At 66.7% G+C, this 56,298-nt stretch carries 53 protein-coding genes and 1 pseudogene (1 of these 54 running past the window's edge); 18 read left to right on the plus strand and 36 right to left on the minus strand.

Going from position 1 to position 56,298, the window contains the following annotated elements; translation table 11 throughout:
* Window positions 1-164: 164 nt before the first annotated feature.
* The 15 genes and pseudogenes from rnt to PEM_RS05095 form a co-directional block, all read right to left on the minus strand.
* A complete protein-coding gene (gene rnt / locus PEM_RS05025; RefSeq protein WP_005408782.1) occupies window positions 165-749 on the minus strand; it encodes a ribonuclease T in 585 nt (194 codons plus the stop codon).
* Window positions 750-983: 234 nt separating this feature from the next.
* The gene (locus PEM_RS05030; protein ID WP_111127061.1) at window positions 984-1,505 is read right to left on the minus strand and encodes a DoxX family protein; all 522 of its coding nucleotides are present in this window, start codon (window positions 1,503-1,505) and stop codon (window positions 984-986) included.
* Window positions 1,506-1,530: 25 nt separating this feature from the next.
* Window positions 1,531-2,286 (minus strand): putative DNA-binding domain-containing protein, encoded by a 756-nt coding sequence (locus PEM_RS05035; protein WP_012479632.1) that lies wholly within the window; start codon window positions 2,284-2,286, stop codon window positions 1,531-1,533.
* Window positions 2,279-3,154: a DUF692 domain-containing protein gene (locus PEM_RS05040; RefSeq protein ID WP_012479633.1), complete on the minus strand. Its 876-nt coding sequence runs from the start codon at window positions 3,152-3,154 to the stop codon at window positions 2,279-2,281. The genes PEM_RS05035 and PEM_RS05040 overlap by 8 nt, the downstream gene beginning before the upstream one ends.
* 31 nt (window positions 3,155-3,185) lie before the next feature.
* Window positions 3,186-3,413 (minus strand): annotated as a pseudogene (locus PEM_RS05045) (hypothetical protein); the annotation flags it as partial.
* Between the two features lie 238 nt (window positions 3,414-3,651).
* Complete coding sequence (gene phoU, locus PEM_RS05050; protein WP_005415893.1) at window positions 3,652-4,359, minus strand: phosphate signaling complex protein PhoU; 708 nt, start codon at window positions 4,357-4,359, stop codon at window positions 3,652-3,654.
* Between the two features lie 76 nt (window positions 4,360-4,435).
* Window positions 4,436-5,266, minus strand: coding sequence for a phosphate ABC transporter ATP-binding protein PstB (gene pstB / locus PEM_RS05055; RefSeq protein ID WP_049411272.1), 831 nt, complete (start codon window positions 5,264-5,266; stop codon window positions 4,436-4,438).
* A 19-nt stretch (window positions 5,267-5,285) separates the two neighbouring features.
* Entirely contained in the window at window positions 5,286-6,149 is an 864-nt protein-coding gene (gene pstA, locus PEM_RS05060) for a phosphate ABC transporter permease PstA (RefSeq protein WP_005415894.1), read from the minus strand.
* On the minus strand, window positions 6,149-7,117 hold the full coding sequence (pstC, locus tag PEM_RS05065) for a phosphate ABC transporter permease subunit PstC (protein ID WP_061478538.1): 969 nt from the start codon (window positions 7,115-7,117) through the stop codon (window positions 6,149-6,151). The genes pstA and pstC overlap by 1 nt, the downstream gene beginning before the upstream one ends.
* 82 nt (window positions 7,118-7,199) lie before the next feature.
* Entirely contained in the window at window positions 7,200-8,288 is a 1,089-nt protein-coding gene (pstS, locus tag PEM_RS05070; RefSeq protein ID WP_005415896.1) for a phosphate ABC transporter substrate-binding protein PstS, read from the minus strand.
* Window positions 8,289-8,696: 408 nt separating this feature from the next.
* Complete coding sequence (gene pstS, locus PEM_RS05075; RefSeq protein ID WP_005415897.1) at window positions 8,697-9,713, minus strand: phosphate ABC transporter substrate-binding protein PstS; 1,017 nt, start codon at window positions 9,711-9,713, stop codon at window positions 8,697-8,699.
* Window positions 9,714-9,935: 222 nt separating this feature from the next.
* Window positions 9,936-11,147, minus strand: coding sequence for an OprO/OprP family phosphate-selective porin (locus tag PEM_RS05080; RefSeq protein ID WP_119706070.1), 1,212 nt, complete (start codon window positions 11,145-11,147; stop codon window positions 9,936-9,938).
* Window positions 11,148-11,343: 196 nt separating this feature from the next.
* Window positions 11,344-12,033: an endonuclease III gene (gene nth, locus PEM_RS05085; protein WP_032954057.1), complete on the minus strand. Its 690-nt coding sequence runs from the start codon at window positions 12,031-12,033 to the stop codon at window positions 11,344-11,346.
* On the minus strand, window positions 12,033-12,386 hold the full coding sequence (locus tag PEM_RS05090) for a hypothetical protein (RefSeq protein ID WP_005415900.1): 354 nt from the start codon (window positions 12,384-12,386) through the stop codon (window positions 12,033-12,035). Before PEM_RS05090 ends, nth begins: the two co-directional genes overlap by 1 nt.
* Window positions 12,387-12,390: 4 nt before the next feature.
* Complete coding sequence (locus PEM_RS05095) at window positions 12,391-13,173, minus strand: enoyl-CoA hydratase-related protein (protein WP_053501080.1); 783 nt, start codon at window positions 13,171-13,173, stop codon at window positions 12,391-12,393.
* Between the two features lie 167 nt (window positions 13,174-13,340).
* On the opposite strand from PEM_RS05095, the gene PEM_RS05100 reads away from it, so the two are divergent.
* The 3 genes from PEM_RS05100 (at window position 13,341) to PEM_RS05110 (ending at window position 15,962) form a co-directional block, all read left to right on the plus strand.
* Entirely contained in the window at window positions 13,341-14,042 is a 702-nt protein-coding gene (locus PEM_RS05100) for an FKBP-type peptidyl-prolyl cis-trans isomerase N-terminal domain-containing protein (protein WP_005408797.1), read from the plus strand.
* A 217-nt stretch (window positions 14,043-14,259) separates the two neighbouring features.
* Window positions 14,260-15,063: a CoA pyrophosphatase gene (locus tag PEM_RS05105; protein ID WP_032954058.1), complete on the plus strand. Its 804-nt coding sequence runs from the start codon at window positions 14,260-14,262 to the stop codon at window positions 15,061-15,063.
* Complete coding sequence (locus PEM_RS05110; protein WP_111174650.1) at window positions 15,060-15,962, plus strand: sulfurtransferase; 903 nt, start codon at window positions 15,060-15,062, stop codon at window positions 15,960-15,962. The genes PEM_RS05105 and PEM_RS05110 overlap by 4 nt, the downstream gene beginning before the upstream one ends.
* A 377-nt stretch (window positions 15,963-16,339) precedes the next feature.
* On the opposite strand, the gene PEM_RS05115 is transcribed toward PEM_RS05110, so the two are convergent.
* Window positions 16,340-16,906: an N-acetylmuramoyl-L-alanine amidase gene (locus PEM_RS05115; RefSeq protein WP_111007601.1), complete on the minus strand. Its 567-nt coding sequence runs from the start codon at window positions 16,904-16,906 to the stop codon at window positions 16,340-16,342.
* 72 nt (window positions 16,907-16,978) lie between these two features.
* Between PEM_RS05115 and PEM_RS05120 the strand changes: the two genes are divergently transcribed.
* Both PEM_RS05120 and rlmKL read left to right on the plus strand, forming a co-directional pair.
* Complete coding sequence (locus PEM_RS05120) at window positions 16,979-17,506, plus strand: alpha/beta hydrolase (RefSeq protein ID WP_024958728.1); 528 nt, start codon at window positions 16,979-16,981, stop codon at window positions 17,504-17,506.
* 145 nt (window positions 17,507-17,651) lie between these two features.
* Entirely contained in the window at window positions 17,652-19,790 is a 2,139-nt protein-coding gene (gene rlmKL, locus PEM_RS05125; RefSeq protein WP_111174703.1) for a bifunctional 23S rRNA (guanine(2069)-N(7))-methyltransferase RlmK/23S rRNA (guanine(2445)-N(2))-methyltransferase RlmL, read from the plus strand.
* Window positions 19,791-19,911: 121 nt separating this feature from the next.
* On the opposite strand, the gene PEM_RS05130 is transcribed toward rlmKL, so the two are convergent.
* The 7 genes from PEM_RS05130 to PEM_RS05160 form a co-directional block, all read right to left on the minus strand.
* Window positions 19,912-20,385: a hypothetical protein gene (locus tag PEM_RS05130; protein WP_095378317.1), complete on the minus strand. Its 474-nt coding sequence runs from the start codon at window positions 20,383-20,385 to the stop codon at window positions 19,912-19,914.
* 29 nt (window positions 20,386-20,414) lie between these two features.
* Entirely contained in the window at window positions 20,415-20,744 is a 330-nt protein-coding gene (locus tag PEM_RS05135; protein ID WP_111127067.1) for a DUF3325 domain-containing protein, read from the minus strand.
* Entirely contained in the window at window positions 20,741-22,378 is a 1,638-nt protein-coding gene (locus PEM_RS05140) for a PepSY-associated TM helix domain-containing protein (protein ID WP_111127069.1), read from the minus strand. The genes PEM_RS05135 and PEM_RS05140 overlap by 4 nt, the downstream gene beginning before the upstream one ends.
* The gene (locus PEM_RS05145; RefSeq protein ID WP_111127071.1) at window positions 22,375-22,689 is read right to left on the minus strand and encodes a DUF3649 domain-containing protein; all 315 of its coding nucleotides are present in this window, start codon (window positions 22,687-22,689) and stop codon (window positions 22,375-22,377) included. Before PEM_RS05145 ends, PEM_RS05140 begins: the two co-directional genes overlap by 4 nt.
* A gap of 245 nt (window positions 22,690-22,934) precedes the next feature.
* Window positions 22,935-24,221, minus strand: a complete 1,287-nt coding sequence (locus PEM_RS05150; protein ID WP_065177404.1) for a DUF445 family protein — start codon at window positions 24,219-24,221, stop codon at window positions 22,935-22,937.
* A gap of 65 nt (window positions 24,222-24,286) precedes the next feature.
* The gene (locus tag PEM_RS05155; protein ID WP_005415912.1) at window positions 24,287-25,195 is read right to left on the minus strand and encodes a hypothetical protein; all 909 of its coding nucleotides are present in this window, start codon (window positions 25,193-25,195) and stop codon (window positions 24,287-24,289) included.
* A gap of 63 nt (window positions 25,196-25,258) precedes the next feature.
* Complete coding sequence (locus PEM_RS05160) at window positions 25,259-26,611, minus strand: aspartate aminotransferase family protein (protein ID WP_111127073.1); 1,353 nt, start codon at window positions 26,609-26,611, stop codon at window positions 25,259-25,261.
* 104 nt (window positions 26,612-26,715) lie between these two features.
* Between PEM_RS05160 and PEM_RS05165 the strand changes: the two genes are divergently transcribed.
* Window positions 26,716-28,212 (plus strand): aldehyde dehydrogenase, encoded by a 1,497-nt coding sequence (locus PEM_RS05165; RefSeq protein WP_065177402.1) that lies wholly within the window; start codon window positions 26,716-26,718, stop codon window positions 28,210-28,212.
* A 239-nt stretch (window positions 28,213-28,451) separates the two neighbouring features.
* Complete coding sequence (locus PEM_RS05170; protein WP_111127155.1) at window positions 28,452-29,753, plus strand: MFS transporter; 1,302 nt, start codon at window positions 28,452-28,454, stop codon at window positions 29,751-29,753.
* On the opposite strand, the gene PEM_RS05175 is transcribed toward PEM_RS05170, so the two are convergent.
* The 3 genes from PEM_RS05175 to PEM_RS05185 all read right to left on the minus strand — a co-directional run bounded on the left by PEM_RS05175 (window position 29,734) and on the right by PEM_RS05185 (window position 33,281).
* Window positions 29,734-30,195, minus strand: a complete 462-nt coding sequence (locus PEM_RS05175) for a bacteriohemerythrin (protein ID WP_111127075.1) — start codon at window positions 30,193-30,195, stop codon at window positions 29,734-29,736. The genes PEM_RS05170 and PEM_RS05175 overlap by 20 nt on opposite strands.
* A gap of 85 nt (window positions 30,196-30,280) precedes the next feature.
* Complete coding sequence (locus PEM_RS05180) at window positions 30,281-31,624, minus strand: diguanylate cyclase (RefSeq protein ID WP_111127077.1); 1,344 nt, start codon at window positions 31,622-31,624, stop codon at window positions 30,281-30,283.
* Window positions 31,625-31,718: 94 nt separating this feature from the next.
* Window positions 31,719-33,281 (minus strand): MASE1 domain-containing protein, encoded by a 1,563-nt coding sequence (locus PEM_RS05185; protein ID WP_005415918.1) that lies wholly within the window; start codon window positions 33,279-33,281, stop codon window positions 31,719-31,721.
* Window positions 33,282-33,739: 458 nt separating this feature from the next.
* On the opposite strand from PEM_RS05185, the gene PEM_RS05190 reads away from it, so the two are divergent.
* A complete protein-coding gene (locus PEM_RS05190) occupies window positions 33,740-34,228 on the plus strand; it encodes a hypothetical protein (RefSeq protein ID WP_032954065.1) in 489 nt (162 codons plus the stop codon).
* A gap of 159 nt (window positions 34,229-34,387) precedes the next feature.
* On the opposite strand, the gene PEM_RS05195 is transcribed toward PEM_RS05190, so the two are convergent.
* Both PEM_RS05195 and PEM_RS05200 read right to left on the minus strand, forming a co-directional pair.
* Window positions 34,388-35,980 (minus strand): MASE1 domain-containing protein, encoded by a 1,593-nt coding sequence (locus tag PEM_RS05195; protein WP_065186143.1) that lies wholly within the window; start codon window positions 35,978-35,980, stop codon window positions 34,388-34,390.
* A 225-nt stretch (window positions 35,981-36,205) separates the two neighbouring features.
* Window positions 36,206-37,444 carry an FAD-binding oxidoreductase gene (locus PEM_RS05200; protein ID WP_194442127.1) on the minus strand — a complete coding sequence of 413 codons (1,239 nt, stop codon included), beginning with the start codon at window positions 37,442-37,444 and terminating at the stop codon, window positions 36,206-36,208.
* 200 nt (window positions 37,445-37,644) lie between these two features.
* Here PEM_RS05200 and PEM_RS05205 point away from each other — a divergent pair, with 200 nt between their 5' ends.
* From PEM_RS05205 to PEM_RS05215, 3 genes are all read left to right on the plus strand, one after another.
* Window positions 37,645-38,406: a gamma-glutamyl-gamma-aminobutyrate hydrolase family protein gene (locus PEM_RS05205; RefSeq protein ID WP_095378308.1), complete on the plus strand. Its 762-nt coding sequence runs from the start codon at window positions 37,645-37,647 to the stop codon at window positions 38,404-38,406.
* A complete protein-coding gene (locus PEM_RS05210; protein WP_088025507.1) occupies window positions 38,403-39,800 on the plus strand; it encodes a glutamine synthetase family protein in 1,398 nt (465 codons plus the stop codon). Before PEM_RS05205 ends, PEM_RS05210 begins: the two co-directional genes overlap by 4 nt.
* Before the next feature lie 91 nt (window positions 39,801-39,891).
* Window positions 39,892-41,001, plus strand: a complete 1,110-nt coding sequence (locus PEM_RS05215) for a polyamine ABC transporter substrate-binding protein (protein ID WP_005415924.1) — start codon at window positions 39,892-39,894, stop codon at window positions 40,999-41,001.
* Here PEM_RS05215 and PEM_RS05220 read toward each other — a convergent pair.
* Complete coding sequence (locus tag PEM_RS05220; protein ID WP_111127079.1) at window positions 40,998-42,425, minus strand: NAD(P)-binding domain-containing protein; 1,428 nt, start codon at window positions 42,423-42,425, stop codon at window positions 40,998-41,000. The two genes, PEM_RS05215 and PEM_RS05220, sit on opposite strands and share 4 nt — an antisense overlap.
* A gap of 291 nt (window positions 42,426-42,716) precedes the next feature.
* Here PEM_RS05220 and potA point away from each other — a divergent pair, with 291 nt between their 5' ends.
* The 4 genes from potA (at window position 42,717) to PEM_RS05240 (ending at window position 47,069) form a co-directional block, all read left to right on the plus strand.
* Window positions 42,717-43,853 carry a polyamine ABC transporter ATP-binding protein gene (potA, locus tag PEM_RS05225; RefSeq protein WP_005415926.1) on the plus strand — a complete coding sequence of 379 codons (1,137 nt, stop codon included), beginning with the start codon at window positions 42,717-42,719 and terminating at the stop codon, window positions 43,851-43,853.
* The gene (locus tag PEM_RS05230; protein ID WP_005415927.1) at window positions 43,850-44,782 is read left to right on the plus strand and encodes an ABC transporter permease subunit; all 933 of its coding nucleotides are present in this window, start codon (window positions 43,850-43,852) and stop codon (window positions 44,780-44,782) included. Before potA ends, PEM_RS05230 begins: the two co-directional genes overlap by 4 nt.
* Complete coding sequence (locus PEM_RS05235) at window positions 44,779-45,621, plus strand: ABC transporter permease subunit (protein WP_005415928.1); 843 nt, start codon at window positions 44,779-44,781, stop codon at window positions 45,619-45,621. The genes PEM_RS05230 and PEM_RS05235 overlap by 4 nt, the downstream gene beginning before the upstream one ends.
* 83 nt (window positions 45,622-45,704) lie before the next feature.
* Complete coding sequence (locus tag PEM_RS05240) at window positions 45,705-47,069, plus strand: NAD-dependent succinate-semialdehyde dehydrogenase (protein WP_111127081.1); 1,365 nt, start codon at window positions 45,705-45,707, stop codon at window positions 47,067-47,069.
* 112 nt (window positions 47,070-47,181) lie between these two features.
* On the opposite strand, the gene PEM_RS05245 is transcribed toward PEM_RS05240, so the two are convergent.
* From PEM_RS05245 to PEM_RS05275, 7 genes are all read right to left on the minus strand, one after another.
* On the minus strand, window positions 47,182-48,204 hold the full coding sequence (locus PEM_RS05245) for a magnesium and cobalt transport protein CorA (protein WP_111127083.1): 1,023 nt from the start codon (window positions 48,202-48,204) through the stop codon (window positions 47,182-47,184).
* Between the two features lie 6 nt (window positions 48,205-48,210).
* Window positions 48,211-49,461: a DUF4105 domain-containing protein gene (locus PEM_RS05250; protein WP_111127085.1), complete on the minus strand. Its 1,251-nt coding sequence runs from the start codon at window positions 49,459-49,461 to the stop codon at window positions 48,211-48,213.
* Window positions 49,458-50,339, minus strand: a complete 882-nt coding sequence (locus tag PEM_RS05255) for a transporter associated domain-containing protein (RefSeq protein WP_005408827.1) — start codon at window positions 50,337-50,339, stop codon at window positions 49,458-49,460. Before PEM_RS05255 ends, PEM_RS05250 begins: the two co-directional genes overlap by 4 nt.
* 64 nt (window positions 50,340-50,403) lie before the next feature.
* On the minus strand, window positions 50,404-50,970 hold the full coding sequence (locus PEM_RS05260; protein ID WP_005415933.1) for a hypothetical protein: 567 nt from the start codon (window positions 50,968-50,970) through the stop codon (window positions 50,404-50,406).
* A 77-nt stretch (window positions 50,971-51,047) separates the two neighbouring features.
* The gene (locus PEM_RS05265; protein ID WP_111127087.1) at window positions 51,048-51,653 is read right to left on the minus strand and encodes a hypothetical protein; all 606 of its coding nucleotides are present in this window, start codon (window positions 51,651-51,653) and stop codon (window positions 51,048-51,050) included.
* A 47-nt stretch (window positions 51,654-51,700) separates the two neighbouring features.
* Window positions 51,701-52,186, minus strand: a complete 486-nt coding sequence (gene ybeY / locus PEM_RS05270; RefSeq protein ID WP_053498641.1) for an rRNA maturation RNase YbeY — start codon at window positions 52,184-52,186, stop codon at window positions 51,701-51,703.
* Complete coding sequence (locus PEM_RS05275) at window positions 52,183-53,169, minus strand: PhoH family protein (RefSeq protein ID WP_005415936.1); 987 nt, start codon at window positions 53,167-53,169, stop codon at window positions 52,183-52,185. Before PEM_RS05275 ends, ybeY begins: the two co-directional genes overlap by 4 nt.
* A 440-nt stretch (window positions 53,170-53,609) precedes the next feature.
* On the opposite strand from PEM_RS05275, the gene PEM_RS05280 reads away from it, so the two are divergent.
* The 3 genes in view from PEM_RS05280 to PEM_RS05290 are tightly spaced (at most 20 nt apart) and all read left to right on the plus strand, a layout consistent with a single transcriptional unit that may run on beyond the window.
* On the plus strand, window positions 53,610-54,569 hold the full coding sequence (locus tag PEM_RS05280) for an HlyD family efflux transporter periplasmic adaptor subunit (protein ID WP_053498639.1): 960 nt from the start codon (window positions 53,610-53,612) through the stop codon (window positions 54,567-54,569).
* Window positions 54,570-54,589: 20 nt separating this feature from the next.
* Window positions 54,590-55,513 carry an ABC transporter ATP-binding protein gene (locus PEM_RS05285; RefSeq protein ID WP_005415939.1) on the plus strand — a complete coding sequence of 308 codons (924 nt, stop codon included), beginning with the start codon at window positions 54,590-54,592 and terminating at the stop codon, window positions 55,511-55,513.
* Window positions 55,510-56,298, plus strand: partial view of an ABC transporter permease gene (locus PEM_RS05290; RefSeq protein ID WP_111127089.1) — the 5' portion only. Its footprint extends 324 nt past the window's final position; the window shows 789 of its 1,113 coding nt (coding positions 1-789); its start codon is at window positions 55,510-55,512; its stop codon lies off the right edge, out of view. The genes PEM_RS05285 and PEM_RS05290 overlap by 4 nt, the downstream gene beginning before the upstream one ends.

Raw genomic sequence — 56,298 nt, forward strand, 5'->3', positions numbered from 1 at the left:
GGATGCCCAACCCCGGTCTTGCCGTGTGCGCAGGACAGCGCACACGAGCAAGCGGCGACCGAGCTTACAGGGACGTACTTGCAGCGTCCCCTGCGCAGTCCACCCGCCCGGCCCTACCAGGAATCGCTGTCAGCCCGCCACGAGGGGCTCCGCCGTTGGCTGCGTTAGCGCGGCCAGGCGTTGGCGATGGTGCAGAACAGCCGCGCGGTCTGCTCGGTGTCATACACCGCGCTGTGTGCCTCGTTGGCATCCCAACCCAGCCCGGCGGCGGTGGCCGCACGCGCCAGCACGGTCTGACCGTACGCGATACCGGCCAGGGTGACCGTGTCGAACACGCTGAACGGGTGGAATGGGTTGCGCTTGTGGCCGGTGCGGGCCACGGCCGCGTTGACGAAGCCGAGGTCGAAATGGGCGTTGTGGCCCACCAGGATCGCGCGCTGGCAGCCGTACTTCTTCATCGCCGCACGGACCGGAGTGAAGATGTGGTCCAACGCCGCTTTTTCTTCCTTGGCCAGCCGGAACGGGTGGTCGAGGATGATGCCGGTCACTTCCAGCGACTTCGGGTCGATCTCCAGGCCCTCGGCCGGGACCACGTGGGCACTGGCGGTCTGGCCGGGGTAGAGCAGGCCGTTCTCGTCCATCTCGATCGGCACCGCAGCGATTTCCAGCAGCGCATTGCGCTGGCTGTCGAAGCCGCCGGTTTCCACATCCACCACCACCGGCAGGAAGCCGCGGAAGCGTTGTGACATCGCGCGCTGCGCCTGGGGTACTGCGGAATCGGGAGCGGCGGCAGGTGCGGAGGGGGAGTCAGTCATGCGTGAATTCTAGCAGAGCGACCCTGAGCGCCCGGCCAGCTTTCTGTGCATGGGCTCCCTGCGTGGGCGTGTGTCGACCAAGGTCGACACCTACCGGGCACCGCACGCTCTGGATTCCGGTAGGTGCCAACCTTGGTTGGCACACGGCGCGCCAACCACGGTCGGCATCTAGCGCAACGCAGGCCGTGCCGTCGTGACCGATGGCTGCCACCGGGCCAACCAGGCGTCCACGCTCAGCTTGCCGGCGCCAGTGAAGATCAACGGCAGCAGCATGGTCATGAACAGCACCGGCAGCTTGAAGTTGCCGTAGCCCTGGTCGCTGATGGCATACCCCATCGCGAGGTCACCCAGCGAATTCCATTGCATCGGCCAATGCACCGCATAGGTCGCCACCACGGTCAGCACCAGCAGGCTGGCGGCGGCGAAACGGGTAACGAAACCAAACAGCAGGCAGGCCGCGCCGACCAGTTCGAACCAGGTGGCCAGCTGCCAGTTCAGGGCAGCAGGCAGTTGGTTGAACGGGAACGGGAAGGCGCCCTGCAGGTCGGCGAACCAGTTCTGGCCGTGCAGCTTCTCACGGCCGGATTCGAAGTATTCCCAGGCCAGCAGCACGCGCAGGCCCAGCGGCGCCAACCAGGGGGCGAGACGGTCCAGCCGGCCGCGCGCGGCGGCCAGGAGCGGCAGATTCATCGTTGGATCTCCAGTGGAAGAGGCGTCAGGGCGGGGGGGCGAGCGGGCCGATCACGCCGGCCTGCAGGAACTGCAGCAGCAGTGCGGCACCGGGCTCGGCCAGTACGTCCTCGGCCAGCCCGTGCGAGGTGGCCAGCTGCTGCAGGTACGTCTGTCCTTCCAGGCCGGGCCGTTCGCCGATGCTCGCCAGCAGGTGTACCGCCAGCGGGCTGAGCGCGGCGAATCGCACTTCACCGTCGGCTTCGCGGCGGACCAGCAGGCCGGTGGGTTCTGGAAGGGGCTGGGTCGGCGCATCCTCTGCACCGAGACGGTGCACCGGCCATTGGTACAGCAGCGGCCACGCCAGCGGCGAACGCCGCAGCGGCACCCGAAGTGGATCAGTATCGCCAGGCGCAGGAAGCGGTTCGGCCTGCAGCTGGTACAGCGCGGTTTCCACCCACTCGTAGTGGGCCAGTTCGGCCAGCGCCGGGTGCGGCAGCTGCGGCTGCGCCTGCAGCCACTGCACGAACTCGGCGGCCAGTTCGGTGAACAGCGGTGTCTGGCAGCGATGGGTGGCGAAGTAGTGGCGCACCAGGGCGCTCCAGGCCGGTTCGCCAAGCAGGCGCACGCAGACCGGGAAACCGTTGCTCAACAGGCCGAGCAGGTTGTTGAACAGCAGGTGCCGATATACCGCGACCCGGCGTGGCTCCAGTCCGGCCGGTGCGGGTACCGCCTGCGGGTTGCGCAGGTGCGCGGTGAAGGCGTGCTGCTGCGCGCGCAGGGTGTCGGCGGAATCAGCCATGTGCCGCCCCGGCATGTGTGGCCTGCAGGCGGCGGATGGTCTGCAGTTCGCCCTGCAGTTCTGCATAGGGCGGGAAATTGAAATCGCGTTCGAGCAGGGTGGGGCGCGGGCCGATGCGTGCATAGGTACGCGCCAGCAGCGCCCAGACTGGATCGATCACCGCGCTGCCGTGGGTATCGATCTTCAGGTCGGGTGCCTCGTCCAGGTGCCCGGCCACATGCAGGCAGACGATGCGCCGTGCAGGCAGGCCGGCGATGAAGGCATCGGCATCGTAGCCGTGGTTGCAGGCGTTGACGTAGACATTGTTGACGTCCAGCAGCAGGTCGCAGTCGGCTTCGGCAAGCACGGCATTGGTGAAGGCCAGTTCGTCCATCGCCGGCGCGGGTGCCAGGTAGTAGGACACGTTCTCCACTGCGATGCGACGGCCCAGCAGGTCCTGCACGCGGCTGATGCGCTGCGCGGTATGGCGCACGGCTTCGTCGGTAAAGGGAATCGGCAGCAGGTCGTACAGGTGGCCGTCGTCGCTGCAGTAGCTGAGGTGCTCGCTGTACAGCGGCACGCGGTGCTTTTCGAGGAACCGGCCGACCTGTTCCAGCAGCTGGGTATCCAGCGGTGCACTGCCGCCCAGCGACAGCGACAGGCCGTGGCAGCTCAGCGGATGGCGCTGCGCCAGTTCGGCCAGGGCATCACCGGCCGGGCCGCCGACATGGATCCAGTTCTCCGGTGCGCATTCGAGGAAGTCGAAGTCGCCTTCCGGGGCGTCACGCAGGTCCTGCAGCAGCGCCCGGCGCAGGCCCAACCCGGCGGCCGCCGCACGAAGCGGCGACCGCGGGTGGACGAGGCTGGCGCGGGCGTCAGTGCTTGCCACCGCACTTGCCTTCGCCGCACTTGCCTTCGCCGCTCTTGCCGTCGGCGCCGCACTTGCCTTCGGCGTGCTTGGTCGCGTCAGCGGCCATCTTGTTATCGGCGGCCTTGGCATCGGTGCTGGCCTTGGCCGCCTGGCCGGCCACCAGGTAGCCTTGGGCGAGGTCGCTCATGCTCAGGGCCGAGGCACTGGCGGTCATGCCCAGGCCGGCGGCCAGGGCGGTAGCGGTCAGCAGGGACAGGGTCTTGTTGGAACTGCTCATCGGTCTTACTCCTGGGTGGTGGGCAGGTGCCCGGGGTGAATCGATGGTGCAGCGATCCTACTCAACGAATCCTCGCCAAGAACTCAAATTTTCGTGAGATTTGTTACAGAAGCATCCGGAAGGTCTGCGCCGGGCAAGCACGGCGCCCACAACGCGGGTGGAACACCGCAAAAAAAGAAAGGCCGCTGTCACAGGACAGCGGCCACCTTGGAGTCGACTCCGGTGTTGCAGTGCAGCGTCAGGGCTGGCCGGTGCTGGAGGTCTCGTCGCGCTTTTCACGCGGTGGCAGCGGCTGCTCGCCGTGCACCAGGAACCACACGTTCTCGGCGATGTTGGTGGCGTGATCGCCCACGCGCTCCAGGTTCTTGGCCATGAACAGCAGGTGGGTGCACGGGGTGATGTTGCGCGGGTCTTCCATCATGTAGGTGAGCAGCTCGCGGAACAGCGCGGTGTACTGGGCGTCCAGGCGGGCGTCGTCCTCGCGCAGTGCCAGCGCGGCCTCGGCATCGTTGTCGCGGTAGGCGGCGATGGCACGGCGCACCTGCTGCGCGGCCAGGCGGCCCAGCGCGCGCAGGCCCTGGATCTGCGGCAGCGGCGGCACCTTGCCCAGCGCGATCGAGCGCTTGGCCACGTTCGCTGCATAGTCGCCGATGCGCTCGATGTCGGCCGGAATGCGCAGGCCAGCCAGGATCTCGCGCAGGTCGCGCGCCATCGGGCCGCGCAGCGCCAGGCGCATCACGTCATGGCTGATCTGCTGCTCCAGCGCATCGATGGCTTCGTCATTGGCGATGATGCGATGGGCGGCGTTCTCGTCGCGCTTCTCGATCACGTCCATCGCCGCTTCGAGCTGGGCGACCGCCATCTCGCCCATGCGCACGATTTCGGCCACCAGGCGCTGCTGCTCTTCGTCGTAGCTCTTGACGATGTGGTCGTTGGGAAGGTTCATGGTGTGCAATCCAGGTAGAGCCAGGCCATGCCTGGCTGCCGTTGTCTGTTGAGTCGAGCCACGCTCGACTGACGTTTCAGCCGAAGCGACCGGTGATGTAGTCCTCGGTCTGCCGCTGCGACGGCTGCGAGAAGATCACTTCGGTGCGGTCGTGCTCGATCAGGTCGCCCAGGTACATGAAGGCGGTGTAGTCGGACACGCGCGCAGCCTGCTGCATGTTGTGGGTGACGATCACGATCGTGTACTCGTGCTTGAGTTCTTCCACCAGCTGCTCGATGCGGCTGGTCGAGATCGGGTCCAGCGCCGAGGTCGGCTCGTCCAGCAGCAGCACCGACGGGCGCAGGGCCACGGCACGGGCGATGCACAGACGCTGCTGCTGGCCACCGGACAGACCCAGTGCGCTCTGCCCCAGCTTGTCCTTCACTTCGTCCCACAGCGCGCCCTGGCGCAGCGCCTGCTCGACGCGGTCGGCCATATCGGCCTTGCTCAGCTTCTCGTGGTGGCGGATGCCGTAGGCCACGTTCTCGAAGATGGTCATCGGGAACGGCACCGGCTTCTGGAACACCATGCCGACCTTGCTGCGCAGGCGGTTCATCGGGTACTTCGGCGACAGGATGTTCTCGCCGTCCAGCAGCACTTCACCGCGCGCCTCCAGCTTCGGGTACAGCGCATAGATGCGGTTGAAGATGCGCAGCAGCGTGGACTTGCCGCAACCGGAGGGACCGATCAGCGCGGTCACGCGCTTTTCCGGGATTTCCAGGTTGATGCCCTTCAGGGCGTGGAACTTGTCGTAGTAGAAGTCCAGTCCGCGCGCGGCAAGCTTGACCGGAGCCGGGGTGTGCAGGCTCTCGTGCGAGGACGGCACGGCGATGCGCTGCATCGGCACGGCGTTGGAAAGGTCGTTCATGGCGTTATCCACGGAAAGGTCAGTCATGGGAGATACGGTTGCGCAGCAGGATGCCGCGGGCGGCAAGGCTGACCAGCAGCACGAAGACAGTCAGCACCAGGGCACCGGCCCAGGCCAGTACCTGCCAGGATTCATACGGGCTGCCGGCGAACTGGTTCATCACCACCGGCACCGAAGCCATCGGCTGGAAGATGTTGTTGTTCCAGTACTGGTTGCCGAAGGCAGTGAACAGCAGCGGAGCGGTCTCGCCGGAAATGCGGGCCAGCGCCAGCAGGATGCCGGTGATGATGCCGGCCGACGCACTGCGGTACAGCACCTGCACGATCACCTTCCACTGCGGGATGCCCAGCGACAGGGCCGCTTCGCGCATCTGCGAGGGGACCAGGCGCAGCATTTCGTCGGTGGTGCGCACCACCACCGGCAGCACGATGAAGGCCAGCGACAGCGCACCGGCGAACGCCGAGAAGTTGCCGCCGGTCTGCATCACGTACAGCGTGTAGACGAACAGGCCCAGCACGATGGACGGCGCCGACAGCAGGATGTCGTTGACGAAGCGGACCACGGTGCCGGCCTTGCGGGCGTTGCCATACTCGGCCAGCCAGGTACCGGCCAGCACGCCCAGCGGGGTGCCGATGCCGATGGCCAGTGCACACATCACGGCACTGCCGAAGAAGGCGTTGGCGAGGCCGCCGTCCTGCATCGGCGGCGGGGTCATCTTGGTGAACAGATCCCAGTTGATGCCGGCCAGGCCCTTGGCAGCCAGGGTGAACAGGATCCAGCCCAGGAAGAACAGGCCGAACAGGGCGGTGGCGCAGGACGCAGTGATCGCAACGACGTTGCCGATGCGGCGGCGCAGGTACAGCGAATCAGCGGTGGTGGACATCAGTTGCCCTCCTTGCGGGACAGGCGCATCAGCATCAGGCGGGCGATGGCCAGCACCACGAAGGTGACGATGAAGAGGACGAAGCCGAGCAGCAGCAGGGCCGAACGGTAGGTTTCAGTGGCTTCGCCGAAATCATTGGCGATCAGCGCGGCGATGGTGGTGCCCGGTTCCAGCAGCGACGGCGACAGGCGCACGCTGTTGCCGATCACGAAGGCTACAGCCATCGTTTCGCCCAGCGCGCGGCCCAGGCCGAGGAAGATGCCGCCGATGACCGCCGAACGGGTGTAGGGCAGGACGATGTCCCAGCTCACTTCCCACTTGGTGGAGCCCAACGCGTAGGCCGATTCCTTCAGGCGGGTGGGCACGGTCAGGAACACCTCGCGCATCACCGAGGAAATGAACGGAATGACCATGATGGCCAGCACGAAACCGGCGGTGAGCATGCCGATGCCCAGCGGCGGGCCCTGGAACATCGGGCCGATGACCGGCCATTCGCCCAGGGTCTCGTTGAGGAACGGGGTGACGTACTCGGTCATCACCGGCACCAGCACGAACAGGCCCCACATGCCGTAGATGATCGAGGGGATGCCGGCCAGCAGTTCGATGGCGGTACCGACCGGGCCACGCAGCCAGCGCGGCGCGACTTCGGTGAGGAAGAAGGCGATGCCGAAGCTGACCGGCACGGCGATGACCATCGCGATGACAGCGGTGACCAGGGTGCCGTAGATCGGAGCCAGGGCGCCGAACTTGTTTTCGACCGGATTCCAGTCAGCGGAGAAGAAGAAGCTCAGTCCCTGCATCTGCAGGGCATGGCGACCACCCCACAGCATCGACAGCGCGGCGCAGGCCAGGGCGATCAGGACGAAGATGACGGTGCCGACCAGCACCCATCGGAACAGTTTGTCGTTGCGGGCATCACGCGTATCACGCGTGGACGGGGCGGCTACAGGCTGGGCGATGGCATTCATGGGGACGGCTGGGCCAGGAAGGGGCGGGGCGGCACGGCGTGGAACAAGCGGTGCCCGCGCGGGGCGGGCACCGTCGGGTCCATCACTTCAGGTCGGTCGCCCAGTAGGCCTCGATCTGCTTGACCAGTTCAGCCGGCAGCGGCACGTAGTGCAGCTCGTTGGCCTGGGCCTGGCCGTTCTCGAAGGCCCACTTGAAGAAGGCCAGGGTGTCCTGGTTGCGCTTGGCGTCCTTCGGCTGCTTCTGCATCAGCATGAAGTTGGTTGCGGTGATCGGCCACGCCTGCTCGCCCGGGGCGTTGGTGATGACCAGGTTGAAGTCCTTGGCGCTGGCCCAGTCGGCGCTGGCGGCCGCAGCGGCGAAGGTTTCCGCGCTCGGCTCGACCCAGTTGCCGGCGGCGTTCTGCATGGCGGTATACGGCATGCCGTTCTGCAGGGCATAAGCCAGTTCGACGTAGCCGATCGAGCCCTTGATCTGCTTCACGTAGGACGCAACGCCTTCATTGCCCTTGCCACCGACGCCGTCCGGCCACTGCACCGAGGTGCCTTCACCGACCTTGCTCTTCCACTCCGGGCTGACCTTGGACAGGTAGTTGGAGAAGTTGAAGGTGGTGCCCGAACCATCCGAACGGTGGACCAGGGTGATCTTGCCGTCCGGCAGCTTCACGCCCGGGTTGGCGGCGACGATCGCCGGGTCGTTCCAGGTCTTGACCTTGCCCAGGAAGATGTCGGCCAGCAGGGCGCCGCTCAGGCGCAGCTTGCCGGCTTCCAGGCCTTCGATGTTGACCACCGGCACCACGCCGCCGATGGCCGACGGGAACTGCGCCAGGCCGGCCTGGGCCAGCTCCTCGCTGCTCAGCGGCTTGTCGGACGAACCGAAGTCGACGGTCCCAGCCTTGATCTGGGCGATGCCGCCGCCGGAGCCGATCGACTGGTAGTTGATCTTGGCGCCGGTGCTGGCGTTGTAGTCAGCCGACCACTTGGAGACCAGCGGGAAGATGAAGGACGCGCCCGCGCCGGACACTTCGGCGGTCACCTTGGCACCGGCAGCGGCGGGGGCAGCGGCAGCGCCGGCAGCCGGCTGCTGCGCGGCCTGCTTGTCGCCACCGCAGGCCGACAGGCCCAGGGCGATGGCCAGGGAAAGGGCGGCAAGGCCGGCCGAGTGCAGTTTCATGGTCACTCCATAGCGGGGAAGAGCCGACGTGGTCGGCGGATGCGGCTATGAAATGATGTTTTTGTTACAGCCGTATTACGACCATGACAGAGGTGTCGAGGATCACGTTCTGACAAGGCTTTCACAGGGCTGGCGCCGATCCGGCCGGGGCCCGGAAACCCCGGATCTGCGCACCGATATGACGGCGGCTTGGTCCTTGCAGCGTCAATGCGCGACAGCTCCTTGCCCACGGTAGGTGCGGACCGTCGGTCCGCACGCTCCAGAGCGCAGCCGAGCGTCGGCTCGGCTCTACAGGGGCAGGTGCATCCCCGAAAACAAGAAGAGCGCGAGATCTCGAGGATCTCGCGCCCGGGTGGGAGCGGCGGGGGAGAGAGGACCCGCCGCCCCCGTTCCTGCGGGGGAACGCGCTTACTTCAGGTTCTGCGACCAGTAGGTCTCGATCTGGCGGACCAGGCTGTCCGGCAGCGGCACGTAGTCCAGCTGGCGGGCCTGGGCGTCGCCGTTCTTGTAGACCCAGCGGAAGAACTCCTGGGTCGCCTTGCCATTGGCAGCATTCTTCGGCGTCTTCTGCACCAGGATGAAGTTGGTGGCGGTGATCGGCCAGGACTCGGCGCCCGGCGCATTGGTCATCACCAGGTAGAAGTCGCGGGCGTTGGCCCAGTCGGCGCTGGCAGCGGCGGCAGCGAACGAGGTGTCGCTCGGCTGCACGAACTTGCCGGCGGCATTCTTCATCGCGGTGTAGGAGAGCTTGTTCTGCAGCGCGTAGGACAGTTCGACATAGCCGATGCCGCCCTTGATCTGCTTCACGTAGGCGGCAACACCTTCGTTGCCCTTGCCGCCGATGCCGGCCGGCCACTGCACCGAGGTGCCTTCACCGACCGAGCTCTTCCACTCCGGGCTGACCTTGGACAGGTAGTTGACGAAGTTGAAGGTGGTACCCGAGCCGTCCGAACGATGCACGACGGTGACCTTGGCGTTCGGCAGGGTCACGCCCGGGTTCAGTGCGGCGATGGCCGGGTCGTTCCAGGTCTTGATCTTGCCCAGGAAGATGTTGGCCAGCACGGCGCCGTCCAGCTTCAGGGCGCCCGGGGCGATGCCGGCCACGTTGACCACCGGCACCACGCCACCGATCACCGACGGGAACTGCGCCAGGCCTGCAGCAGCCAGGTCTTCCGGCTTCAGCGGCGCATCGGAAGAGCCGAAATCAACGGTCTTGGCCTTGATCTGGGCAATGCCGCCGCCGGAACCGATGGACTGGTAGTTGACCTTGTTGCCGGTTGCGGCGCTGTAGTCGGCCGACCACTTGGACATGACCGGGTAGATGAACGATGCGCCCGCGCCGGTGATGTCGGCGGCGTTGGCGGCGAACACGGACGATGCAGCCAGGATGGCGACAGCGGCGCGCGATTTGAAGGCGTGGATCACGGGGAGACTCCTGGGGTGGTGGTCGAAGGGCGGTTGCCCGACGTTTCGGTGCACATTCCATAACGATTGCGTGACACGTCCGCGTCTGTCATATGACGCGGGCGTGACACGCGTCATGAGGGATGTCGCGTCCGCTGTGCCGGCAGCACGGCACGGGTATCGCTGCAACGACGAAGGCACGGCCGGGGCCGTGCCTTCGCGGTTCAACGCAGGTGGCTGGGCTTACCAGAAGAACTGCGCGCGGGCTTCCAGGATGTTGGGATCGTCGTTGACGAAACCGCGCGCCGTGGAGCTGTACTTCTTGCTGTCGACCATCACGTAGTTGAGCATCAGCTTGAAGTTGGAACGCAGGTACCAGTTGGCGCCCACGGTCCAGATGTCCATCTTGCCGCCCAGCACGCCATCGACGATCGGCGGGCGACCGGCGACCGGATTGGCGGCGAGGTTGCCGTCATTGAGGTCCATGTGGTCGTAGCGCACGCCCAGCTGCCACTGGCCGCCGGCCGGGTTGTTCGGCAGGCCGGTGCCCGGAGTGCCGCCCTTGTAGCTCCAGGTCTCGCCGGTGACGTTCCACACGCCGCTCATGTAGTAGCCGTCGCTGGTGTAGTTGTCGTGGTCGTAGCGCTTGGCCTTGCTGGTGTAGTACTCGGCCTGGGCCTTGAAGGGACCCTGGAAGTACATCGCTTCGGCACCGATGGTGCTGACGCGATCGGTGTCGGTCAGGTTGCCGCTGTCAACCAGGCGGGCAGTGGCGAGGTCGGCATTCGGACGCGCACGCACGCGCAGGGTGTCGGCGTCGGCGTCGTAGTTGACGTAGCTCAGACCGAAGTGCAGGACCTGGCCCTTTTCATTGATCGGGGCCCAGGTGCCACGCGCGCCGTAGCCGCTGCCGTGGGCCAGGTTGCGGGTCAGCTCGCGGCCGAAGGCGCTGGCGGTCACCGACCAGTTGTCCTGGCCGTAGCTGTACGCGCCGCCCAGGCGGCGGGCGATGGCATAGGTATTGGTGACCGCTGCCTTGGAAATGAAATCGTTGTTCTTGGTGCTGGACAGTTCTTCCAGGCTGTTGGGCTGCTTGAACTGGCCCAGCTGCAGGAAGTGGTTGGCGTTACCCAGCAGCTTGTACTTCACGTTGGTGTCGAGGAACTTGTCGGCCTTGGCGTCATAGCCGACCACCCACTCCACGTTGCCCGGGCCCTTGCCCTTCAGCACCAGCTCGGCGCGACGCAGTTCGAATTCGCTGTTCTTGCCGTTGCCGGCGTCGCCACCGTTGAGGTCGACCACATCGTTGTGGAACCAGTTGCCGTCGGCCTGGACCAGGCCTTCGAAGGTGATTTCCGAACCGCCGATCACGTCGATGGCGACTTCGGCGTGTGCAGCCGGCACATACAGCGCAGCAGCCACGGCCACCGTCAGGAGTTGGTGATGCAGTTTCATGGAGAGGAGCCTTGCAGGCAGGTGGGAAGATGCGCGCAGGCTAGAAGGTAAAGATTGCGTAAATGTGACAGTTCACGCGCGGCAGACATCCGCCGCAGGCCCCGTCACGGCAGGGCCTGCCATTGAAACCGCTTGCGTATGACGCCCGGATTGCGACCCGGTTGCAGTAGAGCCACGCCCTGCGTGGATGCTGCCGTCACTCGGCCGTGGTCTTTTCCTTGAACCGGCACAGGTCGGCGATCACGCAGCCCGGGCAATCCGGCTTGCGCGCCTTGCACACATAACGTCCGTGCAGGATCAGCCAGTGATGCGCGTTGAGCAGGAACTCGGCCGGGATCACCTTCACCAGCTTGTCTTCCACTTCGCGCACGTTCCTGCCCGGCGCCAGTCCTGTGCGGTTGGCGACGCGGAAGATATGCGTGTCCACCGCCATCACCGGCTCGCCGAACGCGGTGTTGAGCACCACGTTGGCGGTCTTGCGCCCGACGCCCGGCAGCGCTTCCAGCGCTTCGCGATCACGCGGCACTTCACCGCCATGCTTCTCCAGCAGGATCGCGCAGGTGGCGATCACGTTCTTTGCCTTGGCGTTGAACAGCCCGATGGTGGCGATGTACTGCTTCAAGCCATCCTCGCCGAGCGCAAGGATCTTCGCCGGCGTGTTGGCGACCGGGAACAGGCGGCGCGTGGCCTTGTTGACGCCGACGTCGGTGGCCTGCGCCGACAACGCCACCGCCACCAGCAGCTCGAACGGCGAGCTGTACTCCAGTTCGGTCTTCGGGTGCGGGTTGAGTTCGCGCAGGCGGGTGAACATCTCCACCACGTCGGCGCGTGGCATCGTGCCGCCACGCCGCGCCGGGGCGCGTGCGGTCTTTTTCGTGGTGGCCATTACTGTTCCTTGCCACTGGCGCGGGCCTTGGCCCGGGCCAGAATCGCGGCTGCCGCAGCGGGCAGGGCGGGCTTCACGTCCGGGGCTGGTGCCGGAGTGCGACGTGCATCGCGCTCGGCCTCGCGGCGGGCCAGGCGCACCGCACGGGCACGGTAGCGTTCGCGTGCAGCCCAGGCCGCGCGCAGTTGCTGCTGGGCCTGGCACAGGCGTTGCGGAAGGTCGGGGTGGTCAGGCAGCAACCGGTCGTCGCCGGCACGGACGATGTAGTCCATCAGCCCGGCCTGCAGGGCACCATCGAGATCGTCTGCCTGGACCCGGGCGAACAACTGCGCGGGGTTGGGTCGGGATGCCATGGTGTCAGCGGTTCTGGAAGGCCGGCGCGCGGCGTTGCAGGAAGGCGCTGGTGCCTTCGCGCATGTCCTCGGTGGCGAACAGCAGGCCGAACTGCGCACTTTCGTATTCCAGCCCGGCCTCCAGGCTGCATTCGCCGCCCACGTGCACCGCGTCGAGCAGGCCACGCAGGGCCAGCGGGGCCGAGCGTGCCAGCTGGCGGGCGACGTCCTGCACCCGGTTGTCCAGCGCGTCGGCCGGCACGACTTCGTTGACGATGCCCAGTTCCAGCGCACGCGCGGCGTTGATCGGCGCCCCCAGCAGGCACAGCTCCAGGGTGGCGGCGCGGCCGCACAGGCGCAGCAGGCGCTGGCTGCCGCCGAAGCCGGGGATCAGGCCGAGGTTGATTTCCGGTTGGCCGACCTTGGCGGTATCTGCGGCGATGCGCAGGTGGCAGGCCATCGCCAGTTCCAGGCCACCGCCCAGTGCGAAACCATTCACGCGTGCGATGACCGGTTTGGGCATGCGTTCGATCTGGCGCATCAGGGCCTGGCCCAGCAGCGAGAAATCACGTCCCTGAACGGCGCTGAGCGTGTTCATTTCCGCGATGTCGGCACCGGCCACGAACGCCTTGGGGCCCGCCCCGGTCAATATCACGACGCGCACCTCCGGATCGGCGGCGGCGTCGCTGAAGGCATCGGCCAGGGCCTGCAGGGTCGCGGCGTTGAGGGCATTGAGCTTGTCCGGGCGCTGGACGGTCACGGTGCGGATGGCGCCGTCGTCAGCGACAGCGATCAGGGCATCGGCCACGGGGAAACTCCTGGAACGTTAAAAAGAAGTGATATTGAACTCTGCAAACGCAGACGGGTCATAGCCTGCATCGTGAGTAGCGGTTACACGTTGCGCCCGTTATCCTAACCCGTCGCCTCAGGGCGGCGCAGAACGTCCCTGAGTTACCACCCCTGGAGAACTGTTTGATGAAGTTGCGTTCTATCGCGGTCGCCGTCGCGGCCCTGGCCCTGACGGGCAATGCCTTCGCCCAGGACGTCTCGTCCGAAAAGGGCAAGCTGAGCTACTACTTCGGTTACGACTACGGCAACAACCTGGCGGAGCTGACCGGTCGTGGTGAGCAGCTGGACATCAACTCGGTGGTGAAGGGCCTGCAGGATGCCTACGCCAAGAAGCAGCCGGCGATCACCGCCGAGCAGCTGAAGCCGGCCGTTGAAGCGTTCCAGAAGCGCGAGCAGGGCCGTGCCCAGGCCGCCAAGGCCGAGTACGAAAAGGCGGCTGCCGAAAACAAGACCAAGAGCGACCAGTTCATCGCGGCGAACAAGGCCAAGGCCGGTGTGCAGTCCCTGCCGAGCGGCGTCCAGTACCGCGTGATCGAGGCCGGCAAGGGTGCCAAGCCGACCCAGGCCAGCACTGTGCAACTGGAAGTGGCCGGTCCGTTCCCGTACGGCCAGCGCCCGACCGAAGCCCGCCCGGCCCAGCAGATCCCGTCGATCAAGGTCAGCGAAGTCGAAATGAAGGCCATGCGCGAGACCCTGCTGCAGATGCCGGCAGGCTCGAAGTGGGAAGTCACCCTGCCGCCGGACCAGGCCTACGGTGCCGATCCGCGCACCCCGTTCCCGCCGAACGTGGCTGTGCAGTTCGAGATCAAGCTGGTCAGCGTCAAGTAAATCGAAGCAGCAAACGAAACGCGCCGGTGATTCCACCGGCGCGTTTTTGTTTGCGCAGTCCCTGACGGTAGAGTCGACTGTCAGTCGACTGTTTTTGGGTCACATCGGGGAAACGCCCGCGCTGCGCGCGCGAGTCGACTGACAGTCGACTCTACCGTCCGGCTGGGCCACCCGCGCAAATTCAGCCCGATCGCGCTACTGTTGGCGGGTGCAAACAATGGAAGAAACGGCGCGTGTTGTCGCAAGTCCCTGCATCGGAGTGTGCACGCTGGATCCGCACCGGCAATGCGCCGGCTGCGGGCGGCATATCGATGAGATCGCGCGGTGGTCGTCGATGAGCAACGAGGAACGCAGCCGCATCCTGCATCGCGTGCAGCCCTTGCGGCAACAACTGCAGCAGTCCCTGCGCGGTTCGCTGGCCGACCACGAACGACTGATGCGCGCGCTGCACCCCTTGGCCCAACCACCTGCGGGCGACGGCTGGAACCGCAGTGAGCTGGTTGACCTGCTGCCACCCGGGCCTCCAGTGGAGGCTGCGGTGCTGGCCGGCATCGTGCCGCGCGCCAACGGCGCACAGGTGATCCTTACCCGTCGCACCGAAACACTGCGCACCCATGGTGGCCAGGTCGGATTCCCCGGTGGCCGCACCGAACCCGATGACCGCGACGCGCTGGCGGCCGCGCTGCGCGAGAGCCAGGAAGAAATCGCATTGGCGCCCGGCCAGGTGCAGGCGCTGGGGTATCTCGATCCCTTCGTCACCATCACCGGCTACCGCGTCACGCCGGTGGTGGCGGTGGTCGATCCGGAGTTCGTGCCTGTGCCGCAGCCCAGTGAAGTAGCCGAGGTATTCGAGGTGCCACTGGATTACCTGATGGCGCCTGACAGCCTGCGCCAGGTCGAAATCAACCATCGCGGCCGGGTACGCCACGTGCTTGAGTATGGCTGGCCGGGCCAGCGCATCTGGGGGGCGACCGCCGCCATTCTCTACAACCTGCGTCGCCGCCTGGAGCAAGTGCAATGAAGCTGATCGATCCGCCGTGGACCACCCTGGTCGATGTCGCCACCCTGGCTGCCGCGTTGGGCGAAGGCATCCGCGTGGTCGACGCACGCGCCACTGCCAGCACTGCGGTGCGGGTGGTCGATGCGCGCTCCTCGCTGGCCGACCCGCAGGCGGGAAGCAGCCAGTATCTGGCAGGTCATATCCCGGGTGCGGTGTATGCCGATCTGAATCGTGACCTGTCTGATCTGTCGCGCGTCGGCCATGGTCGCCATCCACTGCCGGACAGCGATGCCTTGGCTGCAAAGCTGGGGCAGTGGGGCATCGGCCCCGACACCCAGGTGGTGGTCTACGATGGCAGCGACGGCAGCATGGCCGCCTCGCGCCTGTGGTGGCTGCTGCGCCTGATCGGTCACAGCAGGGTGGCCGTACTCGACGGCGGCATCGCCGCCTGGCAGGCCGCCGGTCACACGTTGGAAAGCGGCCAGGCTGAAGTGACAGCGCTGCCTGCCTACCCGGGCCGCTTCGACACCACCCAGATCGCCAACGCCGATGAAATCACCGCGCGGCTGAAGCATGCGCCGGGCTGGCTGGTCGACGCGCGGGCGGGTGAGCGTTTCCGTGGTGAAGTGGAGCCGCTGGACCCGGTGGCCGGGCATGTGCCGGGCGCGGTCAACCGCCCGTTCGCATTGAACGTACTCGACGGCCGCCTGCGCGACGCACAGGAGCTGCGCGCCGAACTGCAGGGCGTGATCGGCAACCGCGATCCGCAGCAGGTGGTGCTGATGTGCGGTTCCGGCGTGACCGCCTGCCATCTGCTGCTGGCGATGGAAAGCGCGGGGCTGAGCGGCGCGCGCATCTACGCCGATTCCTGGAGCGGCTGGGTGAGCGACAGCAGCCGCCCGGTGGCGACCGGCGCCTGAGCCGCGCGGGGTCGGATCCGTTTTCCAACGGAAAACGGCTCTGACCCCATCAACCGAAAATCGGGGTCAGAGCCCGTTGCGTAGCAACGGGAGCCGACCCCGTGCCGATTCGAAGGATCGCGGAGAACTGTCGAAGGCGGGGTGGGTCCGGTTGCGGGGGTGTCCGCGGCATGGATGCCGCGGCCAAGCCGCCATGGGTGAGGGCGCTTTGCTTGCGAAGCACTGCTTCGCAAGCGCCCGAACGCACAGCCGCCAGCGGCTGGGCCGGCCTGGGGCTTTACGGCGTCCCCCGCAATCGGATCCACCCCGCCATCCCCCGGAATGCCAGCTCTTGACGTTGACGTTGCCTCTGCAGGTGCAGGGCGCAGCCCTGCTGCTTACTCCAACCCCTGCAGCGGCACCTTCGCCAGCACCCGTGCCCACGGGAACAAGGGCCCCGGATCGCGCTTGCGTGCCACCCTCAGCGTCGGATCATCGCTGGCCGGCACCTGCTCCAGATCCAGCTGGTCGTGCCCGGCAATCCGCCGCAGCGACGGATAGCGCGCCACCAGCGCCAGCAGCAGCCGCTCCAGCGCTTCCAGCTGTGGCTCGGTGTAGGCCTCGTCCATCGCCTGGTGGCGGCTGTCGAACCAGTCCGGATAGCGCCCGCGGTTGACCAGCTCGATGCCCAGCGTATGCGCGTTCATGCCGCGCACGTGATGGGCCACGCGTTCCGGCGCCACGTACTGCACCACGCTGCCATCGCGGTCGATGTAGAAGTGCCCGCTGTTGCCGGCGCCGCTGTCGTACAGCACGCGCTCGCCGTACTCGCGGGCCATCGCCAGATCGGGCAGCTCGGTGCAGTGGATCACCACCATTTCCAGCGAGGCGGGATCCCGCAGCGGCAATCGGTCGTGATAGGGCAGGGGCTGCAGCTGCAGGCCGGGCAGGAGCGGGTTGGGCATCCGGCGATGCTAGCATTGCGGCATGAACCTGCCTTCCCTTTCCTCGTCGGCCCGCGCCTACGGAGCACGCGCATGAGCCGAGGCCACTGCATCCTCTCCCACGGCTTCGAGAGCGGCCCGGAGGCGACCAAGGTCACCGCGCTGGCCGAGGTGGCGCAACGCCTGGGCTGGACCCACGAGCGCCCCGACTACACCGACCTGGACGCGATGAGCGAGGTCAGCCGGGTGGGCGACGTGCCGACCCGCCTGCGCCGTCTGGTTGAACGCGCCGCCATCGCGGCCCGTCAGGGGCCGGTGGTGCTGGCCGGCTCCAGCCTGGGCGCCTACATCTCCGCCATCGCCTCGCTGCAGGTGCCGGTAGCCGGCCTGTTCCTGATGGTGCCACCGACCACCATGGGCCCGATGCCGGCGCTGGACGCCGCTGCGGTGCCGACCACGGTGGTGCAGGCCTGGCATGACGATGTGGTACCGGCTGCCGGCGTGATTGCCTGGGCGCAGGCGCGTTCGGCGCAGTTGCTGCTGGTTGACGATGGCCACCGCCTGGAGCGCCACGTGGAGGCCTCCGCGCAGGCCTTCGAGCGCCTGCTGCGGCAACTGTGAAGCCAGGGCGCACGGCGCGCCCGCCCGCATTGACTACAATGGCAGCCCCGCCGCCCCCGGCGCGGGCCTGCCGGCCGTGCCTACGGCCCTCCTTTCCGACCGGCCCGGCCCCTGTGCCGCGCCCGACCACCTGCGAACCGATCCCGTGAAATTCTTCGTCTCCTGTGCCAAGGGCCTGGAATACCTGCTTGCCGATGAACTGTCGGCCCTGGGCCTTGGCAAGGCCACCGCCACCATTGCCGGCGTCAACGCCGACGGCGAACTGGCGCAGGCGCTGCGGATCGTGATGTGGTCGCGCCTGGCCAGCCGGGTGCTGTGGCCGATCGACGAGTTCGACTGCCCGGACGAGCAGGCCCTGTATGACGGCGTGCGTGCACTGCCGTGGCACGAGCACATCTCGCCGGAGATGACCCTGGCGGTGGATGCGCACGTGTCCGGCGACAAGATCACCCATGCACGCTTTGCCGCGCAGCGGATCAAGGATGCGATCGTCGACCGCATGCGCGACGAAGGCCTGGAGCGGCCCTCGGTCAATACCGATCTGCCCGACGTGCGCGTCAACCTCTCGCTGCGCAAGGGCCGCGCCTCGCTGTCGATCGACCTCGGCGGTGGCCCGCTGCATCGCCGCGGCTGGCGCGGTGCCGCCCACGAGGCGCCGCTGAAGGAAAACCTGGCCGCCGCGCTGCTGCTGCGCGCGCAATGGCCGCGCCTGCATGCCGCCGGCGGTGGGCTGCTGGACCCGATGTGTGGCAGCGGCACGCTGCTGATCGAAGGCGCGCTGATGGCCGCCGACGTTGCCCCAGGCCTGATGCGGCATGGCAGCCTGCCGCCGAGCCGTTGGCTGGGCTTCGACAAGGCGGCCTGGAAGTCCATCCAGAGCGAAGCACGTGAGCGCGAAGCGGCCGGCCTGGCCGCGCTGAAGCCGGTCATCCACGGCAGCGACATCGACCCGGCTGCGATCCAGGCGGCCCGCGAGAATGCCGAGGTCGCCGGCGTCGCCCACGCGATCCGTTTCACCCGCGCCGATGTCGCCGACCTGGCCACGCCGGAACAGGAGATCGGTGCGGTGGTCTGCAACCCGCCGTACGACGAGCGCCTGGCCGCCGATCCGGCGTTGTACCGTGCACTGGGCAATGCCTTGCAGAAGGCAGTGCCGCAGTGGCGCGCCAGCCTGCTGTGCGGCAATGACGAACTGGCCTTTGCCACCGGCCTGCGTGCCAGCAAGAAGTACCAGATGTTCAACGGTGCGCTGGAATGCGCGCTGATCGTCTGCGATCCGATCGCTGTGCCGGGCCGTGATCCGGCACAGCCCCGCGAGCTGAGCGAAGGCGCGCAGATGGTGGCCAACCGCCTGCGCAAGAACCTGAAGAAGTTCAAGAGCTGGCGTGCCCGCGAGGACATCACCTGCTTCCGCGCCTACGACGCCGACCTGCCGGAGTACGCGGCGGCCATCGACGTCTACGAGGAAGAGGGGGGCAGGCGGCGTACCTTCCTGCATGTGCAGGAATATGCGGCACCGGCGGCGATTCCCGAGAACGACGTGCGCCGCCGCCGCAATGAGCTGCTGGCCGCCGCGCGCGAAGTGTTCGGCGTGCCACCGGAACAGGTGTCGATGAAATCGCGCGAGCGCGGCAAGGGCGGCAGCAAGTACGGCCGCTTCGAGCAGCGCGACGAGTTCATCGTGGTGCGAGAGAACAACGCGCTGCTGCAGGTGAACCTGTTCGATTACCTGGATACCGGCCTGTTCCTCGACCATCGCCCGCTGCGCCGGATGATGGCCGAGCAGGTGCGTGGCAAGCGTTTCCTCAACCTGTTCTGCTACACCGGCGTGGCCAGCGTGCAGGCCGCCGTGGCCGGTGCCGCCAGCACCACCAGCGTCGACCTGTCGGCCACCTATCTGCAGTGGTGCTACGACAACCTGGCGCTGAACGGGCAGGGGGGCAACCAGCATCTGCTGGTCCAGGCCGATGCAATGGCCTGGCTGGAAGGCGACCGCGGCCAGTACGACGTGATCTTCTGTGACCCGCCGACCTTCTCCAATTCCGCCCGCGCCGATGATTTCGACGTGCAGCGCGAACAGCTGAAGCTGCTGCGGGCGGCGGTGGCGCGGCTGGCACCGGGTGGCGTGCTGTACTTCTCCAACAACTTCCGCCGCTTCAAGCTGGAAGAGAACGCCATCGCCGAGTTCGCCCAGTGCCGCGAGATCACCGCACGCACGATTGGTCCGGATTTCGAGCGCAACGCGCGCATCCACCGCGCGTGGGAACTGAAGCGGTTGGGGTAAGCCCGGTAGCGCCGGCCGCTGGCCGGCAACTGCGTCAGAACCGTGGAAGGTCCGCGGGATGCCGGCCAGCGGCCGGCATTACCGCATCTGGTCCGTAGATCCACGCCATGCGTGGATCGGCCTAAAGCACCAACAATCGCCCCGGCGCATGGGCCAGGGGCCAATGACCCTGTTCGTACAGCGCAAGCACAGGCTCCCAGTGTGCCGGCAGGCTGAGATGCATCTCCAGCAGGCGTTGCCGGAAGGCGAACATCGCCCCATCGCGCGCCACCAGCTGCAGGTCATGTGCGCCACAGCGCAGTGCCGGCAGATCCAGGGCCGAAAGCGCGCGCATCAACGTGCGGTTGAGTTCGCGTCGGGCGTCGGCGAGTTCGGCGGGATGGGGCAGGGCGCCGTGAAACGGATCCGAATCGCCCAGTGTCGTGGGCATCCATTCGAAACCATCGGTATCGATGGTCCGCAGTGCTTCGGCCAGCGACCGAACGGCGACGACGCCGGCCGTTATGGGCAGTGTTTCACCCAACCGGGAAAAAAAGCCGATTCCAGACATCCGCTGCAGCATGCTATCCATACGGGCATTGTAGATCCACGCCATGCGAGGATGCCGCTGTCCCGGTCCTGCGGCTACAGCAATTCCAGCACCAACCCCAGCACCGGCAGCGCGATCGCCAGCGGCGCAATCCATGTTGGACGATACGGATACAACCCGAGCGACAGCGTCACGCCGGCCAGGGTCATTGCCCCCAGCCACAGCACCGGGCCCATCGCCCAGCCTTGGTCGGCCACGCACAGTGCGAATGCCGCCGCCAGCAGCGCCCAGCCCAGCACCCGCCACTGCATCCGCCGTGCGGGTGCGGCCGCGGCCTTGCCATGCAGGTCGTGCTGGTGCTTTTCCATCGACAGCGACAGCGCGGTGAACGCAGAGAACGACAGCGCCAGTGCCAGCAGCATCATGCGCTGGCCTCCGCTTCGGCCGCTTCTGCAGTGTTCACCGTTGCCTTCGGCGCAGCCGCAGCGGCCGCACGCTTCTTCTTCTCGGCCGCACTCAGCGGTGGCGTCCAGCGCTGCATGCGCCAGCCGCACAGCGCCAGCATTGCGCCGAATGCGATCATCGAAAGATCGACGCCGGCCAGTACCCAGTCGCCGTTGCGCAGCGTGACCCCGAGGTGGGCATGGGTGGTCACTGCATTGACCACCGGCACCAGTGCGAACGCGGCCGCACCCAGGTACAACTGCCACGCCCACATCATCCGCTTCGGCCAGATGAAGGCGGCCAGCAGCGCGGCGCCCCAGGCGCAGAAGAACACGTTGGCCTCGGCACTGGAGCGCTCGGCGATCTGCAGCGGCAGCAGGCGGTTGCCCCAGAAGTACGCCGCGAAGGCGATCGGCAGGCCGGCCACGGTGCCGATGTTCAGCGCATCGACCAGGCGCAGGCCGAATCCGGTACGCCCGTTCTTGGCATGCTTGGGACGCTCCTTCACCGCCCACAGCACCACGCCGCTGGCGACCATCAGGCAGCCGACCAGGCCGGACAGGAAGAACAGTGCGCGCAGGCCCCAGTCGGCGAAGCGCGCCAGGTGCAGGCCATACAGCACGCCACGGGTGGCGGTGGCACCGCCGGACGGTGGCGTCTCTTCCAGCAGCGCACCGCTGACCATGTCGTAGCGCAGCGCCGGGGTGTCGGTGGACAAACGCCTGCCGTCACGTTGGCGGATGTCGATCACCGCATTGGCAGCGCCCGGGTTGGACACGGTGAAGCCGGCCACTTCCACGCCGTGCCAGTGCGCACGCGCGCTGTCCAGCAACTGTGCGATCGGCAGCGGCGTGGCGCGGCCCTGCGCCGGCGCGGTCACCTCTGGCATGCCGCCGAAGGCTTCGCTGAAGAACTTGTCCTCGTCCTGCGGGTAGGCGACTTTCACCCCCCACGGCAGGTACATGATCATCAGAGTGACGATGCCGGTGTAGGTGATCATCGCGTGGTACGGCAGGGCCATCACCGCGCTGACGTTATGGAAATCCAGCCAGGACCGCAGGCCCTTGTCCTTGCGGAAGGTGAAGAAGTCCTTGAAGATTTTCTTGTGGGTGATGACGCCGGTGATGATCGCCACCAGCATGAACATCGCGCAGAACCCGACCAGGTAGCGCGCCCAGTACACCGGGATGTAGTGCAGGTCGAAGTGCAGGCGGTAGAAGAAGTCGCCGCCACGGGTCTCGCGCGCCTTCAGTGCCTGGCCGGTGTTCGGGTCGAGCGTGGCGTCGCCGAAGCCACCACGACGGCCACGACTGGGGTCGGCCAGTTCCGGTGGCAGCCGCCAGAACAGCTGCATGGCCGGGTTGCGCGGCTGCGGCAGGGTGACCAACCAGTTCTCGGCGTGACTCGCATTGGCCTGCAGGTAGGCCACCGCGCGCTGCGCGGCCACGTCGATGCTGACGTTGCTGGACGGCAGCTCCGGGCGCATCCAGCGACTGATTTCCTCGCGATAGTAGCTGGCCGTGCCGGCCATGAAGATCAGCAGCAGCAACCAGCCGACCAGCAGGCCCGTCCAGGTATGCAGCCAGGCCATCGACTGGCGGAATCCGTTCTTCATGCCCAGGCGCCCAACAGGCGTGCGACCGCCGCCATCAGCAGAGTGGGGGCGAGGATGCCGACCCAGGCCCGCAGTGCGCTGCGGGTGGCAAAGGCCCACAGCGCCGCGCAGGCAGCCACCACAATGGCCAGCAGCATGCCGGTCAGCACGGTCTGGCCGCGCGCGCCGGGCAACGCCACCGCGCAGAACACGCTGGTCATCGAGGCCAGCGCATAGCCGCCGAAAATCGCGGCCAAAGCGCGTGACAGCACGCCCCAGCGCGGGTTGGAGAACAAGGTGCGGGGGCTGGCGGGTGTGGGCGAGCGGTCCACGGCGTTCCTGAAGGTAGGAGAAGGGATGGAACGCGTCCGCGGCCCCCTTGCGCCCTGCGCATGTCGCCCAGCGTGTCCCATCGACGAAGCACTGCCCGCGCAGACGGGCAGCCCAGAAGTCGGGGCAGTACACGGGCGATGGGCACGTTTTTCGTGCCCGTTTGGCTAAGCGTACAACCGATCAGTAAATGATATGTATTCGCATTTCACGAATCAAGCGTGCTGATCGTGGGCGTTGGCCGGGGCTAGAACCTGAACACCACAGTTGCCGCATGCAGCAGCAGGCCGATCAACCCGCCCACCAGGGTGCCGTTGAAGCGGATGAACTGCAGGTCGCGACCCACACTCAGTTCCAGTTGCTCGACCAGGTGCCGCTCGTCCCAGCCCTTCACGGTCTGCGCGATATGCGTGGTCACGCCCTCGCGCAGGCGGCCGGTCAGGCGCTGCGCACCTTCCAGCAGGTGCTGGTTGAGGGCCTCGCGCAGGGCCGGGTCGGCCTGCAGGCTGCTGCCCAGCGACGCCAGGCTGCGCCGCAGGTGTCCGACCAGCGCAGAGTCTTCGCGTTGCAGGTCGGCGCGCAGGCTGGCATGGATACGCGCCCACAGCCCCTGCACGTAGTCCTGCAGGGCGGGGTGGTCGATCATGTCCTGCTTGAGCTGTTCGATGCGCTCAGCCAGCGCCGGGTCTTCGCGCAGGCGCTGCACGTAGTTCTGCAGCCAGGTCTCGTAGTCCTGGCGCAGCGGATGCTGCGGCTCGGCCAGCACCTGTTGCAGTTCTTCCAGTACCGCCCGCGCCAGGCGTTCGGCCAGGCTGTCGCCGATCTCGTCGATTGGCTTGACCCAGTTCACCGTGCTCGACAGCGTCGGCCATTCGCGCTGGATGTAGCGCACGATCAGCTGCGAGGCGCGCTCCTTCACCTCCGGCTGCTCCAGCCAGCGTCCCAGGCGCTGCAGGCCCTCGTCCAGCACGCGCTGGTGGCGGCCATCGGCGGTCAGCAGGGCCAGCAGTTCACCTGCGGTGGCAGCAGCGTTCCACTGCCGCAGCTGCTGCACCACGAAGGCATGCAGTTGCCGCCGCACCGCGGTTTCGTCGAAGAAATCCAGTGCCTGCAGCGCCCAGCCGCGGGCCATGTCGGCCAGCATCCGCGAGCGTGCCGGGTCGGCCAGCCAGCTACCGAGACGACTGGCCGGATCGAACACCTGCAGCTTGGCCAGCAGCACACCCGGTTCCAGGAACTGGTCGCGCACGAACAGCGCCAGGCTGTCGCCGATGCGTTCCTTGCTGCGCGGGATGATCGCGGTGTGCGGAATCGGCAGGCCCATTGGCCGCCGGAACAGCGCAACGACTGCGAACCAGTCGGCCAGCGCGCCGACCGCAGCAGCCTCGCAGAAGGCCGAAACCCAGGCCCAGATGCCGCGTTCGCCGTGCCAATGGCTGACCGCGAATCCGGCCAGCATCAACAGCAGCAGGCCCAGTGCGAGGGCTTTCAGGCGCCGCAGCTGGGCGCGGCGCGGATCGTGGGCAGGCGTCATGCCGGAAGTCTAACCGGCACGGCATGAGCATCTGGTAGTGCCGGCCGCTGGCCGGCATCTTCAGTTCACCCGATACCTTCATGGGGTTGCCGGCCAGCGGCCGGCACTACCTGCTTGCGCAGCGCGGCCAGCTGCGCGCGCAGGGTGTCGTTCTCGCGGGTCAACGCGACCACGCGGCGGCGCAGGGCCGGGGCATCCTCGCCCAGCTGTTCCAGCGCCAACAGCACTTCGGCGTCGCGGCTGGCGATCTCGTCCTCGCTGGGCTCCTCGAAGTCCATCTCGGCCGCGTCCGGCTTCGGCGCGCGCGGCTTGCGCTTGGATTCGCGCACGCGCTTGGCCGCCTGCTTCAGCTCATCCTTGCCGCCGGCGGCGGCGGCGCGTTGCTCCTCTTCGGGCAGATCGGCCACGGCTGCGGCGGCGCTGATCGAGATCACGCCGGCCTTCACTGCCTCCACCACTTCGGGTGCAGCCTGGGCATGGATGCGCTCGATCATGCCGACCTGGCTGGTACTCAGCTTGGCTTCGCGGGCCAGTTCGGCGCGGCTGAGCTTCGGTGCCGGCTCCCACGGCGGGCTGTCCTCGCCCGCCTCATCGGCAATCTCGGCGGTACCGTCGCTCTCGCGCTGCAGCTGCGCCTGCTCGACCTGCTTGCGGGCGGCCAGGATGTCGCGCTTGCGCAGCGCCAGCACGCCGCGCTGGAAATCGGACACGCTGCGACGGCCCAGATGCTGCTCGATCATCCACAGGTGAACGTCTTCCATGCTCTGGAAGCGCGTGTTCTGCACGGTGTTGAAGGGCAGGCCATGCTTCTGGCAGATGCCGAAACGGTTGTGACCATCGACCAGCACATTACCCCACAGCACCAGCGCATCGCGGCAGCCTTCGGCCAGGATGCTGCGCTCCAGCGCGTCATGTTCGTCCGCGGTCAGCGGGTCGATGTAGGCCTTGAGTTCTTCTTTGACGACGATATCCATGGGCACGGCAACGAGCAGGAGCGGAACCGCCCATTGTACCCGCTCGCCACCGCCGGCCCGGGCTCAGGCGGTGACCCGGATCATCTCGCCCAGGGTGCCGGTGATCTGGTCGATCTGCGCCTTGTCCACGATCAGCGGCGGCGACAGCGCGATGATGTCACCGGTGCAGCGCACCAGCAGCCGGCCATCGTGGAAGCAGCGCCGGAACACCTCGTAGCCGCGGCTGCCAGGGGCATCGCGGCGCGGTGCCAGCTCGACCGCGCCGACCAGCCCGAAGTTGCGGATGTCGATCACGTTGGGCAGGCCCTGCAGCGCGTGCAGCCGTTCCTGCCAGTACTCGCCCAGTTCGATGGCGCGCTCGAACAGGCGCTCCTCGGCGTAGACGTCCAGTGTTGCCAGCGCTGCGGCGCAGGCCAGCGGGTGACCCGAGTAGGTATAGCCGTGGAATAGCTCGATGGCCTGCGGCGGGGCCTGCATCAGCGTGGCATGCACGGCGTCGCTGGCCAGCACGCCGCCCAGCGGCACCGCGCCGTTGCTGACCGCCTTGGCGAAGGTCAGAAGGTCCGGTGTGACCCCGAAGCGCTGCGCGGCGAAGGGCATGCCGACCCGGCCGAAACCGGTGATGACCTCATCGAACACCAGCAGGATGCCGTGGTGGTCGCACAATTCGCGCAGGCGCTGCAGGTATCCGGGCGCGGGCAGGATCACCCCGGCGGAGCCGGCGATGGGCTCGACGAAGACGGCGGCAATCGTCGAGGCGTCATGCAGCGCGATCAGCCGTTCCAGGTCGTCGGCCAGCTCCGCGCCCTGGCGCGGCAGGCCCCTGCTGAACGCGTTGCGCTGCAGGTCCAGGGTGTGGCGCAGATAGTCCACGCCCCCCAGCTGCAGGCCGAACGCCCTGCGGTTGTTGGGCAGACCGCCCAGTGCCATGCCACCGAAACCGACGCCGTGATACGCCTTCTCGCGGCTGATGAAGCGCGTGCGCTGGCCCTCGCCACGCTGGCGGTGGTAAGCCAGCACGATCTTCATCGCGGTATCCACCGCCTCCGAGCCGGAGCTGGTGAAGAACACATGGTTGAGCGGGGCCGGAGCCAGTGCGGCCAGCCGCTGTGCCAGCGCGAAGGCCGGCGGCGAGCCCATCTGGAAAGCGGGCGAGTAGTCGAGCGTGCGTGCCTGCCTGGCGATGGCCTCGACGATGCGCGGTCGCGCGTGGCCGGCGTTGCAGCACCACAGGCCGGCGGTGCCGTCGAGGATCTGTCGGCCATCGATGTCTTCGTAGTGCATGCCTTCGGCGCGGACCAGCATGCGTGGTGCCGCCTTGTACTGGCGGTTTGCGGTGAATGGCATCCAGTAAGCGTCCAGTGACTCGGGGCGCTGTGTGGTCAGGTCGTGCAGGTCGCTTCCGGGACGCTTCATGCCAGCTCCGTCGGGTCCGATGCGACGAATGTAGCGCAGCCACGTCACGGCGGAGTCGCGGTGACCCCGGTATAACCAAGGCTCGTAGAATGCTGGAGCTTCCCATGGCCGATTTTCCCGACCGCAGCCATTGGCAGGCACTGGCCCTCCAGCTGTCGATGCCAGGCCAGGCCTTCATCGATGGCCGCTATGTCGATGCAGCCAGCGGCGCCCGTTTCGACTGCGTCAGCCCGATCGACGGTCGCGTACTGGGGGCGGTCGCCGACTGCGACGCACAGGACGTGGAGCGCGCGGTACTGGCCGCGCGGCGCAGCTTCGAGGCCGGCCACTGGTCGCAGGCCAGCCCGGCCCAGCGAAAGCGCGTACTGTTGGCGCTGGCGGCATTGGTCGAAACGCATGCCGACGAGCTGGCCCTGCTGGAAACCCTGGACATGGGCAAGCCGGTGCGTGATGCGCGCCGCATCGACCTGCCAGGCGCGGTGCGCTGCCTGCGCTGGACCGCCGAGGCCGTGGACAAGCTGTACGGCGAGATCGCGCCGACCGGCCCGCACGAACTGGGACTGGTCACGCGCGAGGCCGCCGGGGTCGTGGCCGCGATCGTTCCGTGGAACTTTCCGCTGCTGATGGCCTGCTGGAAGATCGCGCCTGCATTGGCCATGGGCAACTCGGTGGTGCTCAAGCCGTCCGAGCGCTCGCCCTTGAGTGCGTTGCGGCTGGCGGCGCTGGCCGCCGAAGCGGGCCTGCCAGAGGGCGTGCTGAACGTGCTGCCGGGGCACGGTGCGCGCGTCGGTGAGCCGTTGGCCCTGCACATGGATGTGGACGTGCTCGCCTTCACCGGCTCCACGGCCACGGGCGCGAAGCTGCTGCAGTGTTCAGGGCGATCCAACCTCAAGCGGGTCTGGCTGGAATGTGGCGGCAAGAGCCCGCATGTGGTGTTTGCCGACGCCCCTGATCTGGACGCCGCCGCGAAGGCGGTGGCACAGGGTATCTTCTTCAACCAGGGCGAGGTCTGTACCGCAGGTTCGCGGCTCCTGGTACAGCGTTCGATCCGCGAGGATTTCGTGCATCAGGTGGTTGCCTATGGCCAGCACATGCACCCCCGCCATCCATTGGACCCCGATGCGCCGATGGGCGCGCTGGTGGATGCCGCGCACCTGGACAAGGTGATGGACGATATCGCGCGCGCCGAAGGCGAGGGTGCCCGGTTGCTGCTGGGTGGGCGGCGCGCCGAAGTGGAAGCCGGCGGCAGCTACGTCCAGCCCACCGTGTTCGACCAGGTGCGCCCGGAGCAGGCACTGGCGCGCGAGGAAGTGTTCGGGCCGGTGCTGGCTGTGCTTGGTTTCGAAGACGAGGCCGAAGCGGTGCGCGTGGCCAATGACAGCCGCTACGGCCTGGCCGCGGGCCTGTGGACACGGGACCTGGGGCGAGCCCACCGCGTCGCGCGCCAGCTGCGTGCTGGCAGCATCTGGGTGAACGGCTGGGATGGCGGCGACATGACCGCTCCGTTCGGGGGCTACAAGCAGTCCGGCAACGGGCGCGACAAATCGCTGCATGCGTTCGACAAGTACAGCGAGATCAAGGCCACCTGGATGCAGCTGTAACGACGCGATTGCTGGACGGCTGTTCGCTCTCTGTAGAGTCGAGCGATGCTCGACTGCCGTTCGTTCTTCTGTAGAGCCGAGCCATGCTCGGCTGCATCTCGCGAAGAACCGTCGAGCATGTCTCGACGTTACAGGAGGCGCCTGCCCCCTCGTCGGCATCGGTGTCGGCTGAAACCATCGTGCCGTACCGCCGCCAGCCCGTGGCAGAATCGGTCGATCTGCCATTTCCCGTGTTGCCGATGTCCTCGATCACCGCTGCCGCGCCGCCCGTGAATTCCCCCCGTCGTGTTCTGCTGGCCAGCCTGATCGGTACCACGATCGAGTTCTTCGACTTCTACATCTACGCCACGGCCGCGGTGCTGGTGTTCCCGCACCTGTTCTTCCCGGACAGCAGCGAACAGGCAGCCCTGCTGCAGTCGCTGGCAACCTTCGCGGTGGCCTTCATCGCACGCCCGGTTGGCTCGGCAGTGTTCGGCCATTTTGGCGATCGCATCGGCCGCAAGGCCACCCTGGTGGCTGCGCTGCTGACCATGGGGCTGTCCACGGTGCTGATCGGCCTGCTGCCGACGCACGCGCAGATCGGTCTGTGGGCGCCGGCGCTTCTGGCGCTGTGCCGTTTCGGCCAGGGCCTGGGTCTGGGCGGCGAGTGGGGCGGGGCAGTGCTGCTGGCCACCGAGAACGCACCGCCGGGCAAGCGTGCCTGGTACGGCATGTTCCCGCAGCTGGGTGCACCGCTCGGCTTCCTGCTGTCGGCCGGCATCTTCCTGGTGCTCGGCCGTTGCCTGAGCCAGGCCGACTTCCTGCAGTGGGGCTGGCGCATTCCGTTCGTGGCCAGCGCGCTGCTGGTCGGCCTCGGCCTGTGGGTGCGGCTGAACATCCACGAGACCCCCGACTTCAAGCAGGCGCTGGAGCGCAAGGCGCCGGTGCGGCTGCCGATGTGGACGGTACTGCGTGACCACCCGGTGCCGATGCTGCTGGGTACCCTGGGCGCGTTCGCCACCTTCGTGCTGTTCTACCTGATGACCGTGTTCAGCCTCGGCCATGGCACGGCGGTGCTGGGTTACAGCCGCGAGCAGTTCCTGCTGATGCAGATGGCCGGCATGCTGTTCTTCGCGCTGGGCATCCCGCTGTCGGCGCGCTATGGCGACCGCTGGGGGACGCGCCGCACGATGATCGTGGCCAGCGTGCTGATCATCGGTTTCGGCGTGCTGTTCGCGCCGCTGTTCCAGCCGCACAGCCCGTGGATGGTCACCGCCTTCCTGTGCCTGGGCCTGTTCCTGATGGGCCTGACCTATGGTCCCTGCGGTACCTTCCTGGCCGAGATCTACCCGGTGGAGGTGCGCTACACCGGCGCATCGCTGTCATTCAACCTGGCCGGCATTCTGGGTGCGGCACCGGCGCCGTACCTGGCCACCTGGCTGGCCGAACGCTTCGGTCTGGTCGCGGTCGGCTACTACCTGTGCCTGACTGCGGCAGCGACGCTGTGCGCGCTGGTGGCACTGCACCGGCGCGCGCTGCGGTTCAACCAAAGAAGCGCTTGAGCGTGCGTCCCAGCCAGCCACCGCCCTGGTGCTCGCGGCTGAACTGGTTCAGGTGTGCCTTGACCTGTTCGGCATAGGCCTGATCATCGCCGCGGATGTGGTTGAACAACCAGCGCGAGAGCATCGTGCGCAGTTCATCGCTGATGTCCTCGCCGGCCTGGAAGCGCAGCCGGTACTCGGCCACACGCTTGATGAAGATCTCATGCACGCGCTTGTGCGCGGCACAGAACGGGTAGCCCGCTTCCTCCATCAGCTCTTCCTCGAACGCGAAGTGCGACATGGTGTAGTCGACCACCTCGTCGATCACTTCACCCACTGCCGCGCGCTGCAGGCTGGACTGGGCCACGTGCAGGTGGTTGAGCATCTCGATGATGCGGCGGTGTTGTTGGTCGATCACATCGATGCCGATGTTCAGATCGTCCTGCCAGACCAGTAGTGCCATCCCCGGCTCCCCTTCATGCGTATGTCGGGGCCGACTGTAGAGCTGCCGTGCGGGAACGGCGTTGATCTGGATCAAAGCGAACCGGTCAGGTCAGCGCAGGCTCGCGTGGACGCAGCGGGCTGGCCACCGTGGTGCAGCTGACCCGATTGCGGCCACCGGCCTTGGCCAGGTACAGCTGGCGGTCGGCCTCGGAGATCAGCCGGTGCAGCGCATCGCGCTGCGGGCGCAGGCAGCACAGGCCGATGCTGACCGTCATGCGCAGGGTAGCGGTGCCGATGTCCACCTCCAGTGCGGCGATGCGCTGGCGCAGCTCCTCGAAGTACAGCAGCGCCTCGTCCTGTTCCATGTCTGGCACCAGCAGGCAGAACTCCTCGCCGCCGAAGCGCGCGATCAGGTCGTGGCTGCGTGCATGCGCGGTCACCGCGCCGGCCACCGCGCGCAGCGCGTCGTCGCCCGCTTCGTGGCCATGGGTGTCGTTGATGTGCTTGAAGTGGTCGATGTCGATCATCGCCACCGCCACGCATTGGCCGTGCAGCTGCAGCTGCGGCAGCTGACGCTGGCTCTGCTCCAGGAAGAAGCGTCGGTTGGGCAGGCCGGTGAGGAAATCGCGGGTGGCCAGGTCCTGCAGGGTGCCGATCAGCTCCAGCTGGTCCACGTTCTGCGAGACGCGGCAGAAGAACTCCTCGCGCGAGAACGGCTTGCGCAGGAAATCGTTGGCGCCGTTCTTCAGGAAGCGCGGGATCAATGAGGCGTCGGTATTGCCGGAGATGCCGATCACCGCCACCTTGTCGCGCGAGCGCAGGGTGCGCAGGCGACGGGTGAATTCCACCCCCTGCATGCCGGGCATTTCCTGGTCGACCACCGCCAGGCGGATCGCCGGATGCGCCTCGATTGCAGCCAGGCCCTCGTTGCCGTCGGCGGCTTCGTGCACCTCATGCCCATACATGCGCAGCAGGGCGGCGGCATAGCCACGGGCGGACGGCGAATCGTCCACCACCAGCGCGGCGATGCGTCGGTTGCGTTCCAGCCGCTGCACCAGCCACACCAGGTAGTCGATGCTGCCCGGGGTGTTCTTCAGCACGTAGTCGATGATCTGCTGCTGTAGTACGCGCTTGCGCAGGTCCTCGTCGTAAACGCCGCTGACCACCACCGTCGGCAGGTCGCGCTTGAGGAAGAACTCGACCACCGCATCGCGGTCGCCGTCGGCCAGCACCAGTCCGGTCAGCACCAGGAACCAGCCCCCGCCTTCGCTGAGCAGCCGGTCGGCCTCGGCCAGGGTGGAGGCGATCACCACCGGCAGTTCCAGGCGCTGCTCGATGGCTTCGCGCAGCATGCCGGTGAACGCACGGGAGTTTTCGACCAGCAGGATCCGCTGCGGCAGCAGATCGGCCAGGTCGCCATCGACGGCGGCCTGCGGCAGCACGGGCATGATGCGGTGGCTCACGAGGGAGGGGCTCGGCACGGATAGCGGCGGTTTCGGGTGTAACTTTAGCGGAGCAGCGTGCCCTGCGCGTCGTTCCCGGTCAGGCAGGCGATGCGAATGCCGCCGCTGTACCCGCAATCGATTCGTGCAGGACGAGCCGGAGCCGGTTGCTACGGCAATGCACCGTGCCGCCGTAGGCCATTATCCGGCCGGCCAGACGCTCGGTGGCTTGCTGAACGGTCCGGTTCGACAGCGTGCAACCACGGTCAAGCAGGCCCACAACCACCACGATGCCGCGGCGTTCGCCAGCCTGGCCGCTCCGGGCGCGCACGCTGACCTGTCCCGATTCCAGCTCCAGCAGCAGCGACACCGCCTCGATCAGCGAGCGATAGATGGCGAGTTGCAGGTCCACCGTCAGCAAGCAGGGGTTGCCCTCCAGCCGGGGCGGAATCACGCGATGGGAGTTGTTCCAGGTCTCGCATGCGCCGCCAACCCGAAGCGCGATATACAGCCCAACCTGCTCCAGCCCCGTGGGGTAGACCAGACTGGCCTGTTCACGGAACAGCCGCGAGTGCACGGATGAGGCGTGCTGCAGGCTGTTGGCCACGGCATGATGCCCCTGCGCCTTCAGCCAGCTGACCATCTCGCCGAGCGAGCTGTCCATGCCTTCGCCGAGTTGCTTGAGATGGGAGGCGCGCTCGCGAAGCTCACGCTCACGGGTCTGATGCGAACTGCGTGCCAAGCGCAATGTGGTTTCCTCAGCCAGTCCACGGGACCGTGCACGCTCATGGTGATAGCTGATGCTGGATCCCAGTGCGAGCAGTGCGACACTCATCACGGCCATGTTCTGCTGGGTGGCGAAGGTGCCCAGGTCGAACGAGGACGGTAGGCCGGTGCTGGGTGTGGCGAAATGGAGTGGAAGGTTCAACAGCGGAATCGCGATGGCAGCGCCACGCCACCCATGCATGAAGGTCAGGGCGATCGCTGGGAGGGAGGACAGCAGCACCAGGTGGGTGCGTGTGGTGTGGGCGCTGATGGCCGTCAGCTGCATGCACAGGCCCAGGACCAGCATCACCAGGATGGCCGTGACCGTAGGCGCAGCAAAGCGGCGCGTCCAATTGGGATCCGCGTGTCGTCGCGACCAGAGGAATGCCAACGGCACGAGGGTGATGATGGCGGCGAAGTGGCCAAAGATCGTGCGATCAACTGCGCTAAGCAGGTTGCTGGGCGGCGGGTTCGACCACAGAGCAAATGAAATGCCCATATTGAGAGCCGGGACGAACAATGCCGTGCAGAAGGTCAGCGACAGCAGCCAGAGGCCGGTGGCGGACTCTGATGGCATTCTCATGCGATGCAAGTAGACCACCAGCATCGCCAGCGGCATCAGCAGAGTCGAGGCCAGGATGACCCAGACCAGGCCGTAGCTATCGATCATGGGGATGCGCAGGGTTGCGAAGTACGCGTACTCCCCAAGCAGCAGGTAGGGCCACAGGCGGGTCGGGACGATCAGTAGTGCCGCTGCCCGGATGCCCGCAGGCAGGAAGAACTGATCCAGCGAGAACTGACGGGAGGCAAGGCAGCTCAGGGCGTAGACGGCCGCGAGTGCGATTCCGACGGGTCGGATCCGGAAGCTCAGTTCAATCGATTCTTTGAATCGCTCCAAGCCCGCGTCTCCCGTCTCCCGGCCAATGATGACTGGCCACTTCCGAAGACATTATCGACAGTTGGAGAAGGGCGCAATCGAGGTGCGTGGCCTCCCTTTGCGCTGCAATTGGCGGCTTCCTGTGCTTCGTGGCCCTACACGCCCGGCAGTGCGGCGGCATAGCCACCAACGGACGGTTAATCTTCCACAATCAGCGCGCCCACGGTTCGATCACGTTTTAGCCGTTGCACCAGGCACATTGGGCAGTTGATGCTGTCCGCTGTGTTCCCCATCACACAATCGACGATGTCCTGCAGTTACACGCGCTTGTCCAGGTCCTTGTCTCAGATGCCACTGACCTGCACCGTGGCGGGTTTCGATGCAGGTATTGGCGATTTCGGACGCAGCATCGGCGTGGCATGGGTTTGCATCGATCCAGTGGATTATGTCCCATGGGCACTACGGAGTCCGCCCGGTATATGCTGATGCGATTGGCGGTAGCATCCTTCTTGATCCGTATTGCATCCAACCTGGAGGTTAGTGTGAGAAGTTTCCGAATTCATGCATTTGCTGGTGCATTGATGTTGGTGCCGGTATCCGTTTTTGCTTTTGCCCCGGGTGACGACCATGGAATCAAGATGGCCGGCCAAGGACTCGGCCAGTCGATTCCGCAGGCACAAGACCTGAGCGTGGATCCCGGCTGGTTGGTCTATGGGTTCGAGCGCGATGGCATGGACTATTTCCAGGTAAACGATCTCGCAGGGCACGTGCACATCGTGATCGGCAATGCTGCGGGCACGTTCTGGGTGCTGCCGGCAGGTGACCCATCTGCGAGGGTGTCGTTGCCGGAGCAGCGCCTGCCTGTTCCCGCAAAAGCCACCAGAACGGTTGTCTATCGGTCTTCCGCATTCACGCTGGTCAGATATGCTGGCGGAGCTGATGTGTTGTGGGCGGTAGAGGCACCCTGATACTGCCTGTTGCCGGGATATCGGCGAGCTTGAGTGTCGGGCTGCATGGGCACCCGGATGTTCGCCGGGTGCCCATGACGCCCTTGGCCAGGGGATGAGCGGGACGCTTATGCGATTCCGCTGCTTTGGTTCGCTCCGGCCGCTTGACTGTGAAATGCACTACTGCAGCGCAGAGGGTGCGGGGCAGTTGTACTGCGATGGAGCGCTGGGCACTGCCTCAAGTTTTGATTCACGGTCGAGGAACAGAATCCTGACCCGGTTGCCATAGCAGTCAACGGTCCCGTCATAGGGCAGGGTTCGCCCGGACAGCCGCTCGAACGCTGCCATGGTTGTCTGCTGGGAAAGGCGCCGACGCGACTCCAGCAGCGACACGACCATGAGGATTCCGCGCCTGGAACCCATTCCGCCGCACCTTGCACGAATGCGAATCTGGCCACCTTCATGCTTGAGAAGAATGGAGACCGCATCAATGAGTGTTCGGTAAGCGGCCAACTGCAGTTCCACGCTCAGGTTGCAGGGGTCGCCCTTCAGATCCGGGCGGAGAACGCGCTCCGTCAGCTTCCATGACTCACGGATGCCGCCAGCCTGCAAAGCCACGTAAAGCCCAAGATGCTCCAGGCCCGAGGGATAGACCATGCTTGTCTGTTCGCGAAAGAGCCGCGAATGTACATTTGAGGTATGCAGAAGGCTGCTGGCCACTGCGTGATGTCCCTGGGCCTTGAGCCAGTCGGCCAGCTCAACCAGCGACGTATCAATGCCGTCGCCGAGCTTGCGAAGGTGCAGGGCACGCTCACGCAGCTCCATCTCGCTGGCCAATTGCGAGCTCCTCGCAAGATGGATGGCGTCCCTTTCCCCCATCTCGCGCAGCCTGTAACGATGGTAGAAGTGGGTGATGCGTGATCCGAGCAACAGCAATACGATGCCGCTGATCGCCATGATCTGCTGGGTGATGAAGGCCGCTGGATCGAATGCGGTTGGATGTGTGTTGGGCGTGGTCAGGCCGATGACCATGTTGAGCACCGGCACTGCAAGGGCGGCACCCTTCCAGCCATACAGGCAGGTAAGTGCGGCCGCGGGGAGTGCCAACAGCAGCAGGAGCGTTGCCTTCAGCGCAACCCAGTCTGCGGGCAGTTGAGTTGCTGCTATCCCGATCAGCAGCATCAACGAAAGTGCCGCCAGCATCGGGGTCTTTCGTCCAGCGTTCCACTCCTGCCCCACGTCCTGTCGCGCCCACAGCATGGCGATGGGGGCCACCGTCAGAATGCCGATGAAGTCGCCCACGCTGTAACGCGCCGCATTGGTCAGGAAGGGCGTGGAAGGGGGGGTTGGCCAGAGCAGATGGGAAAAGCTGAGGTTCAGCAGAGTAATAACGACGCTGGAAGCGGCGGCAATCAACAAGAGGCCGATCGTCTGCGACTCCGCCATCAGTCGCCGTTGCAGCTTCACAATCAACATCACTGCGGGCATGAGGAACGCGGAGGCAACAATGACCCATGTCAGGCCGTACTTCTCGATCATTGGCACGCGGGACTGTGCAAAGTACGCATATTCGCCCAGCAGCAGATAAGGCCACAGGCGCGGCGGGCACAACAGTACGGCCGCCACCCGGATGCCGGCTGGCAAATAGAACTGATCCAGCGACAGCTGTCGGGTTGCCCAATAGGCAACTGCATAAAGCAAGGCAAGCATCAGGCCAGCCGGACGAATGCGCACCTTCAGCAACAATCCTTCTTTCCACCAGTCCAATCGCACGTCCCCCTCTCCTACGTGTCCCCTGTCAGCTTCCATTCGCCGCGGGGCGCGGTTTCTCAGGACGTTATCGGTCTGCGAACGATTATGCAATTGCACAGCTGCGCATTTAGGTAATTGACCAACCATCCATCACACATGTTGCGTGAAAATCTGTGACGTGTGCAGCACGATCAGCGCTGCGGTGCGCTTGTCAGAACGTTCAATACAGGTGGAGATGCAGAATCTTCACCACAACGCATCCCGCAGCTTGTACCACGACATCGCCGCCACCAGCAGCGGCGTGCGCAGCAGCCGGCCGCCAGGGAAAGGCGCATGCCGCAGCCGCTGGAACACGTCCAGGCGCTCGCTCTGGCCGGCAATCGCGGCGGCGATGACTTCGCCGGCCAGCCCGGCGGCGGCCACCCCATGGCCGGAGAACCCCTGCGCGAAGTACAGGTTGCCGTCCAGCCGGCCCCAATGCGGGGCGCGGTTGCGGGTGATGTCCACGTAACCGCCCCAGACCTGCTCCAGCGGCACGTCGGCCAGTTGTGGAAACACCTGGTGCATGCGCCGCTGCATCACCCCGTGCAGGCCGGGTGGGGGCAACGCCGAGTAACTGGCGCGACCGCCGAACAGCAGCCGGTGATCGTGGCTGAGGCGGAAATAGTCCAGTGCCCACGCGGTGTCGGCCACGGCCATGTTGTTGCCGATCAGGGCGCGGGCGCGCTCGGCACCGAGCGGCGCGCTGGCGCCGATATAGGTGCCGACCGGCATGATCCGGCGTTCCAGCTCGGGCAGCAGGCCCTGCAGCCAGGCATTGCCGGCAACCACCAGGTGCGCAGCGCGCACGCTGCCCCGCGCGGTATGCAGGGTGGGCTGCGGTCCGCGCTGCACGCGGGTCACTGCGGAGTTCTCGTGGATCACCACGCCGGCCGCGCGCGCCGCATCGGCCAGGCCACGCGCATAGGCCAGCGGGTGCAAGTGCGCGCTGTGCGGATCGAACATCGCGGCGCGGTAGCGCGGGCTGTCCAGCTGCGCGCGCAGGGCATCACGGTCCCACCACTGCATCGGGTAGTCGTAGTGGCGCTGAAGGTGCTCGCAGTTGGCGTGCAGGTCGCGCTCGTGGCGTTCGCGGATGGCGACGCTGGCGTGGCCCTCCACCCAATGGCAGTCGATACCATGGCGATCGATGCGCCTGCGCATCGCCTGTACCGCTTCGCGCGACCAGTCGAACAGGTGGCGCGCATCGTCACGGCCGAGCTGACGCTCCAGTTCGTCCACCTCGCAGCCATAGCCGGCCAGCGCCTGGCCACCATTGCGGCCGGACGCGCCCCAGCCGACCCGCTGTGCGTCCAGCACTACCACGCGCTGGCCACGCGCGGCCAGTTCCAGTGCGGCGGTCAGGCCGGTATAGCCGGCGCCCAGCACCGCAACGTCGGCCTGCACCTGCCCCTGCAACGAGGGCAGTGCGGGCGGTTCGGGCAGGCTGGAGGCATACCAGCTGGGCGGAAACGCGGCGCTCACTGCAGGCCTCGCGGGTGCAGTGCGGGAGGGCGGAGCAGGGCAGGTCGATCAGCGTTCACCCCGGTAGTTTCGCCGATGCGCGGCAGCTGCGGTGTGACGGCAGCGACTTGCCGCCGTTGCCAGGCGACGGGTAACGTGTCGGCACGCCAAGGAGTGACCCCATGCGCCGCCTGCCCTGGGTGGGCCTGCCCACCGACAGCACCGTGCTCGGCCACCACCGTTTCGCGGTGGCCGGCGAGAAGTACGTGCGCGCGCTGGCCGAGGCGGCCGAGGTGACCCCGGTGGTGTTGCCGAGCCTGCAGCCACCGTTGCCGGCCAGCGACTGGCTGCTTGGGCTCGATGGCCTGCTGTTGACCGGCGCGGTCAGCAATATCGAACCGCAGCACTACGAGGGTGGCCGCAGCTGGCCAGGCAATCCGCATGATCCGGCCCGGGATGCCAATGCCTTTGCGTTGCTGCACGAAGCGCTGGCGCTGGACCTGCCGGTGCTGGCGATCTGTCGTGGTTTCCAGGAATTGAACGTCGCGCTGGGTGGCAGCCTGCATCCGCAGGTGCATGCGGTGCCCGGCCTGGCCGACCATCGCGAAGACCCGCAGGCGCTGGTGGAAGTGCAGTATGGGCCGGCCCATGCGGTGACCCTGGCCGCCGATGGCTGGCTGGCGCAGTGGCACGGCAGTGGCCGCGCGCAGGTCAATTCGGTGCACGGACAGGGCATCGCCCGCCTCGCGCAGGGCCTGCAGGTCGAGGCCATGGCCGATGACGGACTGGTCGAGGCAGCGCGCAGCCTGCACCATGGATTTGTGCTCGGCGTACAGTGGCATCCGGAGTGGCGTGTCACGCAGACGCCGTTCTATCACGCTATTTTCCGTGCGTTCGGCCAAGCTTGCCGGCAGCACCAACAGAACCGACTGGATTCCCGATGAGTTCCCGAACGCGCCCGCGCAAGACGGCCACGCCCCCCGCACCGCAGGAAAGCAGCCTGCTGCGCTGGCTGAAGGAGCGGCGCATCACCGAGGTGGAATGCCTGGTGCCGGACATCACCGGCAACGCGCGCGGCAAGATCATTCCTGCCGACAAGTTCTCGCACGACTACGGTACGCGCCTGCCGGAAGGCATCTTCGCCACCACCGTCACCGGCGAGTTCCCTGACGATTACTACGACCTGACCTCGCCGTCGGACTCGGACATGATGCTGCGGCCCGATCCGGACACGGTGCGCATGGTGCCGTGGGCGGCCGACGCCACCGCGCAGGTCATCCACGATTGCTACACCAAGAACGGCGAACCGCACGAGCTTGCGCCGCGCAACGTGCTGCGCCGCGTACTGGCGGCTTATGCGGAACTGGGCCTGCGCCCGGTGGTGGCGCCGGAGCTGGAGTTCTTCCTGGTGCAGAAGAACACCGACCCGGACTTCCCGCTGCTGCCACCGGCCGGTCGCTCGGGGCGCCCGGAGACCGCGCGGCAGTCGTACTCGATCGACGCGGTCAACGAGTTCGACCCGATCCTCGACCTGATGTACGACTACGCCGATGCGATGAAGCTGGACGTGGACACGCTGATCCACGAATCCGGCGCAGCACAGCTGGAGGTGAACTTCACCCATGCCGATGCGATGGACCTGGCCGACCAGGTGTTCCTGTTCAAGCGCACCATGCGCGAGGCGGCGATGCGCCACGGGGTGTACGCCACGTTCCTGGCCAAGCCCATGGAGAACGAGCCCGGTAGTGCCATGCACATCCACCAGAGCCTGGTGCGGGTGAGCGATGGCAGCAATGTGTTCGCTGGCGAGACCGATGCCGAGGGTGAGTTCAGCCCGGTGTTCGGCCACTACCTGGGCGGTCTGCAGAAGTACGCGCCGCAGGCGATGGCGTTCTTCGCGCCGAACGTGAATTCCTACCGGCGCCTGGTGTTCGGCGAGGTCTCGCCGAGCAACGTGCACTGGGGTTTCGACAACCGTACCTGCGGCCTGCGCGTGCCGCTGGATACACCGGAAAACATGCGCGTGGAGAGCCGGTTCGCTGGTTCCGACGCCAATCCGTACCTGGCAATGGCCGCCACCCTGGCCTGCGGCCTGCTCGGCATCCGCGAGCGGCTGGCGCCGGACGCGCCGGTGACCGGCAGCGCGAAGGAACTGGGCTACAACCTGCCGCGCTCGCTGGGCGAGGCGCTGGACGGGCTGGAGCAGTGCAGCGAGCTCCAGGCCCTGCTGGGCGAGCGTTTCTGCCGCGCCTACATCTCGGTCAAGCGCAAGGAATACGAGACCTTTTTCCGCGTCATCAGCTCGTGGGAGCGCGAGTTCCTGCTGCTGAACGTCTGAGCATCTGGAATAGAAAAATCCGCCGCCGGGGGGTAGGCTGGCACCCGTCGCCGGCCCCGCCGGCCCCCCTTCCCGCATTCTGGAGCACCCGATGAAGCTGCGTATCCTCACGCTCGGCTTGGCCTCCGCCATGCTTGCCGCCTGTGGCGGTGGCAACGGCGGCGCGCAGGACAGCCAGGTCCTGAACGTCTACAACTACAGCGATTACATCGCCGAGGACACCATTCCGACCTTCGAGAAGGAGAGCGGCATCAAGGTGACCTACGATGTGTTCGACAGCGATGAGATGGTCGAGACCAAGCTGCTGGCCGGCAACAGCGGCTACGACGTGGTGGTGCCGACCCTGAACTTCTTCGGCCGCCAGATCCAGGCCGGCGTGTTCCTGCCGCTGGACAAGAGCAAGATCCCGAACCTGGCCAACCTCGATCCGGCGGTGATGAAGCGCATCGCCACCCAGGATCCGGGCAACCAGTACGGCGTGCCGTACATGATCGGCACCACCGGCATCGGCTACAACGTGGACATGCTGAAGCAGCGCTTCGGCGGCAGCACCGATATCGCCAACAGCTGGGACCTGGTGTTCAAGCCGGAGAACATCAGCAAGATGAAGGACTGCGGCGTGACCATCCTGGACACGCCGGCCGACATGATCCCGATCGCGCTGCATTACCTGGGCCTGGATCCGCACAGCGGCGACCCGGCCGAACTGCAGAAGGCGGCCGACCTGCTGAAGTCGATCCGCCCGTACGTGCAGAATTTCCACTCCTCGCAGTACGTCGGTTCGCTGGCCAATGGCGGCACCTGCCTGGTGGTCGGCTGGTCGGGTGACATCATCCAGGCCCGCGACCGCGCCGAGGAAGCCAGCAATGGCGTGCACGTGGCTTATTCGATCCCGAAGGAAGGTGCGCCGCAGTGGTTCGACATGCTGGCGATCCCGAAGGACGCCAAGCACCCGGAAGCGGCTTACAGGTTCATCAACTATCTGCTGGAACCGAAGGTCGCCGCGGCCAACACCAACTTCATCCACTACGCCAACCCGATCCCGGCCGCGACACCGCTGGTGGACGAGGCGATCCGCACCGACCCGACGATCTATCCGCCGGCTGACGTGGCCGAGAAGATGTTCACCTACTCGATCAACACGCCGGAGACCGACAAGCTCTACACCCGGCTGTGGACCGAGGTGAAGACCGGCCGTTAAGCGGGTCTGGCGCCGCCGGGCGTTGCCCGGCGGCCGCCTTGCTTCACCGTGCCGGAATCGGTACCGCCGCCCTCGCCAAGGTGCCTCAGGATGGCCGGCAGCAGGTCGCGTGCATCGCGGCCGCCGTTGCACAGGAACGACGAACTCATCCGCTGCAGGTTGTGCATGCCGATGAAGAACAAGCCCGGTTGCGGGGAAACGCCAAACTCGCCCAGCGGATAGCCGTGGGCATCCAGCGCGCCCTGTACATCGAGCCAGGGCCACTCGGCGACGAAACCGGTGGCCAGCACCACCGAGCGGATGTCTGCGGACGGCAGATCCAGCTCGCACGGGGACGGTTCCGGCTCCCAGTGCAGGTAGACCTCTTCGGGAATGTAGCGGGCATCGTCGGTGCGCGGTTCGGGCCGCGTGGCGTAGTACGCGCTGGCCAGCGAATCGAGATAGGCATACTCGGCCCGCGTCGCTTCGATCGCGGCGCGAAGTTGCGGGCGGACATCGGCGAAGCGGGCGGTGTTCCCATTGAATTCCTGCAACCGGCCCAGCAACCTGATGCCTGCACGGTGCATCGCCAGCAGGCTGATCGAACTGCCCAGGCCGGCGCCTCCCTTGCCGGAAATCAGGGGGAACTCCGCGGTGCGGGCCTTGCGCAGCGCGCCCGGCTCGCCTGCCAGTACGGCCGCCGATTGGCTTACGTGTTGATGGATGCGCCCGGCCATGTCCCACCAGGTCATCGAGTCCTTGCCGCGCAGCCGACGGGTGTGCGAATGACGATCGGCCAATGACCAGTACACGCTGCGACCACCGTCGCGCAGGTCCTGGGCGATCTGCGCGCCGGACTGGCCGCCGCCGATGACCAGCACCGCGCCCTCGGGTAGCTGGCCGGGACCGCGGTAGTCGCTGGAGTGCAGCATGGTGAGGCCTGCTGCGGGCGCGAACGGGGCCCGGGGCAACCGCGCCCGGCGGTATTCACCGGTGGCAACCACCACCGCCTGGGCATGGATCAGTCCCCGGCTGCTGTCGATGGCATAGCCACCGGACTCGGGCCCGACCCGATGGACCACGCACCCTTCGCTGATCGGCAACGAGCGCTCGTCGGCATAGTCGCGGAGCCTCCGGATCACTTCCGGGGCCCCCATGAACCCTTCCGGGTCATCCCCGGCATAGGCATGGCCATGCAGGGCCATGGTCGCGTTGGCGGTGTTGGTCTGGAACGAATCCCAGCGTCGCCGCCAACTGGCACCCACGGTTTCGGCCTCCAGCACGCGATGCTCGACGCCGGCCTCCTGCAGGAGCGCGCTGAGCGACAACCCGGCCTGGCCGGCGCCGATGATGACCAGCGGCAGCCGTGCAGGCAGGCAGCCCGGCAGGCGGGGCGGGAAAGGGGAGGGGCTGTCCAGGGAAATCACCAGGGTCGGTCCATGCAAGGCCTAGATCCGGGGCATTGCGCGGGGAATGTCCCGGGCATTCAATGGATCCCGCTCTGAAAAATGTTGCAGATCGGGCCGCCGCCCGTGGTGTCTGGCCGGGACGGCCGTCCGGGCGTCGAGGAGACCCCGGGCCTCCCGGCGCACAGGCCACCATGGCGGGGGAAAACCGACACACCTCGGGAGGCCTGGGCGCGCCAGCGGCCGCTTCCACCCACTGCCGTCATATCCCCTTCGGCCCCCGGCCGTTAGAATGGCCGCCGCTGTCCACCGCCCGCTCCCGGAGCCCCCATGCCCGTTGAAGCCCAGCCGGTAGCCGCCGTCGTCGACACGACCGGTGCGCCCGGCTATCTCTCCATTCGTGATCTGCGCAAGGAATTCGACGGATTCGTCGCCGTCGACGACGTCAACCTGGACGTGCGCAAGGGCGAGATCTTTGCTCTGCTCGGTGGCTCCGGCAGTGGTAAATCGACCCTGCTGCGCTGCCTGGGCGGCTTCGAGACGCCCACCAAGGGCAGCATCACCGTCGATGGCCAGCGCCTGGACGCGCTGCCGCCGTACCAGCGGCCGGTCAACATGATGTTCCAGTCCTATGCCCTGTTCCCGCACATGACGGTCGAGCAGAACATCGCCTTCGGCCTGAAGCAGGATGGCCTGGGCAAGGACGCGATCAGCAAGCGCGTCGGCGAGATGCTCGACCTGGTGCAGATGGGCCACCTGGGCAAACGCAAGCCGCACCAGCTGTCCGGTGGCCAGCAGCAACGCGTGGCGCTGGCGCGGTCGCTGGCCAAGGGGCCGAAGCTGCTGCTGCTGGACGAACCGATGGGCGCGCTGGACAAGAAGCTGCGCTCGCAGATGCAGCTGGAACTGGTCAGCATCATCGAATCGTCGGGCGTGACCTGCGTGATGGTCACCCACGACCAGGAAGAAGCGATGACCATGGCCACCCGCATCGCGGTGATGGATGCCGGCTGGATCCAGCAGGTCGGCAAGCCGGACGAGGTCTATGAGCAGCCGGCCAACCGCTTCGTCGCCGAGTTCATCGGTTCGGTCAACCTGTTTGACGGGGTGATCGACGAGGACCTGCCCGAGTACGTGACCGTGCGCTCGCCGCTGTTCCCGGCGCCGATCTACATTGCCCATGGCATCACCTGCTATGAAGGGCAGCCGGTCGCGTTCGCGCTGCGCCCGGAGAAGGTGATGATCGGCAAGGACGAGCCGGAAGGGCACACCAACAAGGCGCAGGGCGTGATCGAGGACATCGCCTACTTCGGCAGCCACTCGGTCTATCACGTGCGCCTGCCCAGCGGCGCCAAGGTGCTGGCCAACTTCGCCAACTCGCAGCGCTGGGCCAGTGATGGCTTCACCTGGGGCGACGAGGTGTGGGTGCACTGGCGCGACAACGACGGCGTGGTGCTCACCTCATGAGCGTCGCCGGCCTGAAGCGCTGGCTGCCGGGGCTGCGTGCCACGGTGATCGGCATTCCGTACCTGTGGCTGCTGCTGTTCTTCGCAGTGCCGTTCCTGATCGTGCTGATGATCAGTTTCTCGCTCAGCCGGGTCGGCTCGCCGCCGTATACCTGGCTGCTGCAGTACGTGGACGGCGGGTTCTCGCTGAAGCTGAACCTGGAGAATTACCTGGCGCTGTTCCGCGATTCGATCTATGCGCAGGCCTTCCTGAGCTCGATCAGGATCGCGGCCATCTCCACCTTCCTGACTCTGCTGATCGGCTACCCGATGGCCTATGCCATCGCCCGCCTGTCGCCGGCCGCACGCAACGTGGCGATGATGCTGGTGGTGCTGCCGTCGTGGACCTCGTTCCTGATCCGCGTGTATGCGTGGAAGGCGATCCTGGACCGCAACGGCTTGCTTGACCAGTTCCTGCAGTTCACCGGCCTGCAGGCGCTGATGACGTCGATGGGCCTGCCAAAACTGCAGTTGATCGATACGCCGACCGCGGCCTACATCGGCATCGTCTACTGCTACCTGCCGTTCATGGTGCTGCCGCTGTACGCCAACCTGGTCAAGCATGACCACCGCCTGCTGGAAGCGGCCTACGACCTGGGTGCCAAGCCATGGCAGGCCTTCCTCCGTATCACCCTGCCGCTGTCGAAGGCCGGCATCATCGCCGGCTGCATGCTGGTGATGATCCCGGCAGTGGGTGAATTCGTGATTCCGGAAATGTTGGGGGGCTCGGAGACGCTGATGGTCGGCCGCCAGCTGTGGAACGAGTTCTTCAACAACCGCAACTGGCCGGGCGCGTCGGCGATGGCGGTGGCGATGATCCTGTTGCTGCTGGTGCCGATCCTGCTGTTCAACCGTTCCCAGCAGCGCCTGCTGGAAGGGAAGCAGGCATGAGCCCGCGTACCGCCAAGGGCCTGGGGCTGGGCGTGCTGCTGCTGGGCTTCGCCTTCCTGTACCTGCCGATCCTGCTGTTGATGTTCTATTCGTTCAACAGCTCGCGGCTGGCGATGGTCTGGGCCGGGTTTTCCACCCGCGCCTACAGTGACCTGTTCGCCGACCGCGCGCTGATGGATGCGATGTGGACCAGCCTGGTGGTGGCGTTCTGGACCGCCTGTACCGCCACCGTGCTGGGCACGCTGGCGGCGATGGTGATGACCCGCTTCAAGCGCTTCCGTGGCAAGCCGCTGTTCGGTGCGCTGGTCACCGCGCCGCTGGTGATGCCGGATGTGATCCTGGGCTTCTCGCTGATGGCGCTGCTGGCCTCGATGGGCGCGATTCCGGGCTTCCCGGCGCGCGGCCTGGCCACCATCTGGATCGCGCACGTCACCTTCACCCTGTGCTTCGTCACCGTGGTGGTGTCCTCGCGGCTGCAGGAAATGGACCTGTCGCTGGAAGAAGCGGCGATGGACCTCGGGGCCAGCCGGCTGACCGTGTTCACCCGCATCACCCTGCCGATCATCGCGCCGGCGCTGGTGGCGGGCTGGCTGCTGGCGTTCACCCTGTCGCTGGATGACGTGGTGGTGGCCAGCTTCGTCGCCACGCCGGGCTCGACCACGCTGCCGATGAAGGTGTTCGCGTCGGTGCGCATGGGCATCAGCCCGAAGATCAATGCACTGGCCACGCTGCTGGTGTCGGCGGTATCGATCGCCGCGGTGATCGGCTGGTACATCAATGCCCGCGCCGAGAAGCGGCGCCAGCGCGACCTGCAGCTGGCGCGGCAGGACAACGGCTGAGTACACGATCCGTCCACTGTGCCGGCAACACCCGGCTCACGGCCGGCGGCGCACAATGGGGGTCTTCCAGATGGAGATCCCCCATGACCGTCGAGATCGTCGACCCGGCCACCGGCCAGGTGACCTACCGCCATGAACTGATGGGCGCTGCCGACATCGAGCAGCGCCTGCAGGCCGCCGCCGATGCGTTCCCTGGCTGGGCCGAGCGTTCGCTGCAGGAACGCGGCGTGATCCTGCGCCAGATCGCGGCGCAGCTGCGCACGCGCCGCGACGACCTGCAGCAGGCGATGACCCACGAGATGGGCAAGCTCAAGGCCGAAGCGCTGGCCGAGGTCGACAAGTGCGCTGCCGCCTGCGAGTACTACGCCGACCACGCGGCCGACTACCTCAAGCCGCAGTTGATCGACACCGAAGCCCAGCGCAGCTACGTGCGCTACGAGCCGATCGGCTGCGTGTTCGCGGTGATGCCGTGGAATTTTCCGATCTGGCAGGTGTTCCGCTTCCTCGCACCGGCGTTCATGGCCGGCAACGTGGCCCTGCTCAAGCACGCCAGCAACGTGCCGCAGTGTGCCGACCTGATCCTGGCGGTGTGCCGTGATGGCGGCCTGCCGGACGGCGTGTTCGACGTGCTGCACATCGACAACGACCAGGCCGCCGACGTGCTGCGCGACGCACGGGTGAAGGCGGTGACGCTGACCGGCAGCGAGCGGGCAGGGCGCTCGATCGCCTCCAACGCCGGCAGCCAGTTGAAGAAGTCGGTGATGGAGCTGGGTGGCAGCGATGCCTTCGTGGTGCTCGACGATGCCGACCTCGACAAGACGGTTGCGGCAGCGGTGAAGTCGCGCTTCGACAACAGCGGGCAGACCTGCATCGCGGCCAAGCGGTTCATCGTGGTCGAGGCGGTAGCCGATGAATTCACCCGTCGCTTCGTGGAAGCTGCGGCCGAGCGCCAGTACGGCGACCCCGATGAGCGGGGCACCACGCTGGCGCCGATGGCCCGTGCCGATCTGCGCGATGAACTGCACAAGCAGGTACAGGCCAGCGTGGCCAAGGGTGCGCGGGTGCTGATAGGCGGCGAGCCGATTGCCGGCACCCATGCCGGCTATCCGGCCACGGTGCTCGACCAGGTCGGCCCGGGCATGCCGGCCTACGACGAGGAACTGTTCGGTCCGGTGGCTGCGGTGATCCGGGTCGCTGATGAGAGCGAGGCACTGCGCGTGGCCAACGACACGCGCTTCGGCCTGGGCGGCAGTGTGTGGACGCGCGATCCCGTGCGCGGCGAAGCCTTCGCGCAACGCATGGAATGCGGTGCGGCCTTCGTCAATGCCATCGTCAAAAGCGATGCGCGGCTGCCGTTCGGCGGCAGCAAGCAGTCTGGCTTTGGCCGGGAACTGGCCGACCACGGCATCCATGAGTTCATGAACATCAAGACCGTTTACGTGGCTTGATGGATCATGCAATGCGCCACGACCAACGGTCGTGGCCTACCAGTCTGGTGGGTATCGACCGTTGGTCGATATGTCCCCGGTTTTGTGGGTATCGACCGCGGGTCGATACGCTCTACAGCCAGCCCGAACGCTTGAACAACCGGTACAGGCCCACGCAGACGCCGCCCACACCAACGATCATCAGTGGGTAGGCCCACGGTTGGCTCAGCTCCGGCATGTGGCTGAAGTTCATCCCGTACCAGCTGGTGATCAGCGTCGGTGCCGCCAGCAGCGCGGCCCACGCACCGAGGCGCTTGACCGTCTCGCCCTGCGCCAGCGTCACCAGCGACAGGTTCACGCTGAGCGCGGTGCCCAGCATCTCGCGCAGGGTGTCGATCACATCGCTGATGCGTACCGCGTGGTCGTGCACGTCACGGATGTACAGCTTCACTTCGTCCGGAACCAGCTCGCCCTGGTAACGGCGCAGCTGGGCCAGCACATCCTGCAGCGGCGCCACCGCCATCCGCATCTTGTTCAGTTCGCGCTTGAGCTCGTACAGGCGCACCACGGTGCTGCGCTTGTAGTTCTCGGCGAAGATGTCCTTTTCCAGCAGGTCCAGGGTGTCGCGGAAGCGGTGCACGATCGGCAGGTAATTGTCGACCACGAAGTCGGTCACCGCGTACAGGCAGTACGACGGGCCCATCTTCAGCAGCTGCGGCTCACGCTCGACCCGAGCACGTACCGGCGCGTAGGACAGCGAGGCGCCGTGGCGCACCGTCACCAGGAAGCGCGGGCCGAGGAAGGCATGGGTTTCGCCATACTGGATGCGCTCGTCGACCATCTGCGCGGTGGTGACCACCACGAACATCGAATTGCCGTAGGTCTCGACCTTGGGCCGCTGGTGCGCGTTGCGCGCATCCTCGATGGACAGGTCGTGCAGGCAGAATTCTTCCTGCAGTTTCAGCAGCACATCGTCGTTGGGATCGTACAGGCCGACCCACACGAAGCCATTGCCACTGGCGATGACATCGCTGATGGCGTCCAGGCTGATATCGTGGCGTATGCCCTCGTCATCATAGTGGACGCAGTTGATGACGCAGGCGGGGTTGGCTGAAGCAGGGGCGGAAGCGGAGGCGGGCAATGACATGCCCGCCATCGTGCGTCAGCGCCGTGTTTCGGACAAGTGAGGACGGCGCCCCAACACCCAGGCCAGTGCCGCGTGCACGGGCAACAGCAGTACGATCCACTGCACGTTGTACTGGGCCTGCAGGCTCAGCCAGTGCAGCACCAGCGCGGCCACGGCCTGTACCGCCAGCAGCCACAGCACGATCCTGAACATGCGCCCCGGCACGCGCCGGCGCAGCAGGCTGATTGCTCCGGGCAGCAGCAGCACGGCCAGCGGCGAAAGCAGCAGCAGGTTGCGGTTGGCCCAGGCGGCGTAGTGGGTGCTGAAGCCCCACAGGAACACCAGCAGGCTGCCGGCGACGGCGCACAACAACCAGAACGGCAGGGCCAGCCCAGCCAGCAGGCGCGGCCGGTTGCGCAGCGCCAGCACGCCGCCGGCCACGACCAGGCCAAGCAGCAGCCACGGCCACCAACGACGCGCGAACTCCTTCGGCTCCGGATCAATGCGGTGCGGCAGCAGTTCCTGTTCGGACTGCACCAGCGGCCGGCCATCACTGTTGCGTGCCTGGCGCAGCGCATCGGCCAGGCGCATCGGCACGAATGCTTCCTGCCAGCGCGACAGCGGCTGGTCGGCGAACGGCCCCAGGCCGACATCGAAGCCCAGCCACATCCACGGGGCGGGCGAGGCCAAGCGCACCGACTCGCTGCGGTAGGTGTTGCCGCGCGAACGCCCCGACAACTGCGACCGCAGGCCACCGCCCAGTGCCTTGTCCACCGTGTCGCGTACCATCGTGGCGCAGTTGGCGGTGTAGTAGTCGTAGTGGTAGCGCGCGTTTTCCGGCTTGGCCCGCTCGGCCAGGTCAGCGGCCAGGGCACGCGCCTGGTCAGGGCGCAGGTCCAGCCACTGCACGCTGGCACCGCGGCCGGTCTCGTCGTAGTACGACAGGTCCTGCTGCAGCGGTAGCGCCACCAGGTAATACATCATGTCGCCGCGCACGAAGCGGCTGATGAAGTCGTCCTCGGACGGATCGAAGTACCCGAAGTTGTACGAGGTCGCTTCGCCACTGGCCGGATCGACCACGACGATGGCGTCATGCCCGAAGCGTTCGAAGAAAACCGTGCCCGGCTGCATGGTCACCACGCCGATGCGCGGGGCCGGGGCCTCCGCGTTGGCGGTGGCCGGTGCGGGCACGGCTGCCGCCGGCTGCGCGAAGGCCGCCAGCGGCAGGGCCATGGCCAGCACCCACAGTGCCAGCCACACCATGAGGATCAGGCCGCGGCGCTTCAAGCGTCGTCCTGCGCGTCCGGCGGCAGCACGGTCACGTGGAAGGCCTGAACCCGGCGCGCATCGGCGCGGGCCACGCGGAACATGAAGCGGTCCAGTGCCAGCTCATCGCCGACTTCCGGAAGGTGGCCCACGGCCTCGGTGACCAGGCCACCGATGGTGTCGTAGTCCTCGTCGGAGAACGTCGCGCCGAAGCGCTCGTTGAAGTCGCCGATCGGGGTCAGCGCGTCGACCACGTACTGGCCGTCGGACTGGATGGCGATCTGCGCGGACGGATCCTCGGCCTCGTCGTGCTCGTCGTCGATCTCGCCGACGATCTGCTCCAGCACGTCCTCGATGGTGACCAGACCGGCAACGCCGCCGTACTCGTCGACCACGATGGCCATGTGGTTGCGCGACAGGCGGAACTCCTTCAGAAGCACGTTCAGCTTCTTCGCCTCCGGGATCAGCACCGCCGGGCGCAGCAGCTCGCGCACGTTGGCCGGGCCGTTGTCGGCGACCACGCCGCGCAGCAGGTCCTTGGCCAGCAGGATGCCAAGGATGTCGTCCTTGTTCTCGCCGTGCACCGGGAAGCGCGAATGGCCCGATTCGACCACCTGCTTCATCAGTTCCAGGAAGGGCGCTTCGACCGGCAGCGAGACCATCTGCGAGCGCGAGATCATCACGTCGCCCACGGTCAGCTCGGCCACCGAAATGGCGCCTTCCATCATCTTCAGGGTATCGGCGGCGATCAGACCCTCTTCCTGCGCGGTGTGCAGGACAGCGACCAGCTCGTCGCGGGTGTGGGGTTCGCCGGAGAAGGCCGAGGTCAGGCGTTCAAGCCAACCGCGCTTCTTTTCACTGTGCTCCGCAGGGGAGCTACTACTGTCGTCTTCTGACATCTCTGGAAAAAAGGCACCCGGCAGGCCGGGCGTTGGCCCAAGTCTAGCAGGATGTGGCGGCCTGTCAGTGACCGTCGCTGCCCGGTCCGGTGATCGGCGGCGGGGCCAGTTCAGGCCGGGCAGGGGCTTCTTCTTCAGGCAGGTCCAGGCTGTAGGTACAGCCGGCCAGGGTCTTGCCCGGATGGGAGGCCACGGTGGAGACGCTGAGGATGATCGACTCGATCTGGGCCTCGCCGCTCTTCGGGTCGGTCACGTCGCGGCTGACCAGCTCGCGGCCGGCCATGAACTTGCCGTCCTGGTCGTAGCCGGTCTCCAGCGCCAGGCGTTTGGCCAACGGCCGCGGGTCAGCCTGGTCGAGGATCGCCATGATGCTGGAGCCGGCCACGGCGACCCGTTCGGTGCGGTCGCCGAACACGCTGATCGGCTGGGCCAGTCGGTACTCGCTCATGAACTGGTTGCCCTGGGGCAGCGGCTGCAGGCCGTGGGCGACGGCCTTCAGCGGATCAGCCAGCAGCGGTGCCAGTGCAGCGTGATCGGCTACGCCCTGGCGGCATTCGATCAGCGCCGGCAGGTCCAAGGCAGCGGCCGGGGCGGACGCGACGAGCAGCAGGGGCAGGACAATACGCAGCACGGGCACTGGATCCGCAACGGAAGGCAGGCCGGTGATCGTACCGGTCCCGGTCGGCTATCGCGAGCGTCTCTACGCAGTCAGGGAGATTGCAGGTGCGATGCCGCTGGGTACCAGCGCAGCCTGACCGGGTAGCCCAGCAGCGCCTGCAGGTGGTCGCGCACGGTCGCCGCCGTTGCGCGCGCGCCAGCGGTATCCCGGAGTTCCAGCTCCAGTTCACCGGTCATGACGTTCAGGCCATAGCCGGTCAGGCCGGGCAGCTGCGGGATGAACCAGCCCTGCTGCGCCTGAAGACGGCGCTGCATCTCCGCTTCGGTCATTGAAGCGCCGATGATGTAGCGCACGCGTTGCGGGCCGTCCGCCCCTGGATGGGTCTCATCGGCCGCAGGTGCCGGCCCAGTCAGTCGAACGACGACGTTCCACCCCGTCGCATTGTCCACCCACATACCGGCCAGGCGTGCCGCGTGGCGCGCCCTCAAGCGTTCCATCAACGCGTGCTGCTGCGCCTCGGCGACCGCCTGGCGGGCCGTCTGTTGGCTGACGTCAAAGAAGGCCTGCACCTCGGCGACTTTGGCGGCAATGTCGGCGGCGCTGTCGCTGGCCGGGAACGGCGACGGTCGTTCCCGGTCGGGGTCGATGCCCGGGGCAGTGGTTACCTGCAGAAGAGCGGCAATGAGTGCGGGCAACAGCGCGATGGGGGTGTCCTCTGTGATGAACCCGGTATGCGTGGCCGTCAGCGCTCGCCCGCGTACGGGTCGTCAATGCCCAGCTCGGCCAGGATGTCGCGCTCGAGCTGCTCCATCGCCTCGGCTTCCTTGTCGTCTTCGTGGTCCCAGCCGAGCAGGTGCAGCACACCGTGCACGGTCAGGTGCGCGTAATGGGCGTTGAGCGCCTTGCCCTGTTCGTCGGCTTCGCGGGCCACCACCGGTGCGCAGATCACCAGGTCGCCGAGCAATGGAAACTTGACGCCCTTGGGCAGGCCTTCGGGCACGTCGGCCGGGAAGCTGAGCACGTTGGTGGCGTAGTCCTTGCCACGGTAATGGCGGTTCAGCGACTGCCCCTCCTTGGCATCGACCACGCGGATGGCCAGGTCGGCCTCACGGATGCGGCCCTTCAACGCAGCGGCCACCCACTTGCGGAAGCTCACTGCCGCCGGCAGCCCGGTACGTGGCAGGGCATAACTGACGGCGACGTCCAGTCGCACGGGACCACGGGTCATGGCGTTGCTCCAGGCTGGATCTGATGCAGGTCGCGGCGGTCGTAGGCGCTGACGATGCGCGCCACCAGCGGATGCCGGACCACGTCGCGGGATTCGAAGAAGGTGAAGCTGACGCCCTCGACCTCGCGCAGCACATCGATCGCGTCGCGCAGGCCGGACTTCACGTGCTTGGGCAGGTCGGTCTGGGTCAGGTCACCGGTGACCACCGCCGTGGAGCCGTAGCCCAGGCGGGTCAGGAACATCTTCATCTGTTCGATGGTGGTGTTCTGCGCCTCGTCCAGGATCACGAACGCATCGTTGAGCGTGCGGCCGCGCATGTAGGCCAGCGGCGCGATCTCGATGACGTTCTTCTCCAGCAGCTTGACCACCTTCTCCACGCCCATCATCTCGTACAGGGCGTCGTACAGCGGTCGCAGGTACGGGTCGACCTTCTGGCTCAGGTCGCCGGGCAGGAAGCCCAGCTTCTCGCCGGCTTCCACCGCCGGGCGCACCAGGATAAGGCGCTGCACTCGTGACTCGTTCAGTGCTTCGACCGCGCTGGCCACGGCCAGGAAGGTCTTGCCGGTTCCGGCCGGGCCGATGCCGAAGTTGATGTCATGCGTGGCGATCTGGTGCAGGTAGCGGCCCTGGTTGGCGCCGCGGCCACGTACCGTGCCACGCTTGACCTTGATTGCCACGTCCTGCGCTTCGTAGGAGCGTTCGGCGATCTGCTCGACGTTGGCCTGCGCCAGGCGCAGGTGGATGGCGTGGTTGTCGAAGGTGGTTTCGCCGGCTTCGGCGTACAGCGCTTCAACCAGCTTCTGCGCCTCGACGATGGCTTCGTTGGGCCCGCTGATGCGGAACACGAAGCCACGATTGGCGATCTCCACGCCGAGCTTCAGCTCGATCTGGCGCAGGTGCCCGTCGAAGGGGCCGCACAGGTTGGCCAGTCGCTCGTTGTCTTCCGGTGACAGGGTGAAGTCTCGATGATCGATGCTTTTCATTGCTTGGGGTGGGGCGGGGGCGCCGTCCACCGCGATGGACTCGGGGTGACAAGGTTACGCGCGTACCGGGCATGCGGCCAGCGGCGGGCCGATACGCGGTTTTCCACACCCGGTGTGGACGGGGGGCGCGAAAACCTGTGGATAGGCCTTCGCAGTGCTTGTGCCACAAGGCGTATGAGGTGGTGGTGAAAAAACCGTCACGGTCGGCCGCTCCTGTGACGGCAGCGCATCTTCCGCTGCCAGGCAGCCAGTACGGCCGCCCCCGTCCGGTTCTCCACACCGGCTGTGGAATGATGCTGAATCAAGCTGTGGATAGGTGGCGAGGAACCTTGCAGCAAAAGGCTCGCCCGTACGTGGCGAAAAAACCGTCAGGGCTGATCGGAATCATTGAGGGTGCACGGGGCAGGTGGCACCGTGTCGCCGTCGCAGGAGGGGATGGCATGGGCATCGGCAACGGGATGCGTGGACTCGGGCTGGCGGGCATCGGCCTGCTGGCGGGCTGTGGGCAGTCAACGCCAACGGCGCTGGGCACACTGGAGTGGGACCGGATCACGGTGCCGGCGCCGGCGGCCGAGGTGATCGCCACGGTGGAGGTGCGCGAGGGCCAGCGGGTCAAGGCCGGGGCCGTGCTGATGCAGCTCGACCCCGCCCGCGGCGACGCGCAGTTCGCGGCGGCGCAGGCCGACACGGCGCGCGCGCAGGCCCAGCTGGAAGAGCTGAAGCTCGGCCCGCGGCAGGAACAGATCGCACAGGCCCAGGCACAACTGGCCGCGTTGCGCGCGCAGTCTGCTGAAGCCACTGCCTACTATCGTCGGGTGCAACCATTGGCACGCCAGCGCCTGATCGCCGCCGCCGAGCTGGACCGTGCACGGGCAGCCGCCGGCAATGCCGCGGCCAGCGTGCGTGCCGCCGAGCAGGCCTGGCTGGAACGGGTGCACGGCAGTCGCGCGCAGGACATCGCTCAGGGCCAGGCGGCCGCCGACGCCGCACAGGCGCAGCAGGTGGTGCAGGGCGTCAACCTGCAGAAGCTGCAGCTGCGCGCACCGCGCGATGGCGTGATCGATGCCTTGCCCTACCGGCAGGGTGACCAGGCACCGATCGGGGCGCCGCTGGCGGTGATGCTGGTCGGCGAGCGCCCCTATGCGCGCGTCTACCTGCCGCAGCCGCTGCGCCTGCAGGTCAAGGTCGGTCAGCCGGCACAGATACAGCTGGAGGGAGGGGGCACCACCGTACTGAAGGGCCATGTGCGCGCGATCCGCAGCGAGCCTTCTTTCACCCCGTACTACGCACTGACCGGCGATGACGTCGAGCGCCTGAGCTACCTCGCCGAGATCGAAGTGGATGCAGCCAGCGACATGCAGAAGCTTCCGGCCGGACTGCCGGTGCAGGTGCGCTTCTGAACACCGGTGCGGACATCGCGGTGCATGCGCAGGGCCTGACTCGCCGCTTCGGTGAACTGCTGGCCGTGGACAAGGTCGACCTGACCGTCCCGCGCGGGCAGGTGTACGGCTTCCTGGGCCCGAACGGGTCAGGCAAGTCGACCACCATCCGCATGCTGTGCGGCCTGCTGGAACCCAGTGCGGGGCAGATCGAGGTGCTGGGCCTGGCGGTTCCCGAGCAGGCCGAAGCACTGCGCCGGCGCATCGGCTACATGACCCAGCGCTTCTCGCTGTACGAAGACCTGTCGGTACGCGAGAACCTGGAATTCCTCGCCGCCATCCAGGACCTGCCGCGCAACCAGGCCCGGCAACGGGTCGATGCGCTGCTGCAGCAGTACCGGTTGCAGGACCGGCAGCCGCAGCTGGCCGGCACGCTCAGTGGTGGACAGAAGCAGCGCCTGGCCCTGGCCGGCGCCGTGGTGCATTCGCCCGAACTGCTGTTCCTGGATGAGCCGACCAGCGCGGTCGACCCGGAATCGCGCCGCGACTTCTGGGAGGCCCTGTTCGAACTGGCCGACGCGGGAACCACGGTGCTGGTTTCGACCCATTACATGGACGAAGCCGAGCGCTGCCATCGCCTGGCGATCCTTGATCGCGGCGCACTGGTGGCCGACGGCACGCCGGCCGAGCTCTGTTCACGGCTGCAAGGACGCACGCTGCAGGTCACGTCATCGCAGCCACGCCAGGCCAGCCGCGTGCTGGCCGAGCTGCCCGGCGTGCTGAGCGTGGCGCAGATCGGCACCCATCTGCGCGTGCTGTGCAATGAGGGCGCAGCGGATGTCGCAGTGCTGCGGCGCGCGCTGGCCAGCGCCGACCCGCAAGCGCATATCGAAATCGTGGCGCCGAACCTGGAGGACGTGTTCGTGGCCGCCACCCGTGGCCGTGGCAGGGAGCCAGCGGCATGAACCTGCGCAGGCTGTGGGCGATCATGCTCAAGGAGGTGCGGCAGCTGCGCCGCGACCGCATCACGCTGGCGATGATCGTCGGCATTCCGGTGATGCAACTGCTGCTGTTCGGGTATGCGATCAACCTCAACCTGCGCCACCTCGATGCGGGTATCGCCAACCAGGCCAACAGCGCCGCCTCACGCGCGCTGGTGCAGGACATGGCCGCCACCGGCGTGATCACGCCACGCAGCGAGGCCTACACGCCGGACCAGCTGATGCAGGCGCTGCGCCGCGGCGAGATCAGCGTCGGCATCGTGGTGCCGGCGGACTTCGAGCGTCGCCGCTTCGATGGACGCGAAGCAGTACAGGTGCTGGTCGATGGCAGTGACACCGTGGTGCAGAGTGCGGCGATCCAGCTGGCGCAGGTGCCACTGGATACGCGCCCGACCAGCAATACGCGGCCGCTGCGCGAAGGCAGCATTGCCGGTGGCCAGGTCAGCGTGACCAGTTTCTACAACCCGCAACGGCGCTCGGCGGTGAACATCGTGCCCGGCCTGATCGGGGTGATCCTGACCATGACCCTGGTGATGTTCACGGCGGTGGCGGTGGTGCGCGAACGCGAGCGCGGCAACATGGAACTGCTGATCGCCACGCCGGTATCGCGCAGCGAACTGATGGTCGGCAAGGTGCTGCCCTATGCAGCGATCGGTCTGCTGCAGACCACGCTGGTGCTGGTGCTGGGCACCTGGCTGTTCCAGGTGCCGATTCGCGGCAGCCTGCTCGACATCTACCTGGCCGCGGTG

Origin of the sequence: Stenotrophomonas sp. Pemsol (assembly GCF_003586545.1) — a bacterium.
GTDB classification, from domain to species: Bacteria; Pseudomonadota; Gammaproteobacteria; order Xanthomonadales; family Xanthomonadaceae; genus Stenotrophomonas; species Stenotrophomonas sepilia.

What these genes read in the sequence shown, in the direction of transcription:
- PEM_RS05150 (WP_065177404.1), bottom strand. Translation starts at nt 24,221, where the DNA reads ATGACGCCTGCCCACGATCCGCGCCGCGCCCAGCTGCGGCGCCTGAAA.
- PEM_RS05105 (WP_032954058.1), top strand. Translation starts at nt 14,260, where the DNA reads ATGGAAGAAACGGCGCGTGTTGTCGCAAGTCCCTGCATCGGAGTGTGC.
- PEM_RS05230 (WP_005415927.1), top strand. Translation starts at nt 43,850, where the DNA reads ATGAGCGTCGCCGGCCTGAAGCGCTGGCTGCCGGGGCTGCGTGCCACG.
- PEM_RS05160 (WP_111127073.1), bottom strand. Translation starts at nt 26,611, where the DNA reads ATGAAGCGTCCCGGAAGCGACCTGCACGACCTGACCACACAGCGCCCC.
- PEM_RS05080 (WP_119706070.1), bottom strand. Translation starts at nt 11,147, where the DNA reads ATGAAACTGCATCACCAACTCCTGACGGTGGCCGTGGCTGCTGCGCTG.
- ybeY (WP_053498641.1), bottom strand. Translation starts at nt 52,186, where the DNA reads ATGACCCGTGGTCCCGTGCGACTGGACGTCGCCGTCAGTTATGCCCTG.
- PEM_RS05165 (WP_065177402.1), top strand. Translation starts at nt 26,716, where the DNA reads ATGGCCGATTTTCCCGACCGCAGCCATTGGCAGGCACTGGCCCTCCAG.
- pstA (WP_005415894.1), bottom strand. Translation starts at nt 6,149, where the DNA reads ATGTCCACCACCGCTGATTCGCTGTACCTGCGCCGCCGCATCGGCAAC.
- PEM_RS05240 (WP_111127081.1), top strand. Translation starts at nt 45,705, where the DNA reads ATGACCGTCGAGATCGTCGACCCGGCCACCGGCCAGGTGACCTACCGC.
- PEM_RS05190 (WP_032954065.1), top strand. Translation starts at nt 33,740, where the DNA reads ATGCTGATGCGATTGGCGGTAGCATCCTTCTTGATCCGTATTGCATCC.
- PEM_RS05280 (WP_053498639.1), top strand. Translation starts at nt 53,610, where the DNA reads ATGGGCATCGGCAACGGGATGCGTGGACTCGGGCTGGCGGGCATCGGC.
- PEM_RS05210 (WP_088025507.1), top strand. Translation starts at nt 38,403, where the DNA reads ATGAGTTCCCGAACGCGCCCGCGCAAGACGGCCACGCCCCCCGCACCG.
- rnt (WP_005408782.1), bottom strand. Translation starts at nt 749, where the DNA reads ATGTCACAACGCTTCCGCGGCTTCCTGCCGGTGGTGGTGGATGTGGAA.
- pstB (WP_049411272.1), bottom strand. Translation starts at nt 5,266, where the DNA reads ATGAACGACCTTTCCAACGCCGTGCCGATGCAGCGCATCGCCGTGCCG.
- PEM_RS05130 (WP_095378317.1), bottom strand. Translation starts at nt 20,385, where the DNA reads ATGGCGTGGATCTACAATGCCCGTATGGATAGCATGCTGCAGCGGATG.
- PEM_RS05215 (WP_005415924.1), top strand. Translation starts at nt 39,892, where the DNA reads ATGAAGCTGCGTATCCTCACGCTCGGCTTGGCCTCCGCCATGCTTGCC.
- pstC (WP_061478538.1), bottom strand. Translation starts at nt 7,117, where the DNA reads ATGAATGCCATCGCCCAGCCTGTAGCCGCCCCGTCCACGCGTGATACG.
- PEM_RS05155 (WP_005415912.1), bottom strand. Translation starts at nt 25,195, where the DNA reads ATGGATATCGTCGTCAAAGAAGAACTCAAGGCCTACATCGACCCGCTG.
- PEM_RS05180 (WP_111127077.1), bottom strand. Translation starts at nt 31,624, where the DNA reads ATGCCCGTGCTGCCGCAGGCCGCCGTCGATGGCGACCTGGCCGATCTG.
- PEM_RS05235 (WP_005415928.1), top strand. Translation starts at nt 44,779, where the DNA reads ATGAGCCCGCGTACCGCCAAGGGCCTGGGGCTGGGCGTGCTGCTGCTG.
- phoU (WP_005415893.1), bottom strand. Translation starts at nt 4,359, where the DNA reads ATGAACCTTCCCAACGACCACATCGTCAAGAGCTACGACGAAGAGCAG.
- PEM_RS05110 (WP_111174650.1), top strand. Translation starts at nt 15,060, where the DNA reads ATGAAGCTGATCGATCCGCCGTGGACCACCCTGGTCGATGTCGCCACC.
- PEM_RS05275 (WP_005415936.1), bottom strand. Translation starts at nt 53,169, where the DNA reads ATGAAAAGCATCGATCATCGAGACTTCACCCTGTCACCGGAAGACAAC.
- PEM_RS05140 (WP_111127069.1), bottom strand. Translation starts at nt 22,378, where the DNA reads ATGAAGAACGGATTCCGCCAGTCGATGGCCTGGCTGCATACCTGGACG.
- PEM_RS05135 (WP_111127067.1), bottom strand. Translation starts at nt 20,744, where the DNA reads ATGATGCTGCTGGCACTGGCGCTGTCGTTCTCTGCGTTCACCGCGCTG.
- PEM_RS05115 (WP_111007601.1), bottom strand. Translation starts at nt 16,906, where the DNA reads ATGCCCAACCCGCTCCTGCCCGGCCTGCAGCTGCAGCCCCTGCCCTAT.
- potA (WP_005415926.1), top strand. Translation starts at nt 42,717, where the DNA reads ATGCCCGTTGAAGCCCAGCCGGTAGCCGCCGTCGTCGACACGACCGGT.
- PEM_RS05030 (WP_111127061.1), bottom strand. Translation starts at nt 1,505, where the DNA reads ATGAATCTGCCGCTCCTGGCCGCCGCGCGCGGCCGGCTGGACCGTCTC.
- PEM_RS05100 (WP_005408797.1), top strand. Translation starts at nt 13,341, where the DNA reads ATGAAGTTGCGTTCTATCGCGGTCGCCGTCGCGGCCCTGGCCCTGACG.
- PEM_RS05090 (WP_005415900.1), bottom strand. Translation starts at nt 12,386, where the DNA reads ATGGCATCCCGACCCAACCCCGCGCAGTTGTTCGCCCGGGTCCAGGCA.
- PEM_RS05245 (WP_111127083.1), bottom strand. Translation starts at nt 48,204, where the DNA reads ATGGCGGGCATGTCATTGCCCGCCTCCGCTTCCGCCCCTGCTTCAGCC.
- pstS (WP_005415896.1), bottom strand. Translation starts at nt 8,288, where the DNA reads ATGAAACTGCACTCGGCCGGCCTTGCCGCCCTTTCCCTGGCCATCGCC.
- PEM_RS05205 (WP_095378308.1), top strand. Translation starts at nt 37,645, where the DNA reads ATGCGCCGCCTGCCCTGGGTGGGCCTGCCCACCGACAGCACCGTGCTC.
- PEM_RS05175 (WP_111127075.1), bottom strand. Translation starts at nt 30,195, where the DNA reads ATGGCACTACTGGTCTGGCAGGACGATCTGAACATCGGCATCGATGTG.
- nth (WP_032954057.1), bottom strand. Translation starts at nt 12,033, where the DNA reads ATGGCCACCACGAAAAAGACCGCACGCGCCCCGGCGCGGCGTGGCGGC.
- PEM_RS05170 (WP_111127155.1), top strand. Translation starts at nt 28,452, where the DNA reads ATGTCCTCGATCACCGCTGCCGCGCCGCCCGTGAATTCCCCCCGTCGT.
- PEM_RS05035 (WP_012479632.1), bottom strand. Translation starts at nt 2,286, where the DNA reads ATGGCTGATTCCGCCGACACCCTGCGCGCGCAGCAGCACGCCTTCACC.
- PEM_RS05255 (WP_005408827.1), bottom strand. Translation starts at nt 50,339, where the DNA reads ATGTCAGAAGACGACAGTAGTAGCTCCCCTGCGGAGCACAGTGAAAAG.
- PEM_RS05120 (WP_024958728.1), top strand. Translation starts at nt 16,979, where the DNA reads ATGAGCCGAGGCCACTGCATCCTCTCCCACGGCTTCGAGAGCGGCCCG.